Origin of the sequence: Pseudoalteromonas sp. NZS71_1 (genome assembly GCF_015864305.1) — a bacterium.
Classification (GTDB): Bacteria; Pseudomonadota; Gammaproteobacteria; order Enterobacterales; family Alteromonadaceae; genus Pseudoalteromonas; species Pseudoalteromonas arctica.
Genome location: NZ_JADYXM010000011.1, coordinates 57,672 through 115,342, shown reverse-complemented (window position 1 = coordinate 115,342; position 57,671 = coordinate 57,672). Strand labels below are relative to the sequence as shown.

52 protein-coding genes (2 of these 52 cut by a window edge) are annotated in these 57,671 nt (G+C 39.2%); 23 read left to right on the top strand and 29 right to left on the bottom strand.

Going from position 1 to position 57,671, the window contains the following annotated elements; all coding sequences use genetic code 11:
- A protein-coding gene (locus I6F43_RS15450) for a hypothetical protein (protein WP_231614095.1) crosses the window boundary here: on the bottom strand, positions 1-91 show its start. The gene continues 266 nt to the left of window position 1, outside the view; 91 of the gene's 357 nt are visible here — the first part of the coding sequence; it begins with the start codon at positions 89-91; the stop codon falls past the left edge of the window.
- Between the two features lie 41 nt (positions 92-132).
- On the bottom strand, positions 133-585 hold the full coding sequence (locus tag I6F43_RS15445; protein ID WP_197103034.1) for a DUF302 domain-containing protein: 453 nt from the start codon (positions 583-585) through the stop codon (positions 133-135).
- 150 nt (positions 586-735) lie between these two features.
- On the opposite strand from I6F43_RS15445, the gene I6F43_RS15440 reads away from it, so the two are divergent.
- Both I6F43_RS15440 and I6F43_RS15435 read left to right on the top strand, forming a co-directional pair.
- Positions 736-1,365, top strand: coding sequence for a response regulator transcription factor (locus tag I6F43_RS15440; protein ID WP_024599605.1), 630 nt, complete (start codon positions 736-738; stop codon positions 1,363-1,365).
- The gene (locus I6F43_RS15435) at positions 1,352-2,941 is read left to right on the top strand and encodes an MASE1 domain-containing protein (RefSeq protein WP_024608656.1); all 1,590 of its coding nucleotides are present in this window, start codon (positions 1,352-1,354) and stop codon (positions 2,939-2,941) included. The genes I6F43_RS15440 and I6F43_RS15435 overlap by 14 nt, the downstream gene beginning before the upstream one ends.
- A gap of 5 nt (positions 2,942-2,946) precedes the next feature.
- On the opposite strand, the gene I6F43_RS15430 is transcribed toward I6F43_RS15435, so the two are convergent.
- Entirely contained in the window at positions 2,947-3,489 is a 543-nt protein-coding gene (locus tag I6F43_RS15430; RefSeq protein ID WP_165735173.1) for a hypothetical protein, read from the bottom strand.
- A 255-nt stretch (positions 3,490-3,744) separates the two neighbouring features.
- On the opposite strand from I6F43_RS15430, the gene gloA reads away from it, so the two are divergent.
- Positions 3,745-4,272 carry a lactoylglutathione lyase gene (gene gloA, locus I6F43_RS15425; protein WP_024599602.1) on the top strand — a complete coding sequence of 176 codons (528 nt, stop codon included), beginning with the start codon at positions 3,745-3,747 and terminating at the stop codon, positions 4,270-4,272.
- 64 nt (positions 4,273-4,336) lie between these two features.
- Here gloA and I6F43_RS15420 read toward each other — a convergent pair whose 3' ends face one another.
- The 7 genes from I6F43_RS15420 to bioB all read right to left on the bottom strand — a co-directional run bounded on the left by I6F43_RS15420 (position 4,337) and on the right by bioB (position 11,662).
- Positions 4,337-4,846, bottom strand: coding sequence for a hypothetical protein (locus I6F43_RS15420; RefSeq protein ID WP_231609166.1), 510 nt, complete (start codon positions 4,844-4,846; stop codon positions 4,337-4,339).
- A gap of 257 nt (positions 4,847-5,103) precedes the next feature.
- Complete coding sequence (gene htpX / locus I6F43_RS15415) at positions 5,104-5,967, bottom strand: protease HtpX (protein ID WP_007586783.1); 864 nt, start codon at positions 5,965-5,967, stop codon at positions 5,104-5,106.
- Between the two features lie 213 nt (positions 5,968-6,180).
- Positions 6,181-7,764 (bottom strand): FAD-dependent oxidoreductase, encoded by a 1,584-nt coding sequence (locus tag I6F43_RS15410; RefSeq protein WP_197103032.1) that lies wholly within the window; start codon positions 7,762-7,764, stop codon positions 6,181-6,183.
- Between the two features lie 121 nt (positions 7,765-7,885).
- Positions 7,886-8,569: a dethiobiotin synthase gene (gene bioD, locus I6F43_RS15405; protein ID WP_197103030.1), complete on the bottom strand. Its 684-nt coding sequence runs from the start codon at positions 8,567-8,569 to the stop codon at positions 7,886-7,888.
- A 28-nt stretch (positions 8,570-8,597) separates the two neighbouring features.
- Complete coding sequence (locus I6F43_RS15400) at positions 8,598-9,461, bottom strand: methyltransferase domain-containing protein (RefSeq protein WP_197103027.1); 864 nt, start codon at positions 9,459-9,461, stop codon at positions 8,598-8,600.
- On the bottom strand, positions 9,458-10,609 hold the full coding sequence (locus tag I6F43_RS15395) for an aminotransferase class I/II-fold pyridoxal phosphate-dependent enzyme (protein ID WP_197103025.1): 1,152 nt from the start codon (positions 10,607-10,609) through the stop codon (positions 9,458-9,460). The genes I6F43_RS15400 and I6F43_RS15395 overlap by 4 nt, the downstream gene beginning before the upstream one ends.
- Positions 10,610-10,621: 12 nt before the next feature.
- Positions 10,622-11,662, bottom strand: a complete 1,041-nt coding sequence (gene bioB / locus I6F43_RS15390; RefSeq protein ID WP_002961242.1) for a biotin synthase BioB — start codon at positions 11,660-11,662, stop codon at positions 10,622-10,624.
- A 93-nt stretch (positions 11,663-11,755) separates the two neighbouring features.
- Here bioB and bioA point away from each other — a divergent pair, with 93 nt between their 5' ends.
- From bioA to I6F43_RS15365, 5 genes are all read left to right on the top strand, one after another.
- Positions 11,756-13,057 (top strand): adenosylmethionine--8-amino-7-oxononanoate transaminase, encoded by a 1,302-nt coding sequence (gene bioA, locus I6F43_RS15385; protein WP_197103023.1) that lies wholly within the window; start codon positions 11,756-11,758, stop codon positions 13,055-13,057.
- Positions 13,058-13,227: 170 nt separating this feature from the next.
- Positions 13,228-14,040, top strand: coding sequence for a hypothetical protein (locus I6F43_RS15380; protein WP_007586790.1), 813 nt, complete (start codon positions 13,228-13,230; stop codon positions 14,038-14,040).
- Positions 14,041-15,081 (top strand): extracellular solute-binding protein, encoded by a 1,041-nt coding sequence (locus I6F43_RS15375; protein WP_010552741.1) that lies wholly within the window; start codon positions 14,041-14,043, stop codon positions 15,079-15,081.
- Complete coding sequence (locus I6F43_RS15370; protein WP_197103021.1) at positions 15,081-16,580, top strand: ABC transporter permease; 1,500 nt, start codon at positions 15,081-15,083, stop codon at positions 16,578-16,580. The genes I6F43_RS15375 and I6F43_RS15370 overlap by 1 nt, the downstream gene beginning before the upstream one ends.
- A gap of 14 nt (positions 16,581-16,594) precedes the next feature.
- Positions 16,595-17,611: an ABC transporter ATP-binding protein gene (locus I6F43_RS15365; protein ID WP_197103020.1), complete on the top strand. Its 1,017-nt coding sequence runs from the start codon at positions 16,595-16,597 to the stop codon at positions 17,609-17,611.
- Positions 17,612-17,701: 90 nt separating this feature from the next.
- On the opposite strand, the gene I6F43_RS15360 is transcribed toward I6F43_RS15365, so the two are convergent.
- Entirely contained in the window at positions 17,702-18,136 is a 435-nt protein-coding gene (locus tag I6F43_RS15360; RefSeq protein ID WP_007586798.1) for an ATP-binding protein, read from the bottom strand.
- Positions 18,137-18,433: 297 nt separating this feature from the next.
- Between I6F43_RS15360 and asnS the strand changes: the two genes are divergently transcribed.
- Positions 18,434-19,831 carry an asparagine--tRNA ligase gene (gene asnS, locus I6F43_RS15355; RefSeq protein ID WP_010552735.1) on the top strand — a complete coding sequence of 466 codons (1,398 nt, stop codon included), beginning with the start codon at positions 18,434-18,436 and terminating at the stop codon, positions 19,829-19,831.
- A gap of 140 nt (positions 19,832-19,971) precedes the next feature.
- On the opposite strand, the gene I6F43_RS15350 is transcribed toward asnS, so the two are convergent.
- Positions 19,972-20,904, bottom strand: a complete 933-nt coding sequence (locus I6F43_RS15350) for an electron transfer flavoprotein subunit alpha/FixB family protein (RefSeq protein ID WP_197103017.1) — start codon at positions 20,902-20,904, stop codon at positions 19,972-19,974.
- Positions 20,905-21,654: an electron transfer flavoprotein subunit beta/FixA family protein gene (locus tag I6F43_RS15345; protein ID WP_197103015.1), complete on the bottom strand. Its 750-nt coding sequence runs from the start codon at positions 21,652-21,654 to the stop codon at positions 20,905-20,907.
- A 221-nt stretch (positions 21,655-21,875) separates the two neighbouring features.
- Here I6F43_RS15345 and I6F43_RS15340 point away from each other — a divergent pair, with 221 nt between their 5' ends.
- The 6 genes from I6F43_RS15340 (at position 21,876) to I6F43_RS15315 (ending at position 29,074) form a co-directional block, all read left to right on the top strand.
- Positions 21,876-23,522, top strand: a complete 1,647-nt coding sequence (locus I6F43_RS15340; protein ID WP_197103013.1) for an electron transfer flavoprotein-ubiquinone oxidoreductase — start codon at positions 21,876-21,878, stop codon at positions 23,520-23,522.
- 132 nt (positions 23,523-23,654) lie between these two features.
- The gene (locus I6F43_RS15335) at positions 23,655-24,119 is read left to right on the top strand and encodes an acyl-CoA thioesterase (RefSeq protein ID WP_007586808.1); all 465 of its coding nucleotides are present in this window, start codon (positions 23,655-23,657) and stop codon (positions 24,117-24,119) included.
- Positions 24,120-24,378: 259 nt separating this feature from the next.
- The gene (locus tag I6F43_RS15330) at positions 24,379-24,948 is read left to right on the top strand and encodes an outer membrane beta-barrel protein (protein WP_197103011.1); all 570 of its coding nucleotides are present in this window, start codon (positions 24,379-24,381) and stop codon (positions 24,946-24,948) included.
- 412 nt (positions 24,949-25,360) lie between these two features.
- Positions 25,361-26,065: a tRNA (N6-threonylcarbamoyladenosine(37)-N6)-methyltransferase TrmO gene (tsaA, locus tag I6F43_RS15325; protein WP_197103010.1), complete on the top strand. Its 705-nt coding sequence runs from the start codon at positions 25,361-25,363 to the stop codon at positions 26,063-26,065.
- Positions 26,066-26,154: 89 nt separating this feature from the next.
- Positions 26,155-27,879, top strand: a complete 1,725-nt coding sequence (locus I6F43_RS15320; protein WP_007586812.1) for a proline--tRNA ligase — start codon at positions 26,155-26,157, stop codon at positions 27,877-27,879.
- A gap of 361 nt (positions 27,880-28,240) precedes the next feature.
- The gene (locus I6F43_RS15315) at positions 28,241-29,074 is read left to right on the top strand and encodes a UDP-2,3-diacylglucosamine diphosphatase (protein WP_101164013.1); all 834 of its coding nucleotides are present in this window, start codon (positions 28,241-28,243) and stop codon (positions 29,072-29,074) included.
- Positions 29,075-29,099: 25 nt separating this feature from the next.
- Here the strand turns inward: I6F43_RS15315 and I6F43_RS15310 are convergent, their stop codons facing one another.
- From I6F43_RS15310 to I6F43_RS15295, 4 genes are all read right to left on the bottom strand, one after another.
- Positions 29,100-32,111, bottom strand: a complete 3,012-nt coding sequence (locus tag I6F43_RS15310; protein WP_442960242.1) for an ATP-binding protein — start codon at positions 32,109-32,111, stop codon at positions 29,100-29,102.
- 326 nt (positions 32,112-32,437) lie between these two features.
- Positions 32,438-33,646, bottom strand: a complete 1,209-nt coding sequence (locus I6F43_RS15305) for an ABC transporter permease (protein ID WP_008171197.1) — start codon at positions 33,644-33,646, stop codon at positions 32,438-32,440.
- Positions 33,639-34,427: an ABC transporter ATP-binding protein gene (locus I6F43_RS15300; protein WP_007586825.1), complete on the bottom strand. Its 789-nt coding sequence runs from the start codon at positions 34,425-34,427 to the stop codon at positions 33,639-33,641. The genes I6F43_RS15305 and I6F43_RS15300 overlap by 8 nt, the downstream gene beginning before the upstream one ends.
- The gene (locus I6F43_RS15295) at positions 34,424-35,236 is read right to left on the bottom strand and encodes a DUF3025 domain-containing protein (RefSeq protein WP_165721938.1); all 813 of its coding nucleotides are present in this window, start codon (positions 35,234-35,236) and stop codon (positions 34,424-34,426) included. Before I6F43_RS15295 ends, I6F43_RS15300 begins: the two co-directional genes overlap by 4 nt.
- A gap of 113 nt (positions 35,237-35,349) precedes the next feature.
- On the opposite strand from I6F43_RS15295, the gene I6F43_RS15290 reads away from it, so the two are divergent.
- Both I6F43_RS15290 and I6F43_RS15285 read left to right on the top strand, forming a co-directional pair.
- Positions 35,350-36,975: a M28 family metallopeptidase gene (locus tag I6F43_RS15290; protein ID WP_197103006.1), complete on the top strand. Its 1,626-nt coding sequence runs from the start codon at positions 35,350-35,352 to the stop codon at positions 36,973-36,975.
- Positions 36,976-37,135: 160 nt separating this feature from the next.
- Positions 37,136-38,311 carry a putative manganese transporter gene (locus I6F43_RS15285; RefSeq protein ID WP_197103004.1) on the top strand — a complete coding sequence of 392 codons (1,176 nt, stop codon included), beginning with the start codon at positions 37,136-37,138 and terminating at the stop codon, positions 38,309-38,311.
- A 68-nt stretch (positions 38,312-38,379) separates the two neighbouring features.
- On the opposite strand, the gene I6F43_RS15280 is transcribed toward I6F43_RS15285, so the two are convergent.
- The 7 genes from I6F43_RS15280 to seqA form a co-directional block, all read right to left on the bottom strand.
- Positions 38,380-38,745, bottom strand: coding sequence for a DUF805 domain-containing protein (locus tag I6F43_RS15280; RefSeq protein WP_197103001.1), 366 nt, complete (start codon positions 38,743-38,745; stop codon positions 38,380-38,382).
- 149 nt (positions 38,746-38,894) lie between these two features.
- Positions 38,895-40,478: a dihydrolipoyllysine-residue acetyltransferase gene (locus I6F43_RS15275; protein ID WP_101163770.1), complete on the bottom strand. Its 1,584-nt coding sequence runs from the start codon at positions 40,476-40,478 to the stop codon at positions 38,895-38,897.
- Positions 40,479-40,486: 8 nt separating this feature from the next.
- A complete protein-coding gene (locus I6F43_RS15270) occupies positions 40,487-41,464 on the bottom strand; it encodes an alpha-ketoacid dehydrogenase subunit beta (protein ID WP_008171214.1) in 978 nt (325 codons plus the stop codon).
- Positions 41,464-42,678: a thiamine pyrophosphate-dependent dehydrogenase E1 component subunit alpha gene (locus I6F43_RS15265; protein WP_197102999.1), complete on the bottom strand. Its 1,215-nt coding sequence runs from the start codon at positions 42,676-42,678 to the stop codon at positions 41,464-41,466. The genes I6F43_RS15270 and I6F43_RS15265 overlap by 1 nt, the downstream gene beginning before the upstream one ends.
- Before the next feature lie 265 nt (positions 42,679-42,943).
- A complete protein-coding gene (gene astE, locus I6F43_RS15260; protein WP_197102997.1) occupies positions 42,944-43,996 on the bottom strand; it encodes a succinylglutamate desuccinylase in 1,053 nt (350 codons plus the stop codon).
- A 121-nt stretch (positions 43,997-44,117) separates the two neighbouring features.
- The gene (pgm, locus tag I6F43_RS15255; RefSeq protein WP_197102995.1) at positions 44,118-45,755 is read right to left on the bottom strand and encodes a phosphoglucomutase (alpha-D-glucose-1,6-bisphosphate-dependent); all 1,638 of its coding nucleotides are present in this window, start codon (positions 45,753-45,755) and stop codon (positions 44,118-44,120) included.
- 9 nt (positions 45,756-45,764) lie between these two features.
- Positions 45,765-46,361: a replication initiation negative regulator SeqA gene (gene seqA, locus I6F43_RS15250; RefSeq protein ID WP_197102993.1), complete on the bottom strand. Its 597-nt coding sequence runs from the start codon at positions 46,359-46,361 to the stop codon at positions 45,765-45,767.
- Positions 46,362-46,581: 220 nt separating this feature from the next.
- Here seqA and I6F43_RS15245 point away from each other — a divergent pair, with 220 nt between their 5' ends.
- The 5 genes from I6F43_RS15245 to fur all read left to right on the top strand — a co-directional run bounded on the left by I6F43_RS15245 (position 46,582) and on the right by fur (position 49,119).
- Complete coding sequence (locus I6F43_RS15245) at positions 46,582-47,349, top strand: alpha/beta fold hydrolase (RefSeq protein ID WP_197102990.1); 768 nt, start codon at positions 46,582-46,584, stop codon at positions 47,347-47,349.
- Between the two features lie 95 nt (positions 47,350-47,444).
- The gene (locus tag I6F43_RS15240) at positions 47,445-47,666 is read left to right on the top strand and encodes a DUF2788 domain-containing protein (RefSeq protein ID WP_002962930.1); all 222 of its coding nucleotides are present in this window, start codon (positions 47,445-47,447) and stop codon (positions 47,664-47,666) included.
- A 2-nt stretch (positions 47,667-47,668) separates the two neighbouring features.
- The gene (gene ybfE / locus I6F43_RS15235; protein WP_002962928.1) at positions 47,669-47,947 is read left to right on the top strand and encodes a LexA regulated protein; all 279 of its coding nucleotides are present in this window, start codon (positions 47,669-47,671) and stop codon (positions 47,945-47,947) included.
- A 14-nt stretch (positions 47,948-47,961) separates the two neighbouring features.
- Entirely contained in the window at positions 47,962-48,489 is a 528-nt protein-coding gene (gene fldA / locus I6F43_RS15230) for a flavodoxin FldA (RefSeq protein ID WP_007586856.1), read from the top strand.
- A 186-nt stretch (positions 48,490-48,675) separates the two neighbouring features.
- Positions 48,676-49,119, top strand: a complete 444-nt coding sequence (gene fur, locus I6F43_RS15225; RefSeq protein ID WP_007586857.1) for a ferric iron uptake transcriptional regulator — start codon at positions 48,676-48,678, stop codon at positions 49,117-49,119.
- Between the two features lie 307 nt (positions 49,120-49,426).
- Here fur and glnS read toward each other — a convergent pair whose 3' ends face one another.
- On the bottom strand, positions 49,427-51,085 hold the full coding sequence (gene glnS, locus I6F43_RS15220; RefSeq protein WP_165721945.1) for a glutamine--tRNA ligase: 1,659 nt from the start codon (positions 51,083-51,085) through the stop codon (positions 49,427-49,429).
- Between the two features lie 218 nt (positions 51,086-51,303).
- Between glnS and I6F43_RS15215 the strand changes: the two genes are divergently transcribed.
- On the top strand, positions 51,304-52,374 hold the full coding sequence (locus I6F43_RS15215) for a DUF3083 family protein (protein ID WP_024592581.1): 1,071 nt from the start codon (positions 51,304-51,306) through the stop codon (positions 52,372-52,374).
- A gap of 60 nt (positions 52,375-52,434) precedes the next feature.
- Here the strand turns inward: I6F43_RS15215 and sucD are convergent, their stop codons facing one another.
- The 4 genes from sucD to sucA form a co-directional block, all read right to left on the bottom strand.
- Complete coding sequence (gene sucD, locus I6F43_RS15210; protein ID WP_007586864.1) at positions 52,435-53,307, bottom strand: succinate--CoA ligase subunit alpha; 873 nt, start codon at positions 53,305-53,307, stop codon at positions 52,435-52,437.
- Positions 53,307-54,473, bottom strand: a complete 1,167-nt coding sequence (gene sucC / locus I6F43_RS15205) for an ADP-forming succinate--CoA ligase subunit beta (RefSeq protein ID WP_007586870.1) — start codon at positions 54,471-54,473, stop codon at positions 53,307-53,309. The genes sucD and sucC overlap by 1 nt, the downstream gene beginning before the upstream one ends.
- A 177-nt stretch (positions 54,474-54,650) precedes the next feature.
- Positions 54,651-56,168, bottom strand: coding sequence for a 2-oxoglutarate dehydrogenase complex dihydrolipoyllysine-residue succinyltransferase (odhB, locus tag I6F43_RS15200; RefSeq protein ID WP_007586871.1), 1,518 nt, complete (start codon positions 56,166-56,168; stop codon positions 54,651-54,653).
- Between the two features lie 3 nt (positions 56,169-56,171).
- Positions 56,172-57,671 carry the 3' portion of a 2-oxoglutarate dehydrogenase E1 component gene (gene sucA, locus I6F43_RS15195; RefSeq protein ID WP_010552673.1) on the bottom strand. It continues 1,320 nt past the right edge of the window, so the window shows 1,500 of its 2,820 coding nt (coding positions 1,321-2,820); its start codon lies off the right edge, out of view — the gene reads right to left on this strand; its stop codon occupies positions 56,172-56,174.

The following is a 57,671-nucleotide window of genomic DNA, read 5'->3' as shown; positions in this document are numbered from 1 at the left end:
TACCTGTAAAAAAACTAGTTAGCGAGATTAGCAAAAAAGCCTGTAAAAACAGGCTTACTACGGCTAAAAATACGATTGAAGATTGTTTCAAAATCATCCTTAATTTAGCTAATGAATTGTTTAAATTTAGTTTTATGGCCCAACGGTTTTATCTGACAGTGCAGCTAATACTTTACTTAATTTTGTAGCAACTAAACAGTTTGGTACGTTATGGCGCTCAGCTATATAAGTAGGATCGTTATAGCTTAACCACACTTGCGATTGTGCGTCTTCCCATACCAGTGCTTTTAGCGGTAAATCAATACCTATTGTTTGTGCGCACTGCATAAGAGGTGTGCCGCCTTTGGGGTTACCAAATATAAGAACCTCTGTTGGGCGTAGTTGTTGCTCTACTTTTTTAACACCAGCTGCGTGATCTATTCGTGCAAATATATTTAGCCCTTTTTGTTTTGCTAAATTCTCAAACTTATCCATAGTAGCTTTAGCGCTTAGAGGGCTTTTTACTGAAATTAGTCCCTCTACTGCGTTAGCATTTGTAATAGCAAAGAGTAATGCGAGTCCAAAAATAATATTTAGTGTTTTCATACCTTCCCCTTTTAAAATAGTTAAATACCGCACGTGATTGCTCCTTTAGCATTTACAGTGTACATTTTTTTGCTAGGTAGTTAACTTTAATAAATTTTTTGGCTATTGGTTATCTGTTTCAATGTATAATAAATTTAAAAGGAGAAATACATGCACATTGGAATAATTGAAGATCATCAATTAGTACGCGACAGTTTTAAAAAACTACTAGAGCTACAAGCAGACTGGGAAGTAATAATAGAAGCCTGCAATGTTAGCCAAGCAAAACTGGCTGTTGAGCTTGAACAACCCGATATATTTATTGTTGATATATCACTTAATGAATCAGAAACCGGCCTTACATTTTTAACCTACCTTAACGAAAATTTCCCTGAAATTAAAACCATTGTTGCCTCCATGCACGATTACGAACCTTATGTAAGTAATGCGCTACGATTAGGCGCACTTGGTTACGTGTCTAAACGCTCTGCGTCGGAGGAGTTAATTGATGCAGTTAAATCGGTTGCATTAGGTAAACGCTATATAAGTGAAGATGTAAATTTTGCTTTAAATACGCCAAACTCAGCGTTAACTATTTTAACTAACCGAGAGCTCGAAGCTTTACCACTGTTAGCAAAGGGCTTTAATGCAAAGCAAATAGCACAAAAATTAGAAATAATGCCTAAAACAGCGCATGTGCATAAGGCTAATATTTACAGCAAGCTTAATGTAACAACATCGTTTGAACTGCTAAAAATAGCGATTGATGCAGGAGTAATTCAGTTAGATGAACTTACCTAGTACATTACCTGCTTTTAATTTTTCTATTGCAGCAACCGCTAAAGAAATTACAAAGCAGTTTGTAGTTGGCGTAATTTATTTTATTGCCTGTATTGCTGCTTTTTGGGTTGGAGCTAATTTAGAAACTGTCCCTGAAAGTAGCGCTATATTTATTCCTGCAGGGATAAAAATTGCTTTTTATTTGCTTTCGCCAACTCGGTATTGGATTACGTTGTGGATATCGTCTCGTGCTTTGGCTGCTCACTTAGGTTATACAATGACCGGGGTTTGGGAGTTTAATTTACTGCATGGTTTTTGGCAGGAGCTTTGCTTTTTTGCCCTTGTGTATGTGTTTAAACATAGCCGCTGGCCACCAAGTATTAATAATAGTTTAGGTATACTTTCGTTGATTTTATTGTGTGTTGCGAGCACCTCAATAAAGTGGTTTTTGTTTTCTAGTGCGTTTGAATTTACAAACATATTGGTTGCTAAAGAGCTATTACAGTATCAGTTAAATATGTGCCTTGGCGATATAACAGGCTCGTTATTAGTTGCGCCGTTTATTATGCTACTTCACTCTTTAAACCTTTCGTTAAAGCGCCCGGCATTACTTAAAGTAACTAATTTAACGGTTACGTTAGCTACTGTTTTACTTGTTGCGATGCTTGTATACCTTATACGGCCCGATACCTACCCATTACTACGCCTTGCATCGTTATTACCTATTATTTGGTTTTCGTATCGCTTTGGCGTACTTGGCGCAGTAAGTAGTGCGACACTTATAAATGCACTAATAATAGTTGAAGCAAGCATGACCCATGAGCCTAGTAATACCTATATTAGCCAGTTGTTTATTTTGGCTAATGCGATTACCAGCATGGTGTTAGGCGCGGCAATTACAGAGCTTAAACGTAAAAATACTGAATTAAAAAAGATTAACCGTGCACTGACTAAGCAGCTTAATCAAAATACCCTTCTTGGGGCTAAAATGGTGAACGTGCAAGAAAACGAGCGTAAGCACCTTTCACAAGAGTTACACGACGAACTTGGGCAAAACTTAACGGCTTTAAAAACCGACTTGGCTATTTTATCGCACCTTTGTGATGAAAAAACACAATCGTTTGTGGCTACGTTAAAAAGCAATGCAAACTCTATGTACGATTCTGTTTACCAATTAATGCACTACCTTCGCCCTCGTGAATTAGACGAGTTAGGGCTACAAAATGCGATGACTCAAGGGCGATTAAAAAGTTTACTTACAAAAGCAAATATAAGCTATGAGGTTAATTTTAATGTAGATGATACGCTCACTAAAGAGCATGAAATTGCCGTTTACAGGATTTGCCAAGAAGCTGTTACCAATTGTATTAAGCATAGTAACGCGACCAAACTTATTATAAATATTAAAACGGATAGTCAGTTTATAAAATTAGAAATTAGTGATAACGGAAGCGAAGTAAAACCAACAGAAAACTCAGGTCACTATGGTTTGGCTTTTATACAAGAGCGAGCTATTGCGCTGGGTGGTAGCTTTAAGGTTACTAATCAAGGCGGCTTTAGCATTAAGGTAAAACTGCCTATAAGCATTGGCCGTTAAACACTTTAACAAATTGATACTTGCTTAGTGTAAAACTTTTGCCTTGGTTGATCATCAAATGCGCTATCTGGGTTTACCTGAATTTCAACTTGGTTACCCACCAGCTGTAGCAATAGTCCGGTAGCTATTTGGCAATTGCCTAAGGTTGACTTTACTATCACCTTTTTGCCTATAGCGTCTTGCAGCCTTGGTTTTGGTAAATTAGGGTTAGTAACAGGCCTCAAACCTTCTGCTTTTACAAATAAATTTATACAGTAAAGTTTAGCTGCGGCGACTCTTTGCTCGTTCATCTTAGCTATATCAACATTATTCAAAAAATGAATAATGGCTTGGTTAGCGCGGTTAAAGTCACTGGTAACATCATCTAGTTCGCGCCCTGCTGCCCACTTTCGGGTAACTAAATACTTGCCAGCTTCAACTCTTGCTAAGGTAATCGACGCTCCGGTCATTTTACTAAACCACTCAATACAGTAACTTGCTGTATTGGTGTTATGAAGTAATACGCTCATACTGCCAAATTCTTTTGTACTTTCATCTAATAAAGTCATATTTGTATCTTAACGTCCCAGTTTTCAATAGTTTATTAGCAATTATGAAAGTAAAAAATCATCCATATTCCTAATCAACCTAGGAAAATGGCTTAGAAAATAACACGTGCTATTTATAAAGCTCCGTTTTGACAGTCAATTCCACTATTAATGGTTAATAAGTAAAGCAGTGGTTTAAATTTATCATACGGTTGATTATGATAAATTAAGTACTATATCTATGCTTTCGCTTTATTATTTTCAGTAAGGATCACCATGTCTAGCTATAACGAATCTCCAGAGCAAATTGAACAAGCCACGCAAGGCTATGTGATGCAGCAAACTATGTTGCGTATTAAAGATCCAAAGCCGTCTTTAGAATTTTATGAAAATGTATTGGGTATGAAGCTTTTAGGTAAGTATGACTTTCCTGGTATGAAGTTTACGCTTTACTTTTTAGGCTACGAACAAGAGTTGCCAGAAGGCGATGATAAGGAAAAAGCTGAATGGGTGTTTCGTCGCCCTGCGTTAATTGAGTTAACCCATAATTGGGGCACTGAAAACGATGACAGTTTTGAGGGCTACCACAGCGGTAATCAAGAGCCTAAAGGCTTTGGCCATATTGGTATTAGCGTGCCGGATGTTTACGCAGCCAGTGAGCGCTTTGCAAAATACGATGTAGAGTTTGTAAAAAAACCAGATGATGGTTCAATGAAAGGCTTAGCCTTTATTAAAGACCCTGACGGCTACTGGATTGAAATACTCTCTGCAGAGGGAATTACCGAGATTATTCTTTCTCAGTAATAACGATTTATTTATATTAAAAACCAGCTTTTTAGCTGGTTTTTTTAATCGTAAAAATTTATTTTTATTTATAAGCCCAAGCATCCGTTATTGTTACTTGGCAATTGTTATAACTAGCCGCCTGTTTTTGCGCAATACCTCTTACTCTAAAGTTGGTTGAGTCATTAGGCAGTAGAATTAGGTCTTCGTCGGTTATTGATAGCGTATCGAATAGAGTGTTTTGATCTGTTAAAAAATCGACCTTAAACTTTAAATTTTTAAACGAAAAATCTGATTCATTTTTTATTTTCCCTATACAGGCAACATACAAACCATCGGTTTCATTTTTAGTGCTTATTTGGTTTACATTAGCAGTTAGGTTTTTTTGTGCTTGTTCTTCAAGCCCTGCTACATATATATTTTGATAAAAAATAAACCCAAAAATACCAACAATAATTAAGGCCAATGCACCAATAATAATGGGATTGTTTTCTAAGTTAGAATATTTAGCTTGAAGTGAGGTGCATTGCGGGCATTTTTTAGCCCGTGAATCTATAGCGCTAAAACACATAATGCATTCTTTAGTTTGCTGCATCTTTTCCACCACAATAAGCATCCTTGTTAAGTATTAAATGTTAAGTATTAAAACCAGCGGCATTGCTGGCTTTTAAGTTATTTTAGTTTACTTATACATAATAACTTCGTAAACACATATAGCTTAAAAAAGTAACGATTTTATAAAGCAACACAGGGTACTGTATATAAATACAGTGCATGCGATTTTGGTATTTTCACGTAAACATAAAAAAGCCAGCAATTAAGCTGGCTTAGTATATTAACTATTTTACATAATTACTTACGAAGTGCGTCGATTCGCGCATCAAGCGGTGGGTGCGATGAAAACAATTCAGCCATGCCTTTGCCACTTGCAATACCAAAGGCCATCATTGAGCCTTCTAATTGCGAAGGATGGTTTTGCTTTAATCGCTCAAGGGCTGATCGCATTTTGTCAGCACCTACTAATTTAGCTGCGCCGCTGTCGGCTGCAAACTCACGTTTACGGCTGTAACTTGCAACTACTATGCTTGCTAGTACACCAAATAATACTTGGAATAACATATCGAATAAGAAGTATGTCCAGCTACTGCCACCCTCTTCTTCATCGCTATTAATAAAGTTATCTACTATGCCAGCCAGTACTTTTGCGGCAAATATTACAAAGGTGTTTACCACGCCTTGTATTAGCGTAAGCGTTACCATGTCGCCGTTAGCAATATGCGATACTTCGTGGGCAAGTACGGCTTCGGCTTGATCTTTGGTCATGTTGTGCATTAAGCCTGTGCTTACTGCCACTAATGAGTTGTTTTTACTTGGGCCCGTTGCAAACGCGTTCATTTCTGGGCTGTCGTAAATAGCCACTTCTGGCATTTTAATACCTGCTTTTTGTGCTTGCGCAGATACCGTTTGTACAAGCCAATGTTCGGTTTCGTTTCGAGGCTGCGTAATTACATGCGCGCCTGTTGATTTTTTAGCGATCCATTTCGACATAAATAACGAAATAAACGATCCACCAAAACCAAATACGGTGGCTATAAGTAAAATTCCGCCAAGGCTACGATGGCTTAAACCCAGCGCACTCATTATTATTGAAAGCACTACACCTAATACCAACATAACCGCTAGGTTAGTTAATAAAAACAAAAATACACGTTTCATATTGTCCTCACAAAATTAATATTGATCACCGAACGCTTAAAATAAATTAGGTTAAAGCAATCACTACGTTATGACACACTATGTCATAACGTTAGCGCTATTCTGTGACAAACTATGTCATAACACAAGTGTTATTTATGTGTTTATTGATAATTTTTTTAAGAAGAGTTTTACAGCAATTTTAAAACTGAAGTTTCTTTATAAATCAGCTTATTACAAGCTGTTATTTAGCTCTGCCATATCAATTGGAAATCCACGCTCGTGTGCCAATATGCGTGCAACTTCGCCAATTTTGTCGCTGCTATTATGTTTAAGGTACGACCATTGATGGGTACTGCGGTGATGATTTACAGCAGGATCGCTGCTTATTATTCCCAATTTTATAAATTCACCCACTATCTGATCTGCCGCTATTAACGTTGACGATGCTTTAACATTTTCGGCCCGTGCATAATTAATATGCGAATATAAGCTTACATCGGCTACGCGCAAAGTGTCATCATCACCTGGGATTTGTTGCCCGCCAAACAAGGCATTATTTTGTGTATTAGCAGTTTTAAACGCAGGTACAAACTCGGCTACATAATCAATTGCTGTTTGGGTGCGTGTTTGCAACGCTGCTTTATCCCAGCCATCTTTAATATAATGCAGATATTTATCGGGGAGTTTAGGTTGTGCGCTCATTAGTGTTGCATCAGCTAAGCCATCATTAAACAATGTAATGTTGTTAGTCATGCCATGTATTTGAAAGTAACCATTAGGGTAAGGGGTTAGCTGCGCCATACCTTCTGGCGTACCACGGTTACCATAAATAATTATTTCGGGTATTTGCCCACCAGCACCTTGCCAATGAGTAATGTAAGAGGCTTTAAATTCGACCATGCGTTTTACATCTACCCCAACCAGGTCGTCAATAATACCGGTTTGAAAACCACACGCATTAATAAGGTAATCTACCTCAATCGTTTGTGTATCGACTTGTGTATCGGTTTGAGTATCAGGTTGTTCATCAAGGCTTGGATCTGATTGGTATTCAATGCGCCACTTAAGTGTTTGCTTATCATTATTGGTATTTATAACTTCTGATACACTTTTAACACTGGTGCTTGTTAAAACGTGAGCGTGTTTGTACTGTGCAAGGGCGAGTTGTGCACTGGCCGATAAACGAAATATATTCCAACCATATTCTTGTGCAACAATAAGCGGAAACTTTAGCTTATCTAAAGTTAAATGCTTAGCAACGGGTATCATCCACTCATCTAACGACGTGGGCTTGGCTACTTGTTTTTGTTTAGCAAGCTTTAGCATTTGCTCATAACTATATAACTGATAATAATGCTCTGGCTCGCCTAATACTTTATTAGCGCTGTCTTGTTCAACAAGCTCGCTGTAGGATTTTACTAATTTATTTAAACGCGGAAATAAGTCCTCTGGTGAGTCGTCATCTCGTTTAGGCACTGCAAATACTGTGGGGCGAACATCGATGGTGTGAGGATAAAGGCGAGCAATATCTATACATTGCTTGAGTAAATCTATGCAGTCTTCGTCGGGTATTTCGCGATATAAATTGCCACCTGCGTGCAAATGGCACATTGGAGGGCCATCAATTAACGACTTTTTCTTTTCAAGTATATAAGTTTCTAACCCTAACGCAGCAAGCCTAATGGCTATTGTGGCGCCAGCTGTGCCCCCACCTATTATGCCTACGCGTTTTTTAGGTAAGCCATAGTTTAGTGCTTTTGGCTCAGCGCTTACGTGCGCATCTGGGGCGTAGTTTTCAATAAATGGGTGCGTCATATAGTCGTTATGTCCTTAGTAACACTGTCTTTAAGCAAGCTATGTATTTATAAACGTTTATATGTGTACTAAGGCTGACTATTTCAAGATTTACCTAAAAAAGTAACTTTTTTAAAACCACTTAAGTGTTTATAGATAACGCACTAAGCAAGCTTTTGTATATTTGTAACTTAGGAGTTTGCTCGCTGTATGGGCTTATAGCAAGTATTGGAAACGGTAAACGTGCTTTGAGTGAATCAAGGTTTGCTTGATACTCGTCCATGTTTTTATCGACTTGGTTTGCAATCCAGCCAACGCAGTTTATACCCATACTTTGCATATGCGCAGCGGTTAGTAACGCATGATTTAAGCAACCTAATTTCATACCAACAACGAGTATTACCGGCATTTTTTCTGCTTTAACCCAGTCGTATAAATACTCCATATTGTTAATAGGTAACGCCCAGCCACCAGCGCCTTCGGTAAGTATATAATTAGCTCCCTGTTGTTTTACACCTTTATAAGCATCGCTTAGTTTATCTACAGTAATACTCACTCCCACTTGCTCAGCGGCTATGTGCGGCGCAATAGGGGGTGCAAACGCAAACGGATTTACTACGTCGTATTTAGCGCTGACTGTTGCACTTTCCATTAGTATTAGGGCATCGGCGTTTACTAGTTGATCGAATGCCATTTCGCAGCCAGCAGCAAGAGGTTTAAAGCCAATGGCTTGTTTTTTGTGTTGGGCAAGTAACTTTAATAGCAAACTGGTAACGTGGGTTTTTCCGGCATCGGTGTCGGTGCCTGTTATAAAAAATTCTTTCATGCGTTGCCTTTAATGTCTTTGGGCTTATTTAGTGTTTTTCTAATGATAACAGCACCACATGATAAGACACACATGCTTTGTTATTTATAAGCGGATACGCACTGCATACTTTTTGTAGCGCCGATTTAGTAAGTAACCCTTGACGTGTATTGGTATGATTTTGCGTAGTTGCACCTATAGCTTTAATTGAGGCAATAGCTTTTAAAGGTGTTGTGTATTCATCGGTGTAAATACGTTTTTGAGCGCTGTTAATAGTAAACCCTGCTTTTTGGACTGATTGGTTTATATACAACTCACTATTAAAGGTATTTATGTGGCTGTTAGAATCAAGCGCTGCAAAGGCTGTTTTTATTTCGTTAAGTGAGCCCTCTACCACAGCGCTTATGTACGCCTGCCCGCCTGGTTTTAATATGTTGTAAAGTGACTGCATTAAAGCCGAAAAATTAGCAGACCACTGCACTGCAAAGTTACTATAAATAACATCTACACTGTTTGCTTGCAGCGGTACGTTATCCATATCTGCGCATATTTTAGGTGCGGTTAAATTACTACTTTGCAGCATGTTTATGCTCAAATCCATGGCAATAACGCTTGCAAACATACTTTGTAAGGTATGCATATTAACAAGCGGACCTGCGCCTAAATCAACACAAAGCTTATTTTTATTAATGCCTGGTTTTATGAGCGCAAATAGATCGCTTGCTGCGTGTTTTTGTACATTTGCATGGGTGTTATAACACGCTGCCGCCTTTGAAAATTTACTTTGGGTGGACTTTTTAAGCTCCTTGTTTAGCTCTCGACTTGGCTCTCTATTTAACTCGCTACTCACTAGGCACCGTTTTACAAGTTGTGTTTGCACTAGGTCTGTTTTTAATACGGGCTGAGTAGTCATGCTATTGCACCTACTAAGTGTTTAACTAGGTGCGTTATGTCTTGCTCGGTATGTGCGGCGGTTAAAGTAATGCGTAAACGTGAGGTGTTATGTGCAACCGTCGGCGGTCTAATTGCAGTGAGCCAAATACCCTGTTGTTTAAGCTTATCTGCCGCTTGCAATGTTTGCTCAGCGCAGCCTAATACAATGGGCTGTATGGCTGTGTTTGATTGCATTACTGCAATATTATGGGTTTTAGCAAGTTGCTTAAATAACGCAATATTGGCATTTAGCTTATCGCGTTTATCATCAGCTTTTTTTATGCTTTTAATACGCGCAAGTGTGTGACTTGCCATAAGCGGCGACATAGCAGTTGAATATGTGTAATCGCGATTAAATTGCAGCATATAATCAATAAACTGTTTACTGCCTAATACACACGCGCCGCTACTAGCCACTGCTTTACCAAAGGTAATGACTAATATATCTGGCAGCGTTTGAGTAATAAACGCTTCGCAACTGCCCAAGCCGGTTTTGCCTAATGCACCAAAGCCGTGTGCGTCATCGATCATTAGCCATGCGTTGTGCTGTTTTGCAAGTGCGAGTAATTCTTTAAGAGGCGCGCTATCGCCATCCATCGAAAATACTCCTTCGCTTATAATAAGCTTGTTTTGCGCTTTTGATTTTTCGAGCCGTGAACGTAAATGGTTCATGTCGTTGTGATTAAAACGCACTAAAGCCGCGTTAGAATGCAAAGCACCGTCAATCAAGCTTGCATGATTTAACTTATCTTGAAAAATAGCGCTGTTTTGCGCAGCCGCTTTATCTTGAAACAACGCTTTAATTACGCTGCTATTAGCGCTAAACCCTGAGTTAAATAGCATCCCTGCGCCATAACCAAATTGCTCGCATAAGTATTGTTCGAGCGCTTTTTGCTGCGCCTGATAACCGGTAACCAATGCTGAGCTGTGACTGCCTAATGCGTAGGAGTCATTAAAGTTAACAGCCACATCACTAAAGCCTAAGTAGTCGTTACTGGCAAAGTTAAGGTAGGTTTTATTATTAACCGTTATGGTGCGCGCTGTAGCGTGCTCTACTACATTGCGTTTACGAAGCAGTGCATCTTGCAGGCGAGCCTCAAGATGCGTGTTTATAAAATCAAAAGGCATAGATATAAAAGCCTACGCTTCGTAAAACAATTCAGACGTTGCTTTGTCGGCTACTTGCGATGAAAGCGAGGCTTCTACTGCTTCGTCTGAATAGTCGTGACGTTTTTCTGGGTTCATGCCTAGTTTTTTAATTAGGTTCATATCGGCATCAGCGTCTGGGTTTTCGGTGGTAAGTAGTTTATCACCATAAAATATTGAATTAGCGCCTGCAAAAAAGCACATAGATTGCATTTGCTCGTTCATGGCGTTACGCCCTGCCGATAAACGTACATAACTGTGTGGCATCATAATACGCGCTGTTGCTATGGTACGTATAAATTCAAAGTGATCTAAATCGTCTACGTTTTCAAGCGGTGTGCCTTTAACTTTAACCAACATATTAATAGGCACGCTTTCTGGCTGTTGTGGCAAATTAGCTAGTTGCATAAGTAGTCCAAAGCGGTCGCTTGCTTGCTCGCCCATGCCGACTATTCCGCCCGAGCATACTTTCATACCGGCATCGCGGACGTGGTCAATGGTATTTAATCTATCTTGAAAAGTACGGGTAGATATAATTTGCTCGTAATACTCAGGTGACGTGTCGAGGTTATGATTGTAGTAATCAAGTCCTGCGTCTCTAAGCTCATGGGCTTTTTCATTTGTGAGTTTACCTAGCGTCATACAGGTTTCTAACCCTAGCTCTTTTACTTCTTTAACCATTTGCGAAATGTATGGCATGTCTCTGTCTTTTGGATCTGACCATGCAGCGCCCATACAAAAACGCGTCGCACCTTTTTGTTTTGCAAGGCGCGCTTGCTCTACTACTTTTTCTACTTCTATTAAGCGTTCGCGTTCTAAATCGGTTCGGTAATGGCCAGACTGCGGGCAGTACTTACAGTCTTCTGGGCAAGCGCCTGTTTTAATTGATAACAACGTAGAAATTTGCACTTCATTTGGGTTGAAGTTAGCACGGTGAACCGATGCGGCTTTAAAAAGTAAATCGTTAAATGGCATTTCAAATAATGCTTTAACTTCAGCGTGGGTCCAATCGTGACGAACAGGTGCAAGTTCCATAATACTCTCTTATTTTTTCTCAGCGGTGATATTGGCTTAGTCTACGAGTTGAAGTACCATTGTCAACGAAGCCCACCAAGTTAAAGTTTACATATGATTAAAAAGAATGCGATTGACCTTGATTTTGATCGTGAGCACATTTGGCATCCATATACATCAATGACTAAGCCAATTCCGGTATATCCCGTTACACATGCAAATCACAACATTATTCACCTTGAAACTGGCGAGCAATTAATCGATGGCATGGCCTCGTGGTGGAGCGCAATACATGGCTATAACCACCCTGTTATAAATAACGCCATGATTGAGCAAATTAATAATATGAGCCACATTATGTTTGGCGGTATTACGCATAACAGCGCAGTAGAGCTTTGCAAAAAAATAGTAAATATAACGCCGCCTAGTTTAACTAAAGTGTTTTTAGCCGACAGCGGATCGGTAAGTGTTGAAGTAGCAATAAAAATGGCGCTGCAGTATTGGTTAAGCCAAGGCATTACAACAAAACAAAAATTAATGACGCCTTACAAGGGCTACCATGGCGACACGTTTGCAGCTATGAGCGTATGTGACCCCGTTAACTCAATGCATAGTTTGTATAGCGGCTTTTTACCTGAGCATGTTTTTGTACCTGCACCGGTGAGTAAGTTTGGCAGCGAATTTAACCAAGCTGAAGCTCAAGAGCTTGAAGAATACTTTAAAGCAAACCATAACCAAGTAGCCGCCTTTATCATTGAGCCAATAGTACAAAACGCCGGTGGTATGAACTTTTATCACCCTGATTATTTAGCCTGCGTACGTAAATTGTGCACCCAATATAACGTACTGCTAATTTGCGACGAAATTGCCACCGGCTTTGGCCGTACAGGTAAATTATTTGCTGTAGAGCACGCCAATATAGAGCCCGATATAATGTGTATTGGTAAAGCATTAACTGGCGGCTCAATGACGCTATCGGCCACTATCACTAGCAATAAAATAGCCATTGGCATAAGCGAAGGTGAAGCAGGTGTTTTAATGCACGGCCCCACTTTTATGGGCAACCCGCTTGCCTGTGCAGCAGCCTGCGCAAGTATTGATTTATTACTTGAGCAAAACTGGCAACAACGAATAAAGCAAATAAACACCCAACTACAGCAACTTAATAAATGCAGCGAGCTAGATGCGGTTTCTAATGTTCGCACATTAGGTGCTATTGGTGTTGTTGAGCTAAACGATGCTGCGGGCAATGTTGATGTTGCTAAAATTCAGGCTTATTTTGTAAAGCAAGGCGTATGGATACGCCCATTCGGTAAACTAATTTACCTTATGCCACCGTATATAAGTGACGACACCAGTATAAAAACACTGTGTGATGCCATTTACAATGCCATCAAAGGCAAGCATTACGCTTAATAGCCGGTCTCAATTACTAGCCTTAATACAGGTTATAGCGCTATTTACTGTAACCTACCGCTACATTTAGTGTTTTTATCTATTAAGCGAGTTTGTGGTTATTGATCTCGCTAAGCATAAACTATATGATAATGGCTATCATTTACAATTACCTTTTGGACTTCTTTGCTATGAAATTACTATTTAAACCAGCCAAAACTTTAGGTGCAAGCCTTTTACTAGCCTCGGCGTTTATGGCTCAACCAGTATTAGCTAACGGCCCTATTGGCGAGCATGTTAATCATCTTCAAGCTAACCTTAAAAGTTACGCAGAAGAAGTAGAATGGATGGTAGGCAAAGTTGATACCATGGTAAGCGACTACGACACTAAAGGCGCAAAAGCTGTAAAAACTGATGATTTAATTGAATACTGGGAGTCAGTTAAGTTTCACAGCGCAATAGAAACTAACTTTGTACCGGTATACGCTTCTATTTGGCAGGGTCTTTATGGCGTAAAAATGGCCATTGATAATAAACAGCCTGCTGAGGAAGTTCGTAAACAACAAAAAGCGATGAACATAGCCTTGTGGCAAGGCCTTGGGGCTGTTAAGCTTGCTGCAAAATTCCAGCAAAAAGGCTTGTTAGACACTGTAAAAGCAACCGCTACAAAAGAAATGACACAAAGTGCCACAATTGATGAAATTAAGCACAAATTAGACCGTGTAGTAGCTAAATTTGCTGAGCGTTTACAAGACGAAGCAACTGAAATTGTTCACGATACTTATCTACACCTGTTTGAAGGCGTTGAAGGTACACTTATTGAGCAAGACGCTAACCTAGTTGAAGTGCTGGAAAAAGACTTTAACGTAACACTGCCACTAGCAATTAAAAACAGCAAAAGCGTAGATGAAGTACGCGATGTGATCAGTGATATGCAAACAAAATTAGACCGCGCTAAGGTTTTAATAGAAAAAGCCGAAAAAGCCCGTAAGGATGTATTTTAAGTGAAGCGTAGGACCTTTATTCAAGGCCTAGCTGCGTTAGGGGTGGTTGGCTCATTGCCACTGCCTCTTTCTCGTGCGCTAGCCGCTGATATAGCAAACCCAGTTTCTGTTGATGATTTACCAAAGCTTAAAGGCGAGTTAACCCTTTATTTAGGCCGAGGCGAAGGTGGTTTGTATGAAAACGTATTACAAGCAATCCAGAAAAAAAATCCAGACTTTAAACTCGGTATACGCCGAGGTCCTACTGCTGCTTTAGCAAATACGATTGTTGCAGAAGCTAAAGCCGGCGTTCGCCGCGCTGATTTATTTTGGGCGGTTGATTCAGGCGCTATAGGTTTGGTAACCGATGCAGGTCTTGCACAACCTATCCCAGGTGATTTATCTGCTCAGTTACAACCACAATTTAGATATAAAGAGTGGGCACCTGTAACTGGCCGCATTCGTACATTGCCATATAACACGTCGCGTTTAACTAAAGATCAAATTCCAACAAGTATTATGGAAATTGCCGACAGCGATTTAAGTATTGGTTGGGCACCCGCCTACGCTTCTTTTCAATCGTTTGTAACCGCAATGCGAATTTTAGAAGGCGATGACAAAACCGCTAAGTGGCTTAAAAAGATTAAAAAACGTGCTAAAACATACGCTGGTGAATTAGGTGTTGTTATGGGCGTTGAACGCGGTGAAGTTGATATTGGTTTTGCTAATCATTATTACACTTTACGTTTAAAATCAGGTAAACCTGATGCCAAGCTAGATTTAGCTTTTACACAAAATGATGCAGGCTGTTTAGTTAATGCATCGGGTGTATTAGCGCTTAACGACGATCCGCTTGCAACAAACTTTATGCGTTACTTACTGAGTAAAGAAGTACAAGGTTACTTAGCCAGTGAAGCTTACGAAATTCCGTTAGTAAATGGTATTACCCAACCTGAGGGTTTGCCGTCACTTGCTAATATTTCTCCCCCTAAAGTAGATTTAACACAGCTTGCTGATTTACGCCCTACTATAGATTTGATGCGAAGCAGCGGCGTATTGTAATGAAAATACCTGCCTCTTATCCAATGGCGCTGCTTGCAGCGCTTGTTGCGCTTACCCCTGTTTATGTATTAATTGTACTTGCAAGCGATGCAAGCTCAGTGTTAGACACCCACAATCTTCAAATTTTAGGTAACACGTTATCCTTAATGGGTTTAACGGTACTTGGATCTATTTTAATTGGTGTGCCACTGGCGTTTATTAGCGCGTATGTGCATTTACCATTCAAAAAGCTCTGGCTGGTTGTATTTGCAGCGCCACTTGCAATTCCCAGTTATATTGGCGCGTTTACCCTCTATGCTGCTTTTGGCCCCGGTGGCGAAATAAACACCTTAACAGGAATAGAAACACCATCAATGTATGGCCTAACCGGCGCTGCCATTGTAATGACGCTTTATACCTTCCCGTTTGTAATGATGACAACTCGCTCATCCCTACTGAGCCTTGACGCGAGCATGGTTAATGCCGCGCGTACGCTAGGTATGTCGATGACGCAAAGTATATTTAAAGTTATATTACCGCGCGTAGTTAACGGTATTGCAGCAGGCTCATTGTTAGTCGCCCTTTATACGTTATCAGACTTTGGCACACCCGCAATGATGCGCTTAGATACGTTTACCCGCGTAATTTACGTTGAATACAACTCTTTTGCGTTAGGCCGCGCAGCCATGCTTTCGCTTCAACTGATGGTTATTGTTGGCTTTTTACTTTTAGTTGAATCACAAATAAAAACAGCCCCTGAGCGCCAAGGTCGCCCGTTAATTTTATTCCCAAGCAAACTACAGTTAAGTGCGATGTTTATTGCGTTTGCACCTGTTTTACTGCTCGCTATTGGCTTGCCTTTGGCTATATTTTCGCTTTGGTTAGCTCGTGATGGTTTTAGCTCATTTGATTTTAATATTGCGTGGAACTCTACGTATGCATCGGGTATTGCGGCAATTGTAGCCGTTATCGTTGCGATCCCCGTTGCGCATGCCGCACTGAGTGGAAAAGCGGGTCGTATAATGGAGCGTGTTACTTACTTTGGTTTTGGTATTCCGGGTATAGTAATGGGCACAGCGCTTGTTTACGGTGGTTTGCAGTTACCGTTTTTATATCAAACACTGGGATTGCTTATTATTGCTTATATGCTGCGATTTTTACCACTTGCTGTGGGCTCTGTTAGAACAAGCACCGAACACTTAGATCCAAGCTTAGTAAAGTCTGCGCGCGTATTAGGGGCAAGCCCACGTGAAGTATTTACTCGTATAACACTGCCTTTAACTATGCGCGGTATTATTGCCGGTGCAGCACTGGTGTTTTTAGAGTCAATGCGCGAACTCGAAGCCACACTACTACTTGGCCCAACAGGGTTTGAAACCCTCTCTACATATTTATGGCGTGTATACGAAGCGGGCTATTTTGGTCGCGCTGCTATTCCTGGATTATTGTTAGTAGTGATATCTGCCTGCGGGTTAGCTATTATGATGTCTGGCGAAAAACGCAACCAGTTTGAACATTAAGGATTTAAGAAACAATGCTATCTGTAAGTCAGTTGTCTATAGATTATGGCAGTAACCGCGTAGTAAGCGATTTAAACTTATCGCTGGGTGAAAACGAAATCCTTATGCTTGTAGGGCCAACAGGTTGTGGTAAAAGTACAATTTTACAAGCCCTTGCTGGCCTTATACCTATTAGCGAAGGCGAAATAAACACAGGTAAATGGCGCGCTACACCCAAATTAACAATACCTCCTGAAAAACGCAGTGTAGGTATGGTTTTTCAAGATTTTGCGTTATTTCCGCACTTAACCGTACAGCAAAACATTTGCTTTAGATTAAAAGATACAGCCCCTGCTGAGTATTGGATAAACCTACTTGGACTGAGCGATTTTAGAGATAAAAAACCAGCAACGCTTTCTGGCGGACAAAAGCAACGTGTTGCACTTGCGCGCACCCTTGCCCACCAACCTGATTTTGTATTGCTTGATGAGCCGCTTTCAAACTTAGATGCAGCCCTTAAAGACATGCTTCGTTGGGATATTAGAAACGCACTTAAAGCAGCTGGCGTACCGGCGATTTGGGTAACACACGACCAAGAAGAAGCACTCTCAGTTGGCGATCGTGTTGGTGTGCTTAAAGGCGGTAAAATTCAGCAAATCGATACACCCGAGCGCTGCTTTAGTACCCCAAATAATCGCTTTGTGGCACGCTTTTTAGGTGAAGCCAGCTTTATTGCAGGCAACTTTGAGAACGGACAAGCCACTACTTCAATTGGTAATGCTCCTGCTCATGGCGTTGACTGTGAAAGTGGCGACGTTGATGTACTACTTCGACCAGACGATGTATTACTCGTTCAAAGCAGTGTTGGCAATAACGGCGAAGTTATTTGGGTACGTTTTGAAGGTGGCAGCCGCTTGTGCGCTGTAAAACTTGCGTGCTCTACGGTTGTAACTAGCCGAGTAAGCCATGAAGTTGTGGTAAACCCTGGCGACGAAGTACATGTTTCATTAAGCACATCGCACCCATTAGCGGTTTATAAACAAAAAGCTTAACTACTTTTTTACTTACATAAACCAAAAAGCCCATATATATGGGCTTTTTAATAGGTATTACTATGTATGTTACTAACTAAACTCGAAGCACTACCACTCAAACATGTAGGCCATTTTGCTTATTGTTTTAAGCGGGACATTATGCGAGTTACGTTTAGCATATAAGTGCTGCATTGATTTGTCTTTCACTTCACCCACTATCACTTCTTTTACTTGATAACCTAAAGCAACAGCAGCTTGAGTGTAAGCTATAAATTCCCACTTTTTAATATTGGTGTTATCTACAATTACCAATGGCATACCTTGAGCAAGTGCATTTATAAAGCGCGCTAAATTTAAATTATGAAATTGCGACAATTTAAATTTATCGAAATGATATTCGCCCTGCTCATTAATAAAGTAATCATCAGTTGAGCAGATTAGGTATTGGCTTTCGTCAACTCCACCTAATTCGTCAGCAAGGCTTTGCGCGTAGTAAGACTTACCGCTTCCTGGTAGTCCTCGTAAAATAAAAACTTGTTTCATAGCATCGATTTTTTAAGTGTGAATAAATATTAATTTGATTTGTTTGTTAATAATGCCACAAAATCATTAAATTTAAGAGCAACAAATCATAATAGTGGCAATTAAACTCTAAAAACTGTTTAAAAATAAACCGCATGCATAAAAACTTTTAAAGAGTTGCCCACAATAGTTTTTTTATTCAACTTTACTAGGTAAGATACAGGGTTCAAGTGCAGCGCCGTTTATGTGCAATTTATGCCCGAGTGCTGCGCACAGTTAAAATAAAATAGTTAGGCAACTTATATCATTGGAGTGAAGATGAGCCATTTAGCGATTTCAGAGCTATTAAAAGGCAATGTTGCGGTAGACAGCCAAGTAACAATTAAGGGCTGGATCCGTACTCGCCGCGATTCAAAAGCAGGAATTTCATTTTTAGCCGTTCATGACGGTTCGTGTTTTGATCCTATTCAAGCGGTAGTTCCTAATTCACTGAATAATTATGATGAAGTTACTAGCTTAACAGCCGGTTGTTCTGTGTCGGTTACTGGTGTTTTAGTACAATCTGCTGGTCAAGGTCAATCTTACGAAATTCAAGCTAATACAGTGACTGTATTAGGTTGGGTAGAAAACCCAGATTCATACCCAATGTCGGCAAAGCGCCACAGCATTGAGTACTTACGTGAGCACGCTCACCTTCGCCCTCGTACAAATATGATTGGCGCGGTAACTCGTGTACGTAACTGTTTAGCACAAGCTATTCACCGTTTTTACCACGAGCAAGGCTTTTACTGGATCAGCACGCCAATTATTACGGCAAGTGACTGTGAAGGTGCTGGCGAAATGTTCCGTGTATCTACGCTTGATATGCAAAACTTACCGCTTACAGACAAAGGCGAAGTTGATTACAGCGAAGATTTCTTCGGTAAAGAAGCATTCCTTACTGTATCTGGCCAGTTAAATGGCGAAACTTACGCTTCTGCAATGTCAAAAATTTACACGTTTGGCCCAACATTCCGTGCAGAGAATTCAAATACATCACGCCACCTTGCAGAATTTTGGATGGTAGAGCCTGAAGTTGCGTTTGCTGATTTAGAAGACATCGCAAAACTTGCTGAAAATATGCTTAAGTATGTGTTTAAAGCCGTACTTGAAGAGCGCCGTGATGACATGGAATTTTTTGCACAACGTGTAGAAAAAACCGCAATTACGCGTTTGGAAGAATTTGTAGAAAAAGACTTCGCGCAGGTAAATTACACTGAAGCAGTAGAGATCCTTAAAAACTGTGGTAAAAAGTTTGAGTACGCTGTTGAATGGGGTGTAGATTTACAGTCTGAGCACGAGCGTTACTTAGCTGAAGAGCACTTTAAAGCACCGGTAGTTATTAAAAACTACCCACGTGACATTAAAGCATTCTACATGCGCCAAAACGAAGACGGTAAGACCGTTGCCGCAATGGACATTGTAGCACCCGGTATTGGTGAGATCATTGGTGGTTCACAACGTGAAGAACGCCTTGATGTACTTGATGCACGCTTAGAAGAAATGGGCTTAAACAAAGAAGATTACAGCTGGTACCGCGATCTACGTAAATACGGTAGCGTGCCGCACTCAGGCTTTGGTTTAGGCTTTGAACGCTTAGTTGCTTATGTAACAGGTATGGGCAACGTACGTGACGTTATTGCCTTCCCTCGTACTAAAGGCAGCGCAACTTACTAATACTAAGTTAGCCGTTTATAAATACTAAAAACCAGCCAATTGGCTGGTTTTTTTGTGTCTTTAATTTACCGAATAAAAAAGCCGCAGCACTCAAAGAGCACCACGGCTTTCAACCAGAATAAATTTTGCTTAATTAAGCGCTATAAAGCACTCTCTAACTGTGGCAGTACTTCAAATAAGTCAGCCACTAACCCGTAATCTGCAACTTGAAAAATAGGTGCGTCAGGGTCTTTATTAATCGCGACAATTACTTTTGAGTCTTTCATACCGGCTAAATGCTGAATAGCACCGCTAATCCCTACTGCAATGTATAAATTAGGCGCTACAATTTTACCTGTTTGCCCTACTTGCATATCGTTAGGTACAAAGCCTGCGTCAACTGCTGCGCGCGACGCACCAATGGCTGCTCCCAATTTGTCGGCAATACCATTAAGTAGTGCAAAGTTTTCACCGTTTTGCATACCGCGACCACCCGATATAACCACAGTGGCAGCCGTAAGTTCAGGTCGTTCAGACTCTGTTTGTTCAACACTTACAAAGCTACTTAATTGCGAATCAGACACTGTATCAATGCTTGTTATAGCAGCAGCTGATTGCTCGCCTTGTAAATCAAAGCTACTTGCACGCACGGTAATTACTTTTTTGCTATCGAGTGACTTAACCGTTGCGATTGCATTACCTGCATAAATAGGACGTTTAAATGTGTCTGCGTCCACTACTGCGATAATTTCAGAAATTTGCGCAACATCTAATAACGCAGCAACACGTGGCATAAAGTTTTTGCCCGTTGTAGTGGCACTTGCAACAATATGGCTGTAGCTGTAGCTGTCGCTAAGCGATAAAACTAAATCAGTCATGCTCTCAGCTAACTGATGCTCATACACGCTGTTATCGGCAACTAAAACATTAGCTACGCCATCAATGCTAGCAACTTGTGAGCTCATTGCACTTAAGCTGTTGCCGGCAATAAGTACATCAACAGGAAAACCCATTTTTAGTGCGGCGTTAATTGTTTTTGAGGTTTCTGGTTTTAAGGCACCGTTGTCGTGCTCTGCAATTACGAGTGTTTTCATTTAAATCACCTTTGCCTCTGTTTTTAATTTTTCTACAAGCTGTGCTACGTCTTCAACAATAATTCCTGCGGTGCGTTTAGCTGGCTCTTCTACACTTACTAATTGAATGCGCGGTGTTAAATCAACACCAAGCGAATCAGCAGCTATTACTTCAAGCGGCTTACGTTTGGCTTTCATAATATTTGGTAGTGATGCATAACGGGGCTCGTTTAAGCGTAAATCAGTTGTAACAACCGCTGGTAAGTTAAGTGCTACCGTTTGCAGGCCGCCATCAACTTCACGGGTTACGTTTACTTTGCCATTTTCAATAACAACCTTTGATGCAAACGTACCTTGGCCACGTTTAGTTAAAGCCGCTAACATTTGACCTGTTTGGTTGTTATCGGAGTCAATTGACTGTTTACCCAAAATAACCAGCTCTGGTGCTTCTTGTTCTACAATTTTGGCAAGAAGTTTTGCAATATGAAGTGACTCGAGCTTTTCATCGGTTTCGATGTGAATGGCTTTGTCGGCGCCAAGTGCTAATGCAGTGCGTAATTGCTCTTGCGATGCTTTTGGACCAATAGTAACAGCAATAACTTCGCTTGCCGTACCTGCTTCTTTAAGGCGGATTGCTTCTTCTATGGCAATTTCACAAAACGGATTCATTGCCATTTTTACGTTAGTTAAATCAACGTCGCTTTTATCACTTTTAACGCGTGCTTTTACGTTGTAATCAATCACTCTTTTTATTGGTACGAGAACTTTCATAGGAACTCCATAATTATTTAAACCTACAAGGTAACGTGCACGTCAACCTATTTATTTTATGAAATTAGACTACTTCCTGTTGACGTAAACGTCAACCTAAAATAACCTTTAACTATTCACAGTCTGTAACGTTTAATTTGCAAGGTTAGTAATAGGCTGTACACCTTATTTAAATGTGTAGTAAACATTCAAATAAGTCCGTCATAGATAAAGAGGTTATTATGGTCGAACGTGAAACCATGGAATTTGATGTAGTTATTGTTGGTGCAGGCCCTGCAGGGCTTTCAAGTGCAATTAAACTCGCGCAATTAGCACAAGAAAAACAACAAGAGTGCATGATCTGCGTCGTCGAAAAAGGGTCTGAAGTGGGTGCACATGTACTCTCTGGCGCGGTTTTTGAAACCAAAGCTTTGGATGAACTACTACCAAATTGGCAAGAGCTTGGTGCACCGGTTACAACCAAAGTAACTAACGATGAAATTTATTGGTTTAATAATGAGCAAAAAGCGACATCAATCCCCCACTTTGCTACGCCAAAAACATTTCATAATTACGGTAACTACATTGTATCTATGGGTAATGTATGTCGATGGCTTGCTGAGCAAGCTGAAAGCTTAGGCGTAGAGATTTTTCCAGGATTTAGCGCACACTCTTTAATAATTGAAGATAAAGCAGTAAAAGGCATTCTTACTGGCGATATGGGTGTCGACAAAGACGGTAATGAAAAAGACGGTTACATGCCTGGCATGGAGCTTCGTGCAAAATACACTATATTTGCAGAAGGCTGCCGAGGTCATTTAGGTAAGCAGCTAATTAATGAGTTTGCACTTGATGCAGATTCATCGCCACAGCATTACGGTTTAGGCTTTAAAGAAATTTGGCAAATTGATGAAAGTAAGCATGAGCTTGGCAAAGTTGTTCATGGTACGGGTTGGCCACTTAGCGGCGATACTAACGGTGGTGCATTTATGTATCACAGTGAAAACAACCAAGTTGTTGTGGGTTTAATTGTTGATTTAAATTACTCAAACCCATATTTAAGCCCGTTCGATGAGTTTCAGCGAATGAAGCACCATCCAGTATTTAAAAACGTACTTGAAGGCGCTGAACGTGTTGCTTACGGTGCGCGTGCTATTGCTAAGGGCGGTTTGCATTCATTACCAAAAATGCATTTTGCAGGTGGCTTACTTGTAGGGTGCGATGCAGGCACACTTAATTTTGCAAAAATTAAAGGTAATCACACTGCAATGAAATCGGGAATGGTTGCCGCTGAAGTTATTTTTGAAGCATTGCAAAATGAGTTGGCAAATACCGATTTAACTCATTATCAAACTGCGTTTGAGCAATCGTGGGCATATAAAGAGTTATATCAATCTCGTAACTTTGGCCCTGCAATGCACAAACTCGGTAAGTTTATAGGGGGTGCGTATAACACGCTTGATCAAAACATTTTTAATGGTGGTTTGCCCTTTACGTTTAAAGATAATACGCCCGATCATTCAACCCTTGTTGATGCTAACGCCGCTGACAAAATAGCGTACCCAAAGCCAGATGGACACCTTAGCTTTGATAAACTCTCAAGTGTGTTTTTATCAAATACTAACCACGAAGAATCACAGCCTTGTCATCTAAAGCTCAAAGATGCGTCAATTCCTATTAACGTAAACCTAGTTAAATTTGATGAACCCGCACAACGTTATTGCCCAGCAGGCGTTTACGAAGTACAAGAAATAGCAGGCAATAAAGAGTTTGTTATTAACGCCCAAAACTGTGTGCACTGTAAAACCTGCGATATTAAAGACCCAAGCCAAAACATTACCTGGGTAACCCCAGAAGGTGCTGGTGGGCCAAACTACCCTAATATGTAACTAAATTATGCGTTATATACACATATAATCACTTTTTTTACATATAAATTATAAACATATCCTAAATTGCAGGGGCTTCGGCCCCTTTTTTACGTTATGCTAATAGTAGTTTTAATAATAAGAGTGTTATCTATGCCGTCGTCAAAAGTTGTTTTTCGTTTTTTAGCAGAGCCTACCGATGTTAATTTTGGTGGTAAAGTTCATGGTGGGGCCGTCATGAAATGGATTGACCAAGCAGGCTATGCATGTGCTGCGGGTTGGAGTGGTCACTACTGCGTAACGGTTTCGGTTGCGGGTGTTAAATTTAGACGCCCAATTCTAGTAGGTCAAATAGTCGAAGTAGAAGCTAAAATTGCCCATACGGGTAGAAGTAGCATGCAAATATTTATACAAGTACGTTGTGGCGATCCTAAAACACAAAATATGGTTGAAACAAATCATTGTGTTATCAGCTTTATTGCAATGGATGAAACGGGCTACCCAATAGAAGTGCCTTCGTTTAAAGCTGTAACAGAAGAAGATATTAAATTAGAAAATTACGCTATAAAAATGAAAGAAATAGCAATTGAAACAGAAAACTTGCTTCATACAGTGTAATTACTAGTTTAAATAAAGTCAGGCTATGTAAAAAACTCATTATACTTTGTAAAACATACAACTTATTTTAGAGTACTCAATTACACAAAAGTTCACTTTGATTATAAAACACGCTAAACGCCGTAAAAACCAATACAAAAGAATTAATTAAGGCGTGTTTTTAATTCATTTTAATATTGGCACGCTCGCTGCAAGTAGATAATTGAAGTTTGATTAATGAAATCAAGCATTTGATTATTTTTTGTAAAGGAGCTATTCAATGATTAAAACACTTTCTCTTTCAGCTATTGCACTAGCAACACTGGGTTTTAACTCTGCAGCACACGCTGACATTTCTGATTTCGATTCTCCACGTATTTATACTGGTATCGGTTACGGTCAATATTCTTTTGAATTTGAAGACAGTGACAACGACACTGACTTTGACGACGATGCACAAATGCTTAAGGGTTACGTTGGTGCACAATTTAACGAGTACTTAAGCTTAGAGCTTGCTTATCAAAACTTTGATGAAGTAAGTGATATAGACAGCAAAGCTGAAATTGATGGCGTATCGCTTGCCGCACGTTTGGGCTACCCTATAACAGAAAGCTTTTCTGTGTATGCAAAAGGCGGTTGGCTTGAATGGGATGCAGATTACACACAAGATTTACCAGTAGGTGGCGTATCAGCGTCTACAGATGGTGGTGATGCATTTTACGGCGCTGGTATTGAATACGCGCTTACAACAAAAGTACAATTTCGTTTAGAGTATGAGCGTTATAAACTTGATGACGATATTGACCCAGATATGGATGTAGCGTCTGTATCAGTTCAATACATGTTTTAATTAGTCTTTAGCATGTATAAAAGGTAAGCCCAAGGGCTTACCTTTTTTGTTTTAGGCTCTTTTTAAATATATCAATATAAACCAATCAGTCTAATAAAAACTTTAAACCGTTTGGTCTATAATGCCAAGTGCATTAAATAATTGTTCTATTGTAGCACTAAGAAAATAGCGCAATAACAAGGCAAAATTATAATATATAGTTGTTATCACAAATTGCTCCCTGCATTGCTCTACCTCCTGCATCCATGCAGTCAACTGTGAATAATTCTTAACAAAGTAAGTGCGCTATTTAATGCAGTAGAATAATCATATTTTTAATAAAATTGGTATACGCAATAAACTTGCTTACATTAATGCCATAAATGCTAAATGCGGGTAGAATAGCGCTCTATTTTATTTGTACCCGAGTACTATGAGCGATTACACCATTTCGGCTATTGGCCACATTCAATCTCCTTATAAACAAAAGTTTGCTATACCTAGGCAACCACGTTTAGTGCCACAAGCTAAAGCAAAGCTTATATTTGCCCCCGATTTTAATCGCGAAGAATTTGTACGTGGTTTAGATGAATTTACTCATATTTGGTTGTTATTTCGTTTTCATGAAACGGCTGATAAAGGTTATTCTGCTATGGTGCGCCCGCCTCGTTTGGGTGGCAATGAGCGAAAAGGTGTATTTGCGACCCGTGCTACATTCAGACCAAACGCAATTGGAATGAGCGCCGTAAAACTTGAAGGTATTGAATATAAAAACGGACAACTTAGCTTATTACTCGCTGGTATTGATTTACTTGATGGCACACCGATTATTGACATAAAACCGTATTTGCCGTATTCAGACTCTATGCCGGATGCAAGTGCTGGTTTTGCTGACACGCGCCCTGAAACACAAATGACGGTTGAATTTAGCCCTCAGGCAATTGAGTTTGTTAATGCCCAAACACAATACCCAGACTTACATGATTTTATAGCCAATGTTTTAAAACAAGATCCTCGCCCTGCTTATAAAAAACAAAAAGAAGAAATGCAAAGCTACGGGATGACTCTCTATGACTTTAATATTCGCTGGCAGGTTAATGATGCACATAACTTAGTAACAAGCATAGAAAAAAACTAAATAACTCACTTAGCGCTTTAGTGTAAAAGCATCCGCTGGTAAACTTAAGCTCTATTAAAAGAATATAATTACTCTATTTCGGAAAAAACATGCGTACAAGCCAATATATACTCGCAACACTTAAAGAAACGCCATCAGATGCTGAAATCGTATCGCATCAGTTAATGCTTAGAGCCGGTATGATCCGTCGCGTCGCTTCGGGTTTATACACTTGGTTACCCTCTGGTTTACGCGTGCTACGTAAAGTAGAAAACATTGTACGTGAAGAGATGGACAAAGCAGGTGCAATTGAAATGCTAATGCCTGTTATTCAACCTGCTGATTTGTGGGAAGAGTCTGGCCGTTGGAATGAATTTGGTCCTGAGCTTATGCGCTTTACAGACCGTCATAACCGTACATTTGCACTTGGCCCAACACACGAAGAAGTAATAACTGATTTCGTACGTAAAGAAATAAGCAGCTACAAGCAATTACCAGTTACTTTATACCAAGTACAAACTAAAGTACGCGACGAACGTCGTCCTCGTTTTGGTGTAATGCGTGCTCGTGAATTTACAATGAAAGATGCCTACTCTTTTCACTTAAGTGAAGAGTGTTTAGATGCGACTTATCAAGCGATGCACAAAGCATATTGTAATATTTTTGAGCGTTTAGGCCTTGATTACCGCCCTGTTATAGCCGATACAGGCTCTATTGGTGGTAGCGTATCGCACGAGTTTCATGTACTTGCTGAGTCGGGCGAAGATGCAATTGCATTTAGTGATGGCAGTGATTACGCCGCTAATATTGAAAAAGCAGAAGCACTGGCACCAAGCGAGCCTCGCCCTGAAGCATCAAAAGAGCTTAAAGCGTTTCCAACTCCTGACGCTAAAACGATTAACGAGCTTAAAAAACACTACGGTGTTAAGCCACATCGAGGTGTTAAAACGTTAATTGTTTATGGTACGCCTGATGAAAACGAAGTACGCGGTTTAGTAGCCTTAGTACTGCGTGGCGATCACGAATTAAATGAACTAAAAGCTGAAAAGCACCCATTAGTAGACTCTCCGCTTGAAATGGCAACAGAGACAGATATTGTTGCTGCTATTGGCGCAAAACCTGGCTCATTAGGCCCTGTCGGCTTATCTATGCCTATTATTGTTGATAGAGCAGCTAACATACTTGCTGATTTTGTTGCCGGTGCAAATAAAGACGATGAGCATTACAGCGGTATTAACTGGGATCGTGACGTAACTGATTACGAAGTTGCTGATATTCGTAATATTGTTGAAGGCGATATGAGCCCATGTGGCCAAGGCGTTTTACAAATTAAACGTGGTATTGAGGTAGGTCATATTTTCCAACTTGGCACTAAATACTCAGAAGCGATGAAAGCGGGTGTATTAAACGAAGGTGGTAAAAACCAAACCATGACTATGGGTTGTTACGGTATTGGTGTTTCACGTATTGTTGCTGCTGCTATTGAGCAGAACAACGATCAATACGGGATCATTTGGCCAAAATCAATCGCGCCATTCGATTTAGCAATTGTTCCAATGAACATGCACAAATCGCATCGTATTCCTGATATTGCAAATAACCTTTACCAAGGTTTAAAAGATGCTGGTCTTGATGTGTTATTTGATGACCGTAAAGAGCGCCCTGGTGTTATGTTTAACGATATGGAACTCATTGGTGTGCCATTTACGCTAGTAATTGGTGAGCGTAACCTTGACGAAAACAAAGTTGAGCTTAAAAACCGCCGTACAGGTGAAAAGCTAATGATTGATATCGATACAGCAATTGATGCAATTAAAGCAGCCGTTAAAGGTTAAGCTAAAAATACTTATAAGTAATTTTAAAACCGCTTTTTAAAAGCGGTTTTTTTATACCTAAATTTTATGTGTGTTATTTGGCTTTAGTATTACTGTCGTATAATTGTCATTTTTATTCCCTAAAGTATTTAACCTGAACTCTGGATAATAAATCTATCTCGAGCAGCTATTTTCAGCGCTAACTGCGTTGAATTTACTTGCAATAGGCTCGCTATTGACGCGTAAATTCGCCTTGTTTTCACTGAAAATCTCTGGCTAGAGAAAATAAATTTAAATATCACCATGATTCAATACCTTAGTAAATCTCTTAACCAAAGTTCTGGTTATTTAACTATTACACTCGATACTTTAGGGAATGAAAATGAGTAATGGCGCAAACACTAAGAAGCAACACTACCCTGCTATTTGGATATCTGATGTTCATTTAGGTTACAAAGACTGTAAAGCAGATTACTTACTCGATTTTTTAAACTCGGTAGAATCCGACACACTTTATTTAGTGGGTGATATTATTGATTTATGGTCAATGAAACGTCAGTTTTATTGGCACCCTTCGCATTATCAAGTATTAAACTCTATACAAAAAAAAGCAGCTAGCGGTACACGCGTCATTTATATTCCCGGTAATCATGACGAAACGTTTAGAAACTATATAAATCAAACGTTATTTGGTATTGAAATCCACCAGCAGTTTATTCACACCACTAAAGCTAATAAACGTTTTTTACTCGTACACGGTGATGATTTTGATTCCGCGACACGCTATAACAAACTTATTAGTATCGCGGGTGATGCAGGGTACGACTTTTTATTATTTTTAAACCGCTGGACCAATCGTATTCGAAAGCTATTTGGTGGTAATTACTACTCGCTTGCATCATGGATAAAAGCTCGCGTACACAAAGCACGTGAAGCGATTAAAGCCTTCGAAGATGCCGCAATTCATGAAGCTAAAAAACAAAACGTAGACGGTATTATTTGTGGACACATTCATCATCCCAAAATAAAAGTAGATGACGGAATTATGTATTGTAACGATGGGGACTGGATTGAGAGTTGTACGGCGCTGGTAGAGCAGCAAGATGGAAAAATTGAATTACTACATTGGTCAGACACACAAACCGTACTCGATAGCGCCGACATAACAAAGTTAAATATATCAACGGATGCTAAACCAAAAAAATCAGCTGCATAAGCAGCTGATTCTCAATTAATAACTATTAACTTAGCCAGGTGATTAACTTATCTTTTAGCGTTCTTGGCTTGATTGGTTTAGTAATATAGTCGTTCATGCCTGCAGTTAAACAACGTTCTCTATCACCTTCCATTGCGCTTGCTGTCATAGCAATAATAGGTATGTAAGTGTAGTCTACCCCGGCCTTACTATTTCTGATTTCACTTGTTGTATCGTAGCCATTTAAGTTAGGCATTTGGCAATCCATTAAAATAACATCAAAAGCTTGCTCTGTGTTTTCTCTTAATGCTTCTAATGCTTCTACACCGTCTGATGCACAGGTGATTTTTACTTTTGTGCGCTTTAAAATCGCCTTAGCAACTTCAATGTTTATCATATTATCGTCTACTAATAATATATGATAAGCAGATAGGTCAGGCTCTACTTGTTCTTCTGTTAAGCCTTTTGGTGGCGCTATAATGCAATCATTACTGGCACCAAATAAGCTGGCTAACTTATAGCTAAATTGATCTTGGGTAAGCGGTTTATTTAGAATGTGGCTACCCTCAGGTAATATCATTTTAGTCGGTTTATCGGTCACCATGTCGCGTAAAATTAAGACGTACTTTTTATTAAACTGTTTACAGTAATCAATTAACGCATCAATTTGAGGATGCTCATCATCAATCAATAATAAGTCAGCCTCAAACTCTTTATGCTCACTAAAGTAGTCGAGTCTTACAATGTTTTCTGCATTTACTTTACAGGTTAGTAGCAATAAATCGCACACGTTTTTATAAACGTTATCGCGCGCTATTAATGCCGCTACGTTAATACTTGTAGCAAGCTCAATACCTGTGTTTAGTTTTTTCTCTTGTGCTACATGTAGCTCAACTGTTGCGGTAAAGGTACTACCAGCACCCTTTTCACTTATAACCGTAATATTACCACCCATTAACTGAGCAAGTTTTTTACATATAGATAAGCCTAAGCCTGTACCACCAAAATGACGGGTAGTACTTGAATCTTCTTGTGTAAACACTTCAAATAGTTTGTCTATGTTCTCTGACGCTATACCAATTCCGGTATCTTTTATTGTAAAGCTCATTAATAACTTTGAGTCGGTAATGTACTTGGAGCCGACAGTTAAACTTACTTCACCTCGGTGGGTAAATTTAAATGCATTATTAACTAAGTTAATTAAAATTTGTTTTAGTCGATGGCTGTCGCCAATAACCATTCTATCTACTACATCTTTTGTATCTAAGAATACTTCAAGACCTTTGCGCTGGCCCTGTAACGCTAAAGAGCTAATCATATCGCTACATACTGTAACAACATCAAATGTATGATTATCAATATCAAGCTTACCCGCTTCTATTTTAGAAAAATCGAGAATATCGTTAATCAAATTCATCAGAGAGTTAGCACTACTATTAGCTAATTTTAAGTAATGGTATTGTTGTTCACTTAAGCCATCTTCTTTGAGCATTTCAAGCATACCCAAAACGCCATTCATCGGTGTGCGTATTTCGTGAGATATATTTGCTACAAAGTCACTTTTTGCTTGGCTCGCTGCTAATGCTTGATCAATTGCTCGCTCTAGCTCAACAGTCCTTTGTGAGACTTTTAGCTCTAAAGTACTGTTTAAGCCTTCAAGCTCTGATTGAGTATTTTTTAATGAGCTAATATTTCTTAAAATAGCCGCTACCTGATAACGGTTATTGTAGACATCAAAAATACTACTGAGTGTAATTGAAAAGTATTGTTTGTTGCCATAACCATCTGTGTAGATAGCTTCAAACGGCATTTTTGATCCGTTTGAAATAGTCTCTTCTATACAGTTATTATCGGCTTCATTTAAGTTAAATAAAGAAACAAAGTCAGGGCTAGTGCCTGAGATTGAATTACCGAAAACCTCTTTAGCTGTATTATTAAAGTGAACAATTTCGCCGTTTTTCTCAATTGTAAAAATAGCATCCAAAGAATTTTCTATTACTTTATTGTTTTGCTCTTTTAGAGAATTAATTAACAACTTACGGTTTATAAAACGTTGGTATAAAAAGGCAATAACTAAAAATACGCTAAAGAATACCACTAGCATTGCAATAAAGTTTTGACGCCTTTCGTTCACCTTTGCAAACAACGTTTTAGTATCAACACTTACACCAAGCTCTAAAGGTAACATCGCAATATCACCATCAAGCGAAATACGCTTTTTTAACGTGTAAGCAATTGGGTAATTACTTAGCGGTAAAGTTCCTTGCTCTGCCATTGTGGTTGCAGTAGAAAATTCTTCAGTCCATGTTTTTGCTTTATTAAATTCAAAACCGAAGCGTAATTGAGGGTTTGGATGATATAAAAATTCACCTTCATTATTCATTAGGTAAATTTGTGTTCCTTGTGGAGATTCAACCGTTAAACTTTTTATTAATTTATCAGCAAAGTAGTTAGTGACTAATATTGCAAAAATTTTATTTTTTTCATCAAAAACAGGTTTAGCTACACGAAAAGTGCTTATATAAGGTTCTTGTATCTGCCCATTTTCACGGTTGTAGTTAATAGGAGAAATATAAACACTTTTATTATCGAGCATACTCGCTTTTATCATGTAATCGCGTTGGCCTTTCTTTTGTAATTGCAGGCCTTGCAGTCGATTAATTTCTCCAAGTTGGTTTCGATCAACCCTGACAACTTCTTGTCCACCATCTGCGAGAATAATATAGCGAGCCTGAAGTATGCTGTCGTCTGTGCGCATAAAACCACTAAAAATACTCGCTAAGCGCTCTTCCCAAACGTCAATATGCGTGCCTAACAAGGGATCTATTTTCTTGTTTTCAGTGGCGCGAGTAATGCCTTTAATCGGGGGCGTTGCGTCTAAAAAGCGAATAGCGGTAACACTATCTTTAAGATGGTTTTTTAGTGAAAGGCTTTTTGTTTCAAGCTCACGTTTTAATTCTATTTGGGCTGAATTATAAACATCACTTCTTACTTTTTGGTCAAACAAATACAGAGATGGTAAAGCTATAAGAACAAATATTATTGTTGCAACGAGCATTAGTCTATTATTTTTTGTCACATTCAAAAAATTATTCTTTTTCAACATTTACCTTCACCATAAATTTTTATTGTTATTAGTATAGAGCATTAACGAAAGAATTGGACCATCTAACTAATCGGTTATCGCTATAATTTTTATAATAAAAAGACTAAATCATTAGTTTTATTTAGAGCACTCTCTCTATATGAATTATAAATGAATGAGAGTACCCATATCGACTTACACAGATTATAAAATAGTTGTTTCAACCAATCATTCCTTTAAAATATAAAAGGTAGCCAATGCTACCTTTTATATATTTTTAGAGTGCTAAATCTATATTATTATCTAAACAGCACATCTTCTCTGTTAAACCATTTAACGCAAAATGCCAGTAGTCCGGCTGCAATGATTGCAGTTGCTAAAAATATTAAGCCTACAAATGTGTAATCAACAGTCCCTTTTACTATTTCTTTAATTGCTAAAGCCACGTTTGTAACAGGAATGAATGCTGTTTTAGCAGTAAGCTCCATATTTGGCATTATTGAAATAATAATAGGGAAAAACACGCCCATACTTAACGGGGCCATATAGTTTTGTGCTTCTTTAAACGTACGTGCATAAATAGATATAGCCAGTGCCAAAGCCGAAAATATAGCAGCCACAGGCAGTAGCAATACAAATATCATCAGTAAATCGGTTACCGCTAATGTACTAAATGCCGCTTTAATAAAATCTAGATCGGCAAATGCTAACGCCAGTGCTATCCAGCAGCCCATACTTAAGACCGTTATGGTTGTGGAGGCAATGGATGTAGTTAACAAAGTTATAAATTTACCAAGCACCAGCTCTGTACGCGTAATAGGTGTAAGTAGGAGTGTTTCTAGCGTGCCGCGTTCTTTTTCGCCAGCACCTAAATCAATAGCGGGATAAGTAGCCCCCATTAGTACTAATGGTATAAGTAAGTAAGGTAAAAACCCGCCAATTTTTTCGCCAAGGTTTTCACGTTTATCGGCTGTATCCACCTTAATTACTTCAATTGGGTTAAGAATAGATTTTTGAACAGACTCTTCAATACCAAAACTGATTAGCTTTTGAGTTTGCAGTACGTCACTGTATTCTTTTGCTAGCTCTTTGACGCGTTCGAATAAAAAGTTAATAGATTTTGAATCGTTAAAAACAACCTGCCACTGACTTTGTTCACCATTATCTAGTGTTTGCTCAGCATGGCTTGGTAAATAAATACCCATATCAATATCGCCAGCTATAACGCCAGCTTTAAGCTCTTCAATGTTATTAAAGGTTTTAGCACCTTTATAAAGCTCAAAACTTTTGTGATAAAACACTTTATCAGTAAATTCTTGTGCATATTCACCATTAATAATGGCATACGTATTTACTTTTTGTTCTGCGTCCATTGCTGCTTGTGAGCTTATAAATGCCATTACGGCAAACAATAACGGAAATATAGCGACAGGGAGCGCAACAACAAATAATAGCGTTTTTTTGTCGCGTAATAGCTCTCTTAATTCCTTTTTAAATACCTCAAACATCATGTTTCTCCGTTAATATGTTCATAAACGCTTGATTAAGCTCATCACTATTACCTGCTTGTTTAAATTCATCTACTGTTCCGTCAAAGCAGCTAATACCTTCATTAATTACAGCGACTCGGTCACATAAAAGTGCAACTTCATCTAAATGATGGGTCGAAAAAATAACAGGAGTACCTTGCGCCTTTAAACCCTTAATAAATTGAATAACGGTTTGCGTGGTCATTATATCCAGACCCGTTGTTGGCTCATCAAGCACAACAACTGCTGGGCGATGAACAACAGCACGCGCAATATTTGCTTTTTGCTTCATACCTGTTGATAGGTTTTCTGCGCGTTTATCTACAAACTTATGCATATCAAGCAATGTAAATAGCTCATCACAACGCGATGCAATATCGCTTTTGCTCATACCGTGGAGCTTTGCAAAATACTCTATGTTTTCTTTTACAGTTAAGCGGCCATACAAACCGGTAGAGCCCGATAAAAAACCGATAGACTTACGCCCCAGTAGCGGTTTTTTTACAATGTCGTTTCCGGCAATTGTTATTGAACCTTCATCGGGCTTTAACGCGGTTGAAATCATTCTAAGTGTAGTTGTTTTACCCGCACCATTTGGGCCTAGCAACCCAAGTACTTCACCCTTTGCGCAGCTAAAACTCACATCTCGTACTGAGTGAAAGTAATCTTTATCTTCACGAGGGTCGATGTCGTCTATTTTATTTTTTTTGTGATCTTTAGTTAGCTTAAATTTCTTTTTAAGCCCAGCAACTTCTATCATGTTCGTATCCTTCGTTTCGCTCTAAAATAATCTGTATTGTTGTAAAAAGAGTCGTCTTTGTTTTCGTCATGCCAGCCAGGCACACCTAATAAAGGCAGTGGTGAAAGCTGTTTGTTATCGGCTAAGCAGTTATCTGTATTAATCATCTCATAAAGGGCTTGGTCTAGGTACTGATATTGAGTTACTAAATCTTTACAAAATATTTCATCCGGTACACAAACAAATAACGCTTTACCTGTTAAGCCTATATAAGGTTTAGTAAGCATTTCGTAATTTGCATGACCAAACATAAAAGGTTTTATTGTTTTACCCCACTCATGCTTGTGTTCAACAAATGCTGTTTTCCATTGATGATCGCAAAGCCACTGCTGCCATTTACTCTCACTTATAGCTAATACAACACCACATTCATCAAAGAGCGTTAGTGCATTACGATGCTTAGTACGCTTTTGTAATCCATGGTCAGCTATATCTTGCACATGACGCTGGTTAATAAGTGCTTTGGTTTTAGGAAATAAACACCAAATAAAGCCACCAAATAAGTCATGCCAGTTCTCACTGCGTGTAGGTACAACACCCGTTTCAAAAATAACTTGTTCGTAATACCGATCGCCAAAATCTACCTTTGCATCATCTTCAAAAGTAATAGGAATATTATTCGCATTAATAGCGGTTAAAAATGGAGAAAACCACTGCGGCGCCGGCCAATCTGTTAGTTCGTTAACTTTAAACAGCTCACGTAAATGCGCAAATGCACCTGTTTCTAGACTACTGATTTGCCACTGCTCGGGGGGAGTAAAACGCTTCATTTAAACCTTTAACAATTTATGCCTATAATTTACGAGAAGTTTACCGCAAAAACTGGTTCTACTTAATAGAAGTTAATATACTAATCACAACTTAAAACAAAAAAAGAGCTGACATGAAACATTATTTCTCTCTCACACTCCTCGCTACTGCTGTTTTAGCAGGTTGTGCAGCAACAAGTATTACCCCTACTGATGTAACAAATGGTTATAACAGTATCCAAGCTGATGAACTGGCTAAACATGTAAAAGTACTCGCATCAGACGAATTTGGTGGTCGTGCTCCTTCATCACCTGGCGAAAAGCTAACGCTTGATTATTTAACTGCGCAGTTTAAAGCTTTAGGTTTAAAACCAGGTAATGGCGACAGTTACTTACAAGAAGTGCCATTAGTTTCTTTAGAAGCAGATTCGAACATGGTTCTTAGTATTGGCGGTAAAGACTACCAATACAAAAAAGACATGGTTATGGGTAGCAGCCGCATAAGCGCACAAGAAGCCATAGAAAATTCTGAACTTGTATTTGTGGGCTACGGCGTTAATGCACCTGAATACAATTGGAATGATTACGAAGGCTTAGACGTTAAGGGCAAAACGGTTGTAATGCTGGTTAACGATCCGGGTTTTGCAACAAAAGACCCTGCTTTATTTACTGGCGACGCGATGACCTATTATGGGCGTTGGACATACAAATACGAAGAAGCGAGTCGCCGTGGTGCCGCAGGTGCAATTATTATTCATGAAACAGCACCTGCGTCATACCCATGGTCAGTAGTTGAAAACTCGTGGAGCGGTGAGCAGTTTGGTTTTCAAAAAGAAAACAATAATATGGATCGTGTAGCTGTTGAAGGCTGGGTTACAACTGACGTAGCAAAAGAGCTTTTTACTAAAGCAGGTTTAGATTTTGATACCGTTAAAACGAATGCTGCCAAAGGTGCTTACCATGTTGATATGGGCGATTTAACTGCTTCTGTTAGTATTAAAAACACGATTAAAAAATCGGTGTCGTATAACTTTATCGCCACTTTACCTGGTAGTGAAAAACCAGATGAGCATGTTATTTACTCGGCTCATTGGGATCACTTAGGTACAGACAAAACACGTAAAGGCGATCAAATTTATAACGGTGCTCACGACAATGCAACGGGTACCGCTGGGCTAATTGAAGTAGCCGAAGCCTTTACAAAATTACCTAAGCACCCTAGCCGTTCAATGACATTTTTAGCGGTAACTGCTGAAGAGCAAGGCTTATTAGGGTCTAAATACTATGCAGCAAATCCAGTGATTGCAGCTAATAAAACAGTCGCTAACATAAACATGGATAGCTTAAATTTATTAGGCAAAGTAAAAGACATGAATGTGGTTGGTATTGGTAAATCACAAATGGATGAGTTTTTAGAAACTGCGGCTAAAGAGCAAGGCAGAACAATATCAGGTGATCCTAAACCATCATCGGGTGGCTATTACCGCTCTGATCACTTTGCATTTGCAAACATGGGCATTCCGGCTATGTACGCAGGTGGTGGTACTGTGGCTGCTGATGAAGAAACGGCTAATTACCGTAAACGTATGAGCTTAGTACTTCGCGGTTGTTACCATCAACCATGTGACCGTTACCGTGATGAATGGGATTTATCGGGTGCTGTTCAAGACTTACAATTATTTTATAAGGTAGGTTTTGATATTTCTGAAACAGAACAGTGGCCAACGTGGAATACAAACTCTGAATTTCAGCGTAAGTAGCCCAATTTAATCACAGCCTTTAATTCAAATTTAAACTAACTTAGATTTGGCTATCGAAAAACTCAAACAGAGTAATCGATTTAAATAGATATAAATGATATTGATTATCATTTAATTAAAATATACAGTGTGACCTAGTTAATTTATTAGGTCGCATTGTATGATTTCACTCCCTCACATTGGTTTTATTACTCCTGCCTCAAAACGATTTTTGAGCCAAAACAAACGCTTACTGCTGCCTTTATTTATTTTAACTTGCCTTGCAATACCGCAATTACGCGAAATAACAATGACCGCACTAAGTGATGCATTTTTTCAAGTGAGTGTGTTTGTTGCTGCTACCCTTTTAATTTATTACTACGCTATAGAACAATTACCTCAATTAGAGCTTAGTTATTTAGGTGCCAAGTCCCCTATTTTAGAAATTAGCTTTGCAGCGGTTTTAGGTGCATTACCTGGCTGTGGTGGGGCTATTATTGTGGTTACTCAATTTACAAAAGGCCAAGCAAGCTTTGGTGCTATTGTTGCTGTGCTAACAGCTACAATGGGCGATGCAGCATTTTTATTACTTGCTACCCGCCCTTCTGAAGGCTTGTTAATTATGGGAATAGGGTTAGTTGTGGGTACATTTAGTGGTTTACTGGTTAATACAATACACAAAAAAGACTTTTTACGCCCAACAGCGCAAGAAAAAAAGCACCAAATTAAAATACTCTCAACTAACATTATTAAAATCAGTAAACCGGTTTGGATGGTAGCAATTATCCCAAGCCTTATAATTGCATTTTTGATTGCCTTTAATGTTGATTTTTCACAGTTTGGTGCAAGCACAAGTACTTTAATTACGCTATTTGGTGCATTAATGGCTTTATTTATTGTGAGTATTTGGGCACTTTCGTCAAGAGGTGAAAGCTATCAAGAAGTAACGTCAGAAGACGATGCATGTAACCCCCCTTCTAAAATAATAAAAGTATTACAAGATACCCATTTTGTAACGGCATGGGTTGTAGCCTCTTTTATGCTATTTGAGATTTTGGTTAACATTGCAGGTCTTGATTTAAAAACGTGGTTTGTACATTACGCCTATTTGGCCCCATTAATTGCAGTGCTTATTGGATTTTTACCCGGCTGTGGTCCGCAAATAATTGTTACAACGCTTTATATTCAAGGCATTATTCCCTTTAGTGCTTTAGCAGGAAACGCAATTTCTAACGATGGTGATGCGTTATTTCCAGCAATAGCAATGGCGCCCAAAGCTGCAGTTATAGCTACACTTTATACGTCTATTCCCGCATTAATAGTTGGTTATGGGTTGTATTTTTTTGTTGAAATTTAAAAAATGAGATTTAAAAAACACAAAAGCTCAGCAATTGCTGAGCTTTTAACATGTTAAGTTATTCTTACTTATACAGTAGTTGGTTCTGCTGCTAATTCTTTAGGATTTGGACCAAAATCGTTTTCACCTTCGTGCGAATCTTGCGCAAGAAAAACAATTAAAACTATCCAGCCAATGATTGGTATTAACCAAAGCAACTGCCACCAGCCTGAACGGCCTGTGTCATGTAAACGACGAGCGCCAATACTTAAGCCAGGAATAAATAGCGCTAAGCTATAAATAGAGCTTACGAACATTGTGTTTGTAATACCATCTATAACACTTGTTAAAAGCGAAAAAATAATATTAATTAGCATAAACATCCAAAATGCTTTACGACGATTACGGCCTGAAAAATCTGCGTAGCTACGCAACGCGTTCATATAATGTTCCATGAAATTTCCTTAGTGTTATTTTTTATATTCCCTAACGGGGTTAATCTAATTACTTTTTAGTAACATTTGTATCTTAATTAAAAACAGCTGACATTAAAACAAAAAACCAGCTAAAAGCTGGTTTTTATTAAATATTAACAATTTAGCTATTAACTCATAGCCATCATCATTGCCGATGGGTTTTCTAAGTACGATTTCCATAGGTTATTAAAGCGAGCAATAGTGCCCCCATCAATAACGCGATGATCGCCAGACCAGCTCACTTGCATAATAGCTTTACTCACAACCTGCCCACTTTCATCAAAACGCGGTAGATGCTGCAGTTTACCTAGCGCAACAATAGCCACTTCTGGTTTATTAATTATAGGGGTCGCAATAGTGCCGCCAATAGCTCCAATGTTAGAGATGCTAATTGTCCCACCTTTTAAATCATCGGGTGCAACACGGCCTTCTCGCGCTGAATGAGTTAAACGGGTTAAATCATTTGCCACATCAACAATGCTCTTACTCTGGCACGATTTAATATTAGGCACTAACAAGCCAATTTTAGAATCAACCGCTATACCGATATTATGATCGTTATAATAGGTAAGCTCTGAGCATTCATCGTTCACTTTTGAATTAAGTACAGGGTACTCTTTCATTGCTAGCGAGAGTGCTTTTACAAAAAATGGCATCATGGTGAGCTTAACGCCTTGTGCTTTGTACTGCTCTTTTAAAGAGCTACGCAAAGCTATAAGCTGTGTTAAGTCTATTTCATCACTAAACGTAAAGTGCGGAATAGTTGAAACCGAAGCTACCATTTGCTTAGCCATGGCCGCTTTAATGCCTTTAATTTGCTCTACTCGTACGCCACCGCTTTGATTCTGTGTTTGGTTTTGTACTGCACTTTGAGAAGCATCGCTATTAAGCGGTGAAGTATCAATAGTATTTGGCACTTCGCCTTTTACAAACTCTTCAATATCTTGCTTGTAAATACGTCCATTTTTACCACTACCTGGTACACAGGTTAAATCAACATCTAGCTCACGTGCTTTACGACGAACCGCAGGTGATGCAACCGCTTTTTGATTGATAACTTTAGCAGCTTGCTGCGTTTTAACAGGGGCAACTTTTTCAGCGACGGCATTAGTTTGAGCCTTTACGACCGCTTGGTTTATATCAACATTTGGTTTTGCTGCACTGCCTGCAATTGTCATTTGAAACAACGGGCTATGTACTTTTGCTATTTCACCTTTTTGGTAATATAGTTTTTTTACTGTGCCTGTATATTTTGCCGGAATTTGTACTAATGCTTTGTCGGTCATTACGTCACAAACCGCTTGGTCTTCTTCTATTTCGTCGCCTTCAGCAACTAACCAATCAACAATCTCACACTCAACAATACCTTCACCGATATCCGGTAATATAAAGTCCTCAACCACATCAGCTGCATCATCAGTTTTATTTTCAGCTTGTACTGGCTCTTGTACTACTTCATTGCTAATGCTTTCACCTGCTACATCCATAGCGAATAAAGGGGCATGTACTTTAGCAATCTCACCTTTTAGATAATATAGCTTTGAAATAACGCCATCATGCACTGCCGGAATTTGTACTAATGCTTTGTCTGTCATAACATCGCAAATTGGCTGATCCTCAGATACGGTATCGCCTTCTTGTACTAGCCATTCAACTACTTCGCATTCAACAATGCCTTCACCAATATCAGGTAATATAAAATCTTTAGCCATGGTAACCCCTAAAAATCCATTGATTGTTTAATTGCAGCCAACACTTTTAGTGCATCCGGTACGTATTCTTTTTCAAGTGCCAGCGGGTATGGCGTATCTAGACCACATACACGTAAAATTGGCGACTCTAAGTGCAAGAAACACTCTTGTTGTATTGTCGCGGCTATCTCTGCACCAAAGCCATTGGTTATAGGCGCTTCATGACTCACGATTAAACGGCCGGTTTTAATAACCGATTTAGCAATCGTTTCAACATCCCATGGTAAAATACTACGAAGATCAATAACTTCACAGCTTATACCTTGCTCACTTGCTTGCTTTGCTGCATCTTCAATAATCTCCATTTGAGCACCCCACGCTAAAAGCGTAATATCGGCCCCCTCTTGTACTACTTCAGCCGTGCCTAATTCAATACTATAATCTTCTTCTGGCACTTCGCCAATTGATGCACGATATAAACGCTTAGGCTCAAAAAATATGACCGGGTTATCGTCTTTAATTGATGCACGTAATAAACCTTTAGCTTGATAAGGGTTACGCGGTACAACTACTTTCAAACCCGGTGTGTGCGCAAAATACGCTTCGGGTGATTGTGAATGGTATAAACCACCGGCAATACCGCCACCATAAGGTGTACGAATAGTTAAGTTACCCACATTAAATTCATTACCACTGCGATAACGAAATTTAGCGGCTTCATTTACTATTTGATCAAACGCTGGGAAAATATAATCAGCAAATTGAATTTCTGCCAATGCAGGCGCACCAAAAGCTGCTAAACCATTAGCAAAACCTAAAATACCTTGCTCGGTTAAAGGCGTATTAAAAACACGATGTTTACCGTACTTCTCTTGCAAGCCCGATGTTGCTCTAAATACACCACCGAAGTAACCAACATCTTCACCAAAAATACAGGCTTGAGGGTGTTCATTCATCGTAATATCGAGAGCAGAGTTAATTGCGTGGAGCATGTTCATTTTAGCCATTACTTAATTCTCCCTGCGGTTACTGGGTAAGCATCTGGATGCTGTTTGATATGTTCTTTTAGTTGCTCGTACTGGCGTTGCAATAATGGAATTGGTGTATCGTAAACGTCAGATACCAGTTCTTCTAAAGCGGGCTTTGCAACAACTTCAGCACGTTTAAGCGCTGCTAAAATTTCTTCACGAATCGACTCTTTTGCTTTTATATCGTCTTCTTCGTTTAACCAGTCTTGCTTGACCAACCATTTTCTAAATTTATCAATAGGGCACGTTTGATGATTAGCTTCTTCATCTTTAGAGCGATAACCACTTGGATCGTCTGACGTAGAGTGCGCACCCAAACGATAAGCAATCGATTCAATAAGTACAGGCTCACCTTGTGTTGAAGCTATTTCGCGTGCTTTTTTAGTCGCCGCATACACTGCAAGTGCATCGGTACCATCAACACGAATTGTTTTAATGCCATAACCCACACCACGCGATGCAATACCGTCGCCTTTAAACTGCTCATCAGCAGGGGTTGATATTGCATAGCCGTTATTACGTGCAAAAAATATAACCGGCGCTCTGTGAACCGCTGCCATATTTAAACCGGCATGAAAGTCACCTTCAGACGCTGCACCTTCACCAAAATAACAAATGGTTACATTATCAATTGTGCTGGCAAGCTCGCCTGTTTTAGCGTCGATGTGTTTTATTTTTTGGCCATATGCATAACCTGTTGCCTGTGGTATTTGCGTGCCCAATGGCGATGAAATCGTCATGTAGTTTAGCGCTTTAGAACCATAGTGAATTGGCATTTGACGACCTTTACCTAAATCCAATTCATTTGAAAACATTTGGTTCATAAATTGATCAAGCGTAAAGCCACGATAATGCAGTGCTGCCTGTTCACGATATTGAGCCATGATCATATCGTCTTGATCAAGTGCAGCAGCAGAGGCTGTAACTGCGGCTTCTTCGCCTAGGCATTGCATATAAAAACTAACACGGCCTTGGCGCTGCGCGCCTTGCATACGTTCATCTAACAAACGTATAAAACGCATTGTTTCATATAACTTAATGGCGGTATGTTTTAAAATATCAGGTGCGGTTGCACTAGGATGAATGTCGCCGTCCTCAGTTAAAATACTAAGGGTTGGAATATTAAGCGCTTGACCATCAATAAATTCAAGCTCGTGGTTAATATTCAGCGATACGTTATTTGGATTACTCATAACCTACCTTCTTTTGTTGTCGGTAAAACAGTGCCCCTTTAAATTATTATTATGGGTGATTGCTGCTGGTTAAACTTTGCAACATCTGCACTATCTTTAATTAAAGCTGCCAACACTTTACGTTAACGTAAAGTGTTATTCAACAGATCTGGGACGAAACAAAAGCAAATACAGGTTAAATAAGTGGCAAGTTAACGATACGGTTGCTTTAATTAATAGTAATCATATAGTTAACTTGAAGACACCAGTGGTCTGATGAGTTTAGTTAGACGAAATTGCTATCAATATCCATTGGAATAACAGTAAGGAGTGCTCTTTGCCCTAATGCTACGCTCGCATTTGGAAAAATAATAGCCTCTCCTTCAACGTCAGCGTAAATCGCTGTATCACCGTCGGTTGCAAGTAGCTCACCTTTCGCAAAGCCAGTAAAGTTCTCGGCATCGTCAGAAAAAGGAAAGCTAAAATCGTTCTGCGTTCTATTAATTGTGCGATGGACAGCAAATAATTCAAAATCGTTTGCATTAAATTCAGGATATTTAACTTCATTTTGACTAATTAATGCAGTTAAGGTTTGCTTTGTTTTTTCAAAGCGAGCCATATCGTTTTGACCAAATGGCTTAACTTGACCCAGCTCTACCGTAAAAGAATCAGCACCGTGTATAAATGACGAATAATAGCTAAATGTTGTTGCAGGAGATTTCATCATAAGCACGGTATTTACACCACAACTCAATAAAAATTGTAGCTGCGACTTTTTCCATGGCTTACCATGTAAAAATGGATACACAGCAAATTTTTCGTTTTTAGAGCCTCTAATTGCAGTGTGTAAGTCGTAATGACATCGCGTACTGCCTTGCTCGCCACGTGTATAAAAATCGCTTACGTACTGCTCAAGCTTTGCAGCGCGGTTTCGCTCATTATTCATTGGTACACCTTCAACTGTATGGTGACCATTAAATAATCTATTTAAGTTTTCTTCTACAAAACGCAGGCCAATATTAATTGATTGTGGATTACCGTAAATAAACAAAGCGCGCTGCTTAAGTATCAGCTCGCCTTTTATAATTTGTTTAATAAGTGCATCACAGATTTCAATTGGCGCAGTTTCGTTACCGTGTACAGCGCTTGAATAAACTACATCTTTTGACGTTATAACAGCAGGTTGAAACTCAATGACTCCGGTATCGTGTATATTTACACGAGTCCCATTATCTAAAACAAACTCACCTGCATCTAAATGCCATTCGTTGTCACGACTAAGCGTTAAAAAGTCGCCAGTGTGTTTTAATTCATTTAAGTAAGATGGATTGGCTGACATATGATAAGCCCTTTAAAAATAATGTGAGAGTAGACTCTTATGCATATATTTTTATAAATACACAAGGTATAGAAACGAAAACGGCTGAATAAATCAGCCGTTTTAAAATTATTAGATTAAGTTAGCTTATAACTGAATCTACAAGCTTTTTAGCTTCTTTTTCAAGTAACGCTAAATGCTCTTCACCTTTAAATGATTCAAGGTATATTTTATAAATATCTTCAGTACCTGATGGACGCGCTGCAAACCAGCCATTTTCAGTAACCACTTTTAAACCACCAATGGCGGCATCGTTACCGGGTGCATGAGTCAATTTTTGCAAAATAGGCTCGCCAGCAAGTGTATCTGCTTTTACATCAGAAGCACTCAATGCTTTTAAACGTGATTTTTGACCGCTTGTGGCTGGTGCATCTAGGCGTTTATAAATTGGAGAACCAAACTCTTGTTCTAATTCTTTATAAAGCGCTGATGGCGTTTTACCTGTCACAGCAAGTATTTCTGCAGCGAGTAGACCCATAATGAAGCCGTCTTTATCTGTACACCATACAGAGCCATCAAAACGTAGGAATGCAGCACCTGCGCTTTCTTCGCCACCAAAGGCAAGCTTGCCTTTGCTTAAGCCTTCAACAAACCATTTAAAGCCTACTGGTACTTCTTTAACCTTACGGTTGTTACGAGCAGCTACTTTGTCGATCATAGAGCTAGAAACCAATGTTTTGCCAATTTCTACGGTTTCATTCCAATCACGGTGTTTAAGTAAGTAATCGATTGCCACTGCTAAAAAGTGGTTTGGATTCATTAAGCCATCTGGCGTTACAATACCGTGACGATCGTAGTCAGGGTCATTACCAATAGACACATCAAAATCATCTTTTAGTGCAATAAGATTTGCCATTGAATAAGGCGATGAACAATCCATACGAATTTTGCCGTCTTTATCAAGTGGCATAAAAGCAAAACGTGGATCAACAACATCATTAACTACGGTTAAATCTAAATTATATTTTTTTGCAATGACTGGCCAAAAATTAATACCTGAACCACCTAGTGGATCGATACCAATTTTGATACCTGCATCGCTGATTGCTTTTAAATTAACGATATTTGCTAAGTCATCAATATAAGGAGTCATTAAATCTTCGTAGCGGATAAAGCCCGAACGCGATGCTTTAGCGAATGGGAATAACTCAACTTCAACTAAATCTTCTAATAAAAGTTGATTAGCTCTGTCTTCAATCCACTTAGTTACGTCGGTATCAGCTGGTCCGCCATTAGGTGGATTGTATTTAAAGCCACCATCTTCAGGAGGGTTATGCGAAGGCGTAACAACAATCCCGTCTGCTAATTCATTTGGGTGTAGCTTATTGTGGCTCACTATGGCATGGCTGATAACTGGCGTTGGTGTAAAATCACCGTCCTCTTGCGTTATCACTTGCACTTCGTTAGCAACTAATACTTCAATTGCTGAGTTAAATGCGGCTTCACTCAATGCGTGTGTGTCTTTGCCTAAAAATAACGGACCAAATATGTCATTTTGTTTTCTGTAATCACAAATAGCCTGAGTAATCGCTAGAATGTGTGACTCGTTAAATTTAACATCGTAAGAACAACCACGGTGCCCTGAAGTACCAAAAGCAACACAATGATCTGGATTTTGTTCAAGATCAGGTTCGTTTAAGTAGTACGCAGATACTAATTTAGGTACGTTAACCAATGCCGATTGTGGAGCAGTTTTGCCTGCGCCTGAGTGAATAGCCATTATATTTCCTTACAGGTAATCGCGAATTTTTTCAGCTTGCTCTGCACTATATCCAAGGCAAAGAGCAACTTCATGAAGCATCATTTTTTTACGTGTTGTATTAGAATTAGTCATAACCCAATATTCACTATCGGTTATGTTCTTAGGATTCATGCTACTCCCGCTGTTTACTAAAGCTTCTTTACTAGTAGCAAAGTAAACACGGTCACGCCCTTTTATGTCTAATACCGCAGAAAAATCAGTTTTATGTGTGCGGTAAAATGCACTTAAAATAAACAAAAATCGTCCAACAACGCCCTTTTGCATTGCCAGCTCTTCTTTATTTAATACATTAAAAACATTATCGCTTTTTTGCTTCACTGGTGTGACAGCTGAAGGCGTTTGTTTTTTTGCAGTCTCAGCAGCAGATGGCTCTGAGCTTTTTAATGTGGCAGTAGACGTAGTCGCAGTTTGATTATTTTGAGTTAGTTCTACGTTTGCGGTTTGAATTTTTTCGCCGCTCAGATTTAATAAACGACGTAAAATAGTGGATGCACTTTCACCAATACTTTGCGTATTGCTTGCAATATATTGATATAACTCGTCGTCTATGTCGATTTGTTTCATGTTCTTCCTGTCATTACGGGTCACATTTTTTTCTCCCGTGTGATTATACCCAAACCAATCAGAAATGCGAGTTACAACAAGCACTCCCGTAAACATATTAATATTTACCTAATTGTTGTTGATTTAACGCCCAAAAGCCCAATTTAATAAATAGTCGCTGTATTTTTTGCTTTTTAGAGCAATGCTCGGCAAACTATGGCGAAATTTTCAGGAGGCGGGTATGCAGTTAAATTACAGGCAACAAGGGCAAGGTCCTAATGTTATTTTGATACATGGGCTTTTTGGATCATTAGAAAACCTAAATGTAATCGCAAAACCATTAAGTGAACACTTTAATGTTATTAACGTTGATTTACGTAACCACGGGCTTTCTCCTCATAGTGATGAAATGAACTACCCGGCAATGGCACAAGATATTGTTGAGTTATTAGCACATTTGAATATAGATAAAGCACATTTAGTTGGGCATTCTATGGGTGGTAAAGTGGCAATGGAATTAGCGCTTACACATCCTGAACTTGTAAATAAGCTTGTTGTACTTGATATAGCACCTGTTAGTTACCCTGCTCGGCACACAAAAATATTACAGGCATTAAAAGCGGTTTCAGCACAATCAATAGACGATAGAAAACAAGCTGATGCAATTATGCAGCCTTATATAGAAGAACTGGGAGTTCGACAGTTTCTACTAAAAAGCCTCGCTAAAAATGAGGAAGGTCATTTTGTATGGCGATTTAACTTAAATGTGCTTGACGAAAAATATTTTACAATCACATCCAATGTTAATGAAAACAATTCTTGTTTATGCGATACTCTTTTCATTAAAGGTAATGATTCTGACTATATTTTGCCCGAGCATCGTACTGCAATTAAAGCTCGCTTTAAAAATACCAAGGCTAAAATAATTCATGGCGCAGGCCATTGGCTTCATGCTCAAAAGCCACTTGCTGTAAATAAAGCGATAAACGACTTTTTAACTGCGGTTTAAAGCAATTTTAATCGCGTGTTTTTGATTTTGCGCACTAAATATATGAATAATTATATGCTATAGTACGCGCCGTTTAATTTAAAGGTTATACGTTGATGGTCAGTCAGTTAATTAACGAATTTGATACCCTAGGGTTGTATTTTGGCTTAGCCGGTATTTTCATATTCATCGGCATGGCAATTAAAGACGTACTAAAAAGTGGCAATGTGCCTAAGTTCGGACAATACATTGTCTGGGGCGTCCTCTTTTTAGGGTGTTCAGGCTTTATTGCTAAAGGTCTTATTCAAGTATTTTGGCAAGGCGCAGGTGTAGGTTAAGCATGGCGAAGTCAGAAACAGATAGAACTACACTCGATTTATTTGAATACGAAAAACGCCCAGGCAGACCTAAAACCAATCCCCTTTCACGGGATATGCAGTTAAAGGTAAATAAACGTAATCAAATAAAAAGAGATAAAGCACGTGGCTTAAAGCGTGTTGAATTTAAAGTTTCATCGCAGTTATATCAAGCATTGAGTGATATGGCAGATGCACAAAATATTAGCCGCAGTGCGCTGATTGAAACGATTTTACAAGAAAGATTGGCTATTGATACATAAAAGGTTTTAAATCCATGGCAAGTGTAGGCATTTTTTTCGGAAGTGACACAGGTAACACAGAACACGTAGCAAAAATGATCCAAAAAGAATTGGGTAAAAAGCTAGTGGCTGTTCATGATATTGCAAAAAGCTCTAAAGAAGAGATTGCTGAATTTGATTTAATCTTATTCGGTATCCCTACTTGGTACTACGGCGAAGCACAATGTGACTGGGATGACTTTTTTCCAGAACTTGAAGAAGTAGACTTTGAAGGTAAACTTGTTGCTATTTTTGGTTGTGGAGACCAAGAAGATTACGCTGAGTACTTTTTAGATGCGATGGGCATGATCAACGATATCGTTACTGAACGTGGCGCTATTGTTGTTGGTCATTGGCCGAGCGAAAGCTATGACTTTGAAGCATCTAAAGGCATGGCTGATGATAAGCATTTTGTAGGTTTGGGTATCGACGAAGACCGTCAACCAGAGCTTACAGAACAACGTGTTAAAGCATGGTCTGCTCAAGTATATGAAGAAATGTGTTTAAGTGAATTAGCTGACTAATTTACTGCACATATAGCTAGCTGTTTAAATAATTATCAAACAGTTAGCGTTTTAAGCTTTAGTGGCAATATAAATCAATTGTTCTTTGCACTTAACGCTTAGGCACGTTATCCTGTTTGTTGCTAATGTGTCGTGTACATCTTTGCAAGATGTCTAGTATAACCAAATAAAATTGAGACAGATTTAATGACTGATCATAACTTGGAACTTAAAAAAGCCGGTTTAAAAGTAACTTTACCGCGTATTAAAATATTAGAGATTTTACAATCTCCAGATAACCAACACATCAGTGCTGAAGATGTTTACAAAATTCTTTTGGATCTAGGTGAAGAAATTGGTCTTGCAACTGTATATCGCGTACTTAACCAATTTGATGATGCGGGTATTGTAAGCCGTCATCACTTTGAAGGTGGCAAATCAGTATTTGAACTTTCAGGAAGCACACACCACGATCATTTAGTATGTTTGAAGTGTGGCAAAGTTGTAGAGTTTGAAGATGAGATGATTGAACGTCGTCAACTTGAAATTTCTGAAGAAAATGGTATTACACTTACAAACCATTCTTTATATTTATACGGTGAGTGTAATGATAAAGCAGCGTGTAAAGAATTTAGCGACGCTAACAGCTAATACCGCTTTTAAAAAGCAATAAAAAACCTGCTAAGTGCAGGTTTTTTTTGTGTCTAAAATACGCTTGTAATGAATATACCCAGTAAATACTGGGGATATTAAACCTGAACTCTGGTTAAGAGATTTACCAACGTATTGAATCATGGTGATATTTAAATTTATTTCTCTAGCCAGAGATTTTAAGTGAAAACAAGGCGAATTCACGCGTCAATAGCTGACCTATTGCAAGTAAATTCAACGCAGTTAGCGCTGAAAATAGCTGCTCGAGATAGATTTATTATCCAGGGTTCAGGTTTTTAGATATTACTTATTGAGTCTTAGACCATGAATCACGAAGACCCACTGTTTGGTTAAATACAACGTTCTCTGATTTAGAATCACGAGAGAAATAACCCGTACGCTCAAACTGAAAGCCCTGCTCTGCTTGTGAATTAGCAAGCGATGGCTCTAATTTAGCGTTTGATAAAACAACCAGTGACTCTGGATTTAATGTTGTTTCAAACTCATCAGCGGCTGCTGGGTTTGGAACACTAAACAAACGATCGTATAAACGAACTTCTGCCGTAATACACTCTGGTGCTGAAACCCAGTGAATAACACCTTTTACTTTACGTCCATCACTTGGATTTTTACCAAGTGTTTCAGTATCGTAAGTACAGAATATAGTTGTAATTTCGCCATTTTCGTCTTTCTCAACACGCTGTGCTTTAATAACATAAGCGCCACGCAAACGTACTTCTTTATCAAGCACTAAACGTTTAAACTTGTTATTTGCTTCTTCTTTAAAGTCTTCTCGTTCGATGTAAATTTCGCGAGTAAACGGTACATCACGACGACCCATTTCTTCTTTATTTGGGTGGTTAGCCACAGATAAAACCTCAACCTTGTCTGCATCGTAGTTTTCAATAACAACTTTAACAGGATCGAGTACGGCCATTGCACGTGGTGCATTTTCGTTTAGATCTTCACGGATACATGCTTCAAGCATACCCATTTCAACCATATTCTCTTGTTTTGTTACACCAATACGCAAACAAAACTCACGGATTGAACCTGGTGTATAACCACGGCGACGTAGGCCTGCAATTGTAGGCATGCGTGGGTCATCCCACCCTTCTACATGGTTATTTACCACTAAATCGCTTAGCTTACGCTTAGACATAATTGTGTATTCAAGATTTAAACGTGAAAACTCAATTTGCTGTGGGTGACACTCTAAACTAATGTTATCAAGTACCCAGTCGTACAAACGACGGTTATCTTGAAACTCGAGTGTGCATAATGAATGTGTAATACCTTCAAGTGCATCAGAAATACAGTGCGTGAAGTCATACATTGGGTAAATGCACCACTTGTCTGCTGTTTGATGATGATGAGCAAAACGTACGCGATAAATAATTGGATCGCGAAGCACCATAAATGAGCTAGCCATATCAATTTTAGCACGCAGGACACATTCGCCTTCTTTGAATTCGCCAGCACGCATTTTTTCAAATAACGCTAGGTTTTCTTCAACTGATGTATCTCTGTACGGGCTATTTTTACCTGGCTCTTTCAATGTACCACGGTATTGGCGTGCTTCGTCTGCTGTTAAAAAGCAAACGTACGCTAAGCCTTTATTTATAAGCTCAACAGCGTAACCATATAAAGTATCAAAATAGTTAGAAGAATACTTTATATCGCCATCCCAGTTAAAACCTAACCACTGTACGTCTTCTTTTATAGAATTAACGTAGTTAATGTCTTCTTTTTCTGGGTTTGTATCGTCAAAACGTAAGTTACATAAACCGTTATAATCTTTTGCGATGCCAAAATTTAAACAAATTGATTTGGCATGACCAATATGCAAAAAGCCATTTGGTTCAGGTGGAAAACGTGTATGCGTTGTTGCATGCTTTTTACTTGCTAAGTCTTCATCAATTCGGGTTCTAATAAAGTTACTTGGGCGATTCTCAATTTCCGCCATAGGAGTGCAGTCCTCTAAATATTACGTAATAACAAAACTAATGCATTATTACAAAAACATACACTAACATACAGCACTAGATTAAGGTTTATTTTTGATATTGCTTAACTTTAATTCAGCTGAACCATTGTTTATGAATAAAATTTGTTTTAACGCAATATTTAAGTCATCTAAACAGTTTATAGTAGGTAAATAACCTACATTATAAGGATTTAAAGATGGCGACACTTAATCAACATCGTGTATATATTCCAACTAATGCACGCGCTAACCACTACCTTTTAGCTGAAATAACCCCTAATCACGATTTTTATAAAAGCTTTAGTGATATAAATTGCTGCTATGAACGTATTGCACGCCAGCTGTTTGCTTCTTGTGATGAGTATGAGCTTTATAATGTGCACTTATTAGCAAATGATAAACTACCCGTTGTAAGATTTAATGATGAGTCTTATCAATTAGAAACAGATAAACAAATGCTCTTTTTTTATAATCCCCGTTATCACGAAGCGCATAAGATTTATTACACTGAAGGTACACCAAGTAAAAAAATACGCATTCTATTTTTAGCAACAGGCGATGATTTACGAGCCAATTCTGCAGAATTTCATAATAAAGTCCAAAAAGTGTTAGACACTTTACAAGGACAACTCTTAATAAATCAGCCCCAGTTTAAACTACGCGACCATCAACACTTAACGTATGACCTATTTGCTAAAGAAAAAGGCAACAAGGAAAGCTATGGTTACAAATTAAGAAGTCTCTACCCTCGCTACCAATCAAGACAATGCAGCATACCCAATGATTATGCAGAGATGACTTACGCCACTTTTACTATACCGGTTTCGCGCGCTATTAAAACGCAGTTTCAAACACTAATGAACACAAACGATTATGCTAAATTTTATGACTACTTTGCTTATGCATTTATACGGGCGTGTCAAAATAATAACTTAAACCATGGCGCTATGGTTGCTAACGGTGCAACGCCTATTATACGCAACAGTAAAATAGATAAAAGTGAAGGCAATGATGAACTTCAAAAGTTAAGTTTTGATATTGAATCTAATGAAAATCAAATTAAGCACTTTTATGAAGCAAGTAAATTGGTAGAAACGCTGCATTTTGTAGTAGTCGCAACGCAGCAGGATAAACATGAAATGGGCTACGGTCGATTTATGAACCAAGTAGAAAAAACAATCTATACTCTGTGTAATGAGCTGGCTATAAATAAACAACGCCAAGACTTATCTGTACGTTTTTTCCAGCATATTAGTTACCCGTTCTAAATTTTCATCTAATGACAAAAAGGCCCGCATATGCGGGCCTTTTTAAAGAAAAACAAGCGATTACCAGCCTGTTTTCTCTTTAAGTGCTTTACCAATATCAGCAAGTGAACGTACAGTTTTTACGCCCGCAGCTTCTAATGCAGCAAATTTCTCATCAGCAGTACCTTTACCGCCGGCAATGATTGCGCCAGCGTGACCCATACGCTTACCTTCTGGTGCAGTAACACCAGCAATGTAAGATACTACAGGTTTAGTAACGTTAGCTTTGATGTACTCTGCAGCTTCTTCTTCTGCAGTACCACCAATTTCACCAATCATTACGATTGCTTCAGTTTGTGGATCTTTTTCGAACATTTCTAGAACGTCGATAAAGTTAGTACCTGGAATTGGATCACCACCAATACCAACACACGTAGACTGACCAAAACCAGCATCAGTAGTTTGCTTAACTGCTTCGTACGTTAAAGTACCAGAGCGAGAAACAATACCTACTTTACCAGGTTTGTGGATATGACCAGGCATGATACCAATCTTAGTTTGACCAGGAGTAATAACACCTGGGCAGTTAGGACCGATCATACGAGTACCTGTTTGATCTAGTTTGATTTTAACATCAACCATATCAAGTGTAGGGATACCTTCAGTAATACAAACTATTAGCTCGATGCCAGCATCGATAGCTTCTAAGATTGCATCTTTACAGAAAGGAGCTGGTACGTAGATAACTGAAGCAGTTGCGCCAGTTTCTTTTACAGCATCACGAACTGTGTTGAATACAGGAAGACCAAGGTGCGTTTGACCGCCTTTACCTGGGCTAACACCACCAACCATTTGTGTACCGTACTCAAGCGCTTGCTCTGAGTGGAAAGTACCTTGGCCACCAGTGAAACCTTGACAGATAACTTTTGTATCTTTATTGATTAATACAGACATTATTTGCCCTCCGCAGCAGCAACAACTTTTTCAGCAGCGTCTGTTAGTGATTCAGCAGCAATGATATCTAGACCAGAGTTCTTAAGAACTTCACGACCTAATTCAGCATTAGTACCTTCTAAACGTACAACTACTGGTACGGTTACGCCAACTTCTTTAACTGCGCCAATGATGCCTTCAGCAATCATGTCACAACGAACGATGCCGCCAAAGATGTTTACTAAAACAGCTTTAACATTGTCGTCAGAAAGAATGATTTTGAATGCTTCAGAAACACGTTCTTTAGTAGCACCGCCACCAACATCCAAGAAGTTAGCCGGCTTGCCGCCGTGTAGGTTTACGATGTCCATAGTACCCATTGCTAGGCCTGCACCGTTAACCATACAACCAACATTACCGTCTAGAGCAACGTAGTTAAGCTCGAAGCTTGCTGCGTGTGCTTCACGAGCATCTTCTTGAGATGGATCGTGGAATTCACGGATTTTAGGTTGACGGTAAAGTGCATTACCATCAATACCGATTTTGCCGTCAAGACAGTGAAGGTTGCCTTCGTCTGTAATTACTAACGGGTTGATTTCAAGTAATGCGAAATCAAAATCAGTGAACATTTTACCAAGACCCATAAAGATCTTAACAAACTGTTTCATTTGTACTGGGTTAAGACCCAATTTGAAACCTAGTTCACGTGCTTGGTAAGCTTGAGGACCTACTAACGGGTCGATCTCTGCTTTGTGGATAAGCTCTGGTGTTTCTTCAGCAACAGTTTCAATTTCAACGCCGCCTTCAGTAGACGCCATGAAAACTACTTTACGAGATGCACGGTCAACTACTGCACCTAGGTACAATTCGTTAGCAATGTCAGTACAGCTTTCTACTAAAATTTTAGCTACTGGCTGGCCTTTCTCGTCTGTTTGGTAAGTAACTAGGTTTTTACCTAACCAGTTAGCTGCAAACGCTTTTACTTCTTCGATAGTTTTAACTAGCTTTACACCGCCAGCTTTACCACGTCCACCTGCGTGAACCTGAGTTTTAACAACCCACATATCGCCGCCAATTTTTTCAGCAGCTGCAGCAGCTTCTTCAGGTGTATCGCAAGCGTAACCTGTAGAAACGGGTAAACCATATTCGGCAAAAAGTTGTTTTGCCTGATACTCATGCAAATTCATGATGCTTTATCCAATTTTTTATACTAAAAGAGCTGAATATTTTTTCAAATAAACAACTATCCCAAATTGCGCACCTAGTATAGATCCCAAGGCTTAACATGAAAACCCCAGTACGACCAAAGGCGCAAAAAAAAAGCTGTGAATGTTCATTCACAGCTTACATTTCATACAACTAGATTAAACATCTAGCAATAAGCGAGTTGGATCTTCAAGTAACTCTTTAATAGTCACTAAGAAACCAACAGATTCTTTACCATCAATGATACGGTGGTCATAAGAAAGTGCTAAATACATCATAGGTAGTATTTCAACTTTACCATTTACAGCCATCGGACGGTCTTGGATTTTATGCATACCCAAGATTGAAGACTGTGGCAAGTTAATGATAGGTGTAGATAGCAATGAACCAAATACGCCACCATTAGTAATAGTGAAATTACCACCCGTCATATCAGCAAGCGTAAGCTTACCATCACGACCTTTAAGTGCTAACTCACGAATACCTTTTTCGATTTCAGCAACAGATAGTTTGTCACAATCTTTAAGTACTGGAGTAACTAAGCCACGTGGAGTAGATACTGCAATGCTGATATCGAAATAGTTATGGTAAACAATATCGTCACCATCAATTGAAGCATTTACATCTGGAAAACGCTTAAGAGCTTCAGTTACAGCTTTCACATAGAAAGACATGAAACCTAAACGAATGCCGTGACGCTTTTCAAACGTTTCTTGATACTGCTTACGAAGGCTCATGATTGGTCCCATGTTCACTTCGTTGAATGTTGTTAACATTGCAGTTGAGTTTTTAGCTTCAAGAAGGCGTGTCGCAATCGTTTTACGTAAACGAGTCATAGGTACACGTTTTTGAGTACGATCGCCCATCGGTGCAGCTGGAGCAGAAGCTTCTGCTTTTTTAGCCGCTGGCGCTGGTGCTTTTAAGAAAGTATCAACGTCTTCTTTAGTTACACGACCATTTTTACCCGTGCCTTTAATTTTAGAAGCGTCTAGGCCTTTCTCAGCAATTAAACGACGAACTGATGGTGTTAACACATCTGAACTTTCGCTTGAATCTGCTGCTGGCGCTGCGTCTGCTTTTGCAGCTGGAGCCGCTGGTGCACCGCCTGCTTTAACCGAACCAATTACTTGCTCGCCTAATACAGTATCGCCTTCGCCGTGAATGATATCACCCATGATGCCATCTTCTTGAGCTACTACTTCAAGAACAACTTTATCTGTTTCAATATCTACCAAGTTTTGGTCGCGTGTTACCGCGTCACCTGGTTGTACATGCCATGTAGCAATTGTTGCGTCTGCAACTGATTCTGGAAGTACAGGTACTTTAATATCCACTTCTTTACCTTCTGATGCTGGTGCTGATTGCGCCACTGGCGCGTCTTCTGATTTAGCTGGTGCTGATTCTTCTTTAGTTGAACCTTCACTTGCTGGCGCTGCATCAGCATCACCAAGTAAACCCATAACTTGATCGCCAAGTACGGTTGCACCTTCTTCTTGTGATATTTCTGTTATTACACCGTCATGCTGTGCAACAACTTCTAAAACCACTTTATCTGTTTCAATGTCTACTAAGTTTTGATCGCGAGTTACTTTGTCGCCAACACTTACATGCCATGTAGCAACGGTAGCATCTGCAACCGACTCAGGAAGAACAGGAACTTTAATTTCTGTGCTCATTGCTTATCCTTTATTTTCTATAGTAAGCGCGTCGGCAACGAGCGCTTGTTGTTCTTTAGTATGTACTGACATGTAACCACACGCTGGTGATGCAGACGCTTTACGTCCTGCATATTTTAATTTAGCACCTTGTGGGATTGCATCAATAAAGTGATGTTGTGAACAGTACCATGCACCTTGGTTTTGTGGCTCTTCTTGACACCATACAAAATCAGTTACGTGTTGGTAGCGCTCTATAATTGTTTGCATTTCATCGTGTGGGAACGGGTATAACTGTTCAACACGTACAATTGCAATATTATCTTGCTCAAGCTTACGACGCTCTTGTAGTAACTCGTAGTAAACTTTACCGCTACAAAATACAACGCGCTCTACTTTCTCAGGGTTAATATCATCAACTTCGTCGATCATATTATGGTAAACACCGTGTGAAAGCTCTTCAAGTGATGAAGTTGCAAGCGGGTGACGAAGTAGCGACTTAGGCGTCATAACAATCAGAGGACGACGAAGTGGTCGAACTGACTGACGACGAAGCATAGCGTAAACTTGCGCCGGCGTTGAAGGAACACACACTTGCATGTTGTGATCAGCACATAGTTGCAAGAAACGCTCTAAGCGTGCTGAACTATGCTCTGGCCCTTGACCTTCATAGCCGTGCGGTAGCAAAATTGTAAGCCCACATAAACGGCCCCACTTTTGCTCACCAGAACTTAAGAACTGGTCAAATACAACTTGTGCACCATTGGCGAAGTCACCAAATTGCGCTTCCCATATTACGAGAGACTTAGGTTCAGCGGTAGCATATCCATATTCGAACGCAACGACAGCTTCCTCAGATAAAACAGAATCAAAGACTTCAAATGTGCCTTGATCTTCACTTAAATGCTCTAAAGGAGTGTAAGTTGTACCATCAGATTGACCATGAACAACAGCATGACGATGAAAGAATGTTCCTCGACCTGTGTCTTGTCCTGTTAAACGAATGTCAGTACCTTCAGACGCAATTGTTGCATAGGCAAGAGTCTCTGCCATACCCCAATCAAGTGGTTTTTCACCTGTGGCCATTAGCTTACGATCGTCATAAATCTTTTTAACGCGAGATTGAGCTTTATGTTGTTCTGGGTAAGAAGCTACTTTCTCACCAAGAGCTTTTAGCTTCTCTACAGATACGCTAGCATCGTAGTCAACATTCCATTCATGACCAATATATTTGGCCCACTCAGAAGAATGCGACGTCTCTGGCTGTATTTCTGAAACAACACAGCTGCCTTCATCTAGTGCATCACGGTACTCATCAGCTAAGGCTTTAACTTCTTGTTCAGAAAAAGAGCCTTCAGCAATCAGTTGGTCTGCATAGATTAAACGCGGCACTGGATGCTTTTTAATTTTTTGGTACATGACAGGCTGAGTTGCATTAGGCTCATCAGCTTCATTGTGACCATGGCGACGGTAACAAACTAAATCAATTACTACGTCACGCTTAAACTGATTTCTAAAATCAAG

What these genes read in the sequence shown, in the direction of transcription:
- I6F43_RS15240 (WP_002962930.1), top strand. Translation starts at nt 47,445, where the DNA reads ATGGTCAGTCAGTTAATTAACGAATTTGATACCCTAGGGTTGTATTTT.
- I6F43_RS15265 (WP_197102999.1), bottom strand. Translation starts at nt 42,678, where the DNA reads ATGAGTAATCCAAATAACGTATCGCTGAATATTAACCACGAGCTTGAA.
- glnS (WP_165721945.1), bottom strand. Translation starts at nt 51,085, where the DNA reads ATGGCGGAAATTGAGAATCGCCCAAGTAACTTTATTAGAACCCGAATT.
- I6F43_RS15435 (WP_024608656.1), top strand. Translation starts at nt 1,352, where the DNA reads ATGAACTTACCTAGTACATTACCTGCTTTTAATTTTTCTATTGCAGCA.
- I6F43_RS15295 (WP_165721938.1), bottom strand. Translation starts at nt 35,236, where the DNA reads ATGAAGCGTTTTACTCCCCCCGAGCAGTGGCAAATCAGTAGTCTAGAA.
- asnS (WP_010552735.1), top strand. Translation starts at nt 18,434, where the DNA reads ATGAGCCATTTAGCGATTTCAGAGCTATTAAAAGGCAATGTTGCGGTA.
- fldA (WP_007586856.1), top strand. Translation starts at nt 47,962, where the DNA reads ATGGCAAGTGTAGGCATTTTTTTCGGAAGTGACACAGGTAACACAGAA.
- I6F43_RS15285 (WP_197103004.1), top strand. Translation starts at nt 37,136, where the DNA reads ATGATTTCACTCCCTCACATTGGTTTTATTACTCCTGCCTCAAAACGA.
- sucC (WP_007586870.1), bottom strand. Translation starts at nt 54,473, where the DNA reads ATGAATTTGCATGAGTATCAGGCAAAACAACTTTTTGCCGAATATGGT.
- I6F43_RS15420 (WP_231609166.1), bottom strand. Translation starts at nt 4,846, where the DNA reads ATGCAGCAAACTAAAGAATGCATTATGTGTTTTAGCGCTATAGATTCA.
- htpX (WP_007586783.1), bottom strand. Translation starts at nt 5,967, where the DNA reads ATGAAACGTGTATTTTTGTTTTTATTAACTAACCTAGCGGTTATGTTG.
- pgm (WP_197102995.1), bottom strand. Translation starts at nt 45,755, where the DNA reads ATGGCTATTCACTCAGGCGCAGGCAAAACTGCTCCACAATCGGCATTG.
- I6F43_RS15340 (WP_197103013.1), top strand. Translation starts at nt 21,876, where the DNA reads ATGGTCGAACGTGAAACCATGGAATTTGATGTAGTTATTGTTGGTGCA.
- sucD (WP_007586864.1), bottom strand. Translation starts at nt 53,307, where the DNA reads ATGTCTGTATTAATCAATAAAGATACAAAAGTTATCTGTCAAGGTTTC.
- I6F43_RS15410 (WP_197103032.1), bottom strand. Translation starts at nt 7,764, where the DNA reads ATGACGCACCCATTTATTGAAAACTACGCCCCAGATGCGCACGTAAGC.
- bioB (WP_002961242.1), bottom strand. Translation starts at nt 11,662, where the DNA reads ATGGAACTTGCACCTGTTCGTCACGATTGGACCCACGCTGAAGTTAAA.
- I6F43_RS15330 (WP_197103011.1), top strand. Translation starts at nt 24,379, where the DNA reads ATGATTAAAACACTTTCTCTTTCAGCTATTGCACTAGCAACACTGGGT.
- I6F43_RS15440 (WP_024599605.1), top strand. Translation starts at nt 736, where the DNA reads ATGCACATTGGAATAATTGAAGATCATCAATTAGTACGCGACAGTTTT.
- I6F43_RS15395 (WP_197103025.1), bottom strand. Translation starts at nt 10,609, where the DNA reads ATGCCTTTTGATTTTATAAACACGCATCTTGAGGCTCGCCTGCAAGAT.
- I6F43_RS15320 (WP_007586812.1), top strand. Translation starts at nt 26,155, where the DNA reads ATGCGTACAAGCCAATATATACTCGCAACACTTAAAGAAACGCCATCA.
- I6F43_RS15345 (WP_197103015.1), bottom strand. Translation starts at nt 21,654, where the DNA reads ATGAAAGTTCTCGTACCAATAAAAAGAGTGATTGATTACAACGTAAAA.
- gloA (WP_024599602.1), top strand. Translation starts at nt 3,745, where the DNA reads ATGTCTAGCTATAACGAATCTCCAGAGCAAATTGAACAAGCCACGCAA.
- I6F43_RS15400 (WP_197103027.1), bottom strand. Translation starts at nt 9,461, where the DNA reads ATGACTACTCAGCCCGTATTAAAAACAGACCTAGTGCAAACACAACTT.
- seqA (WP_197102993.1), bottom strand. Translation starts at nt 46,361, where the DNA reads ATGAAACAAATCGACATAGACGACGAGTTATATCAATATATTGCAAGC.
- I6F43_RS15360 (WP_007586798.1), bottom strand. Translation starts at nt 18,136, where the DNA reads ATGAAACAAGTTTTTATTTTACGAGGACTACCAGGAAGCGGTAAGTCT.
- I6F43_RS15365 (WP_197103020.1), top strand. Translation starts at nt 16,595, where the DNA reads ATGCTATCTGTAAGTCAGTTGTCTATAGATTATGGCAGTAACCGCGTA.
- I6F43_RS15245 (WP_197102990.1), top strand. Translation starts at nt 46,582, where the DNA reads ATGCAGTTAAATTACAGGCAACAAGGGCAAGGTCCTAATGTTATTTTG.
- fur (WP_007586857.1), top strand. Translation starts at nt 48,676, where the DNA reads ATGACTGATCATAACTTGGAACTTAAAAAAGCCGGTTTAAAAGTAACT.
- tsaA (WP_197103010.1), top strand. Translation starts at nt 25,361, where the DNA reads ATGAGCGATTACACCATTTCGGCTATTGGCCACATTCAATCTCCTTAT.
- I6F43_RS15270 (WP_008171214.1), bottom strand. Translation starts at nt 41,464, where the DNA reads ATGGCTAAAATGAACATGCTCCACGCAATTAACTCTGCTCTCGATATT.
- I6F43_RS15310 (WP_442960242.1), bottom strand. Translation starts at nt 32,111, where the DNA reads ATGCTCGTTGCAACAATAATATTTGTTCTTATAGCTTTACCATCTCTG.
- I6F43_RS15350 (WP_197103017.1), bottom strand. Translation starts at nt 20,904, where the DNA reads ATGAAAACACTCGTAATTGCAGAGCACGACAACGGTGCCTTAAAACCA.
- astE (WP_197102997.1), bottom strand. Translation starts at nt 43,996, where the DNA reads ATGTCAGCCAATCCATCTTACTTAAATGAATTAAAACACACTGGCGAC.
- I6F43_RS15290 (WP_197103006.1), top strand. Translation starts at nt 35,350, where the DNA reads ATGAAACATTATTTCTCTCTCACACTCCTCGCTACTGCTGTTTTAGCA.
- I6F43_RS15300 (WP_007586825.1), bottom strand. Translation starts at nt 34,427, where the DNA reads ATGATAGAAGTTGCTGGGCTTAAAAAGAAATTTAAGCTAACTAAAGAT.
- bioA (WP_197103023.1), top strand. Translation starts at nt 11,756, where the DNA reads ATGATTAAAAAGAATGCGATTGACCTTGATTTTGATCGTGAGCACATT.
- I6F43_RS15370 (WP_197103021.1), top strand. Translation starts at nt 15,081, where the DNA reads ATGAAAATACCTGCCTCTTATCCAATGGCGCTGCTTGCAGCGCTTGTT.
- odhB (WP_007586871.1), bottom strand. Translation starts at nt 56,168, where the DNA reads ATGAGCACAGAAATTAAAGTTCCTGTTCTTCCTGAGTCGGTTGCAGAT.
- I6F43_RS15215 (WP_024592581.1), top strand. Translation starts at nt 51,304, where the DNA reads ATGGCGACACTTAATCAACATCGTGTATATATTCCAACTAATGCACGC.
- I6F43_RS15380 (WP_007586790.1), top strand. Translation starts at nt 13,228, where the DNA reads ATGAAATTACTATTTAAACCAGCCAAAACTTTAGGTGCAAGCCTTTTA.
- I6F43_RS15445 (WP_197103034.1), bottom strand. Translation starts at nt 585, where the DNA reads ATGAAAACACTAAATATTATTTTTGGACTCGCATTACTCTTTGCTATT.
- ybfE (WP_002962928.1), top strand. Translation starts at nt 47,669, where the DNA reads ATGGCGAAGTCAGAAACAGATAGAACTACACTCGATTTATTTGAATAC.
- I6F43_RS15305 (WP_008171197.1), bottom strand. Translation starts at nt 33,646, where the DNA reads ATGTTTGAGGTATTTAAAAAGGAATTAAGAGAGCTATTACGCGACAAA.
- I6F43_RS15430 (WP_165735173.1), bottom strand. Translation starts at nt 3,489, where the DNA reads ATGACTTTATTAGATGAAAGTACAAAAGAATTTGGCAGTATGAGCGTA.
- I6F43_RS15315 (WP_101164013.1), top strand. Translation starts at nt 28,241, where the DNA reads ATGAGTAATGGCGCAAACACTAAGAAGCAACACTACCCTGCTATTTGG.
- I6F43_RS15335 (WP_007586808.1), top strand. Translation starts at nt 23,655, where the DNA reads ATGCCGTCGTCAAAAGTTGTTTTTCGTTTTTTAGCAGAGCCTACCGAT.
- I6F43_RS15280 (WP_197103001.1), bottom strand. Translation starts at nt 38,745, where the DNA reads ATGGAACATTATATGAACGCGTTGCGTAGCTACGCAGATTTTTCAGGC.
- I6F43_RS15275 (WP_101163770.1), bottom strand. Translation starts at nt 40,478, where the DNA reads ATGGCTAAAGATTTTATATTACCTGATATTGGTGAAGGCATTGTTGAA.
- bioD (WP_197103030.1), bottom strand. Translation starts at nt 8,569, where the DNA reads ATGAAAGAATTTTTTATAACAGGCACCGACACCGATGCCGGAAAAACC.